The organism is Microtetraspora fusca (assembly GCF_001570365.1).
Classification (GTDB): Bacteria; Actinomycetota; Actinomycetes; order Streptosporangiales; family Streptosporangiaceae; genus Microtetraspora; species Microtetraspora fusca.
In genome coordinates this window covers 29671-87341 of record NZ_BBYK01000060.1, presented here as the reverse complement: position 1 = coordinate 87341, position 57671 = coordinate 29671, and the positions used below count along the sequence as shown (strand labels likewise).

41 protein-coding genes, 2 tRNA genes and 2 pseudogenes (1 of these 45 running past the window's edge) are annotated in these 57671 nt (G+C 69.2%); 16 read left to right on the top strand and 29 right to left on the bottom strand.

All coding sequences use genetic code 11. From position 1 onward, the window contains the following. The 5 genes from AWQ68_RS28220 to AWQ68_RS28200 all read right to left on the bottom strand — a co-directional run. Positions 1–1001 carry the beginning of an MMPL family transporter gene (locus AWQ68_RS28220; RefSeq protein WP_157545823.1) on the bottom strand. It extends 1165 nt beyond the left edge of the window, so only the first 1001 of its 2166 coding nucleotides appear in the window; it begins with the start codon at positions 999–1001; its stop codon lies off the left edge, out of view. Between the two features lie 663 nt (positions 1002–1664). Then, the gene (locus AWQ68_RS28215) at positions 1665–2513 is read right to left on the bottom strand and encodes a COG4705 family protein (protein ID WP_066945674.1); all 849 of its coding nucleotides are present in this window, start codon (positions 2511–2513) and stop codon (positions 1665–1667) included. A 564-nt stretch (positions 2514–3077) separates the two neighbouring features. Further along, positions 3078–3154: transfer RNA gene (locus AWQ68_RS28210), tRNA-Thr, on the bottom strand. A gap of 66 nt (positions 3155–3220) precedes the next feature. Continuing rightward, on the bottom strand, positions 3221–4762 hold the full coding sequence (locus AWQ68_RS28205) for an alpha/beta hydrolase (protein ID WP_245656154.1): 1542 nt from the start codon (positions 4760–4762) through the stop codon (positions 3221–3223). Beyond that, on the bottom strand, positions 4759–5583 hold the full coding sequence (locus AWQ68_RS28200) for a PSP1 domain-containing protein (RefSeq protein WP_066945671.1): 825 nt from the start codon (positions 5581–5583) through the stop codon (positions 4759–4761). Before AWQ68_RS28200 ends, AWQ68_RS28205 begins: the two co-directional genes overlap by 4 nt. Positions 5584–5692: 109 nt before the next feature. Here AWQ68_RS28200 and AWQ68_RS28195 point away from each other — a divergent pair, with 109 nt between their 5' ends. Beyond that, positions 5693–6352: a trimeric intracellular cation channel family protein gene (locus tag AWQ68_RS28195; RefSeq protein ID WP_066945668.1), complete on the top strand. Its 660-nt coding sequence runs from the start codon at positions 5693–5695 to the stop codon at positions 6350–6352. Position 6353: 1 nt separating this feature from the next. On the opposite strand, the gene AWQ68_RS28190 is transcribed toward AWQ68_RS28195, so the two are convergent. From AWQ68_RS28190 to topA, 9 genes are all read right to left on the bottom strand, one after another. Further along, complete coding sequence (locus tag AWQ68_RS28190) at positions 6354–7568, bottom strand: amidohydrolase (RefSeq protein ID WP_245656152.1); 1215 nt, start codon at positions 7566–7568, stop codon at positions 6354–6356. A 139-nt stretch (positions 7569–7707) separates the two neighbouring features. Further along, positions 7708–8322: a permease-like cell division protein FtsX gene (locus AWQ68_RS28185; RefSeq protein WP_066945660.1), complete on the bottom strand. Its 615-nt coding sequence runs from the start codon at positions 8320–8322 to the stop codon at positions 7708–7710. After that, the gene (locus tag AWQ68_RS28180; protein WP_245656151.1) at positions 8319–8813 is read right to left on the bottom strand and encodes a SigE family RNA polymerase sigma factor; all 495 of its coding nucleotides are present in this window, start codon (positions 8811–8813) and stop codon (positions 8319–8321) included. The genes AWQ68_RS28185 and AWQ68_RS28180 overlap by 4 nt, the downstream gene beginning before the upstream one ends. 251 nt (positions 8814–9064) lie before the next feature. After that, on the bottom strand, positions 9065–10693 hold the full coding sequence (locus tag AWQ68_RS28175; RefSeq protein WP_066945658.1) for a hypothetical protein: 1629 nt from the start codon (positions 10691–10693) through the stop codon (positions 9065–9067). Then, on the bottom strand, positions 10690–11193 hold the full coding sequence (locus tag AWQ68_RS28170) for a SigE family RNA polymerase sigma factor (protein WP_245656150.1): 504 nt from the start codon (positions 11191–11193) through the stop codon (positions 10690–10692). Before AWQ68_RS28170 ends, AWQ68_RS28175 begins: the two co-directional genes overlap by 4 nt. A 95-nt stretch (positions 11194–11288) precedes the next feature. Then, entirely contained in the window at positions 11289–12476 is a 1188-nt protein-coding gene (locus AWQ68_RS28165; RefSeq protein ID WP_066945656.1) for a DNA polymerase III subunit delta', read from the bottom strand. Positions 12477–12517: 41 nt separating this feature from the next. Continuing rightward, positions 12518–14575: a dTMP kinase gene (gene tmk, locus AWQ68_RS28160; RefSeq protein ID WP_066945653.1), complete on the bottom strand. Its 2058-nt coding sequence runs from the start codon at positions 14573–14575 to the stop codon at positions 12518–12520. Between the two features lie 158 nt (positions 14576–14733). After that, positions 14734–16122 carry a metallophosphoesterase gene (locus AWQ68_RS28155; RefSeq protein ID WP_066945839.1) on the bottom strand — a complete coding sequence of 463 codons (1389 nt, stop codon included), beginning with the start codon at positions 16120–16122 and terminating at the stop codon, positions 14734–14736. A gap of 98 nt (positions 16123–16220) precedes the next feature. Further along, positions 16221–18902, bottom strand: coding sequence for a type I DNA topoisomerase (gene topA / locus AWQ68_RS28150; RefSeq protein ID WP_066945651.1), 2682 nt, complete (start codon positions 18900–18902; stop codon positions 16221–16223). A gap of 245 nt (positions 18903–19147) precedes the next feature. On the opposite strand from topA, the gene AWQ68_RS28145 reads away from it, so the two are divergent. After that, complete coding sequence (locus tag AWQ68_RS28145; RefSeq protein WP_066945649.1) at positions 19148–19333, top strand: DUF5703 family protein; 186 nt, start codon at positions 19148–19150, stop codon at positions 19331–19333. Between the two features lie 310 nt (positions 19334–19643). Here the strand turns inward: AWQ68_RS28145 and AWQ68_RS45295 are convergent, their stop codons facing one another. The 3 genes from AWQ68_RS45295 to AWQ68_RS28130 all read right to left on the bottom strand — a co-directional run bounded on the left by AWQ68_RS45295 (position 19644) and on the right by AWQ68_RS28130 (position 23528). Continuing rightward, positions 19644–21338 carry a chaplin family protein gene (locus tag AWQ68_RS45295; RefSeq protein ID WP_169809004.1) on the bottom strand — a complete coding sequence of 565 codons (1695 nt, stop codon included), beginning with the start codon at positions 21336–21338 and terminating at the stop codon, positions 19644–19646. Positions 21339–21561: 223 nt separating this feature from the next. Further along, the gene (locus AWQ68_RS28135) at positions 21562–22134 is read right to left on the bottom strand and encodes a hypothetical protein (RefSeq protein ID WP_084464478.1); all 573 of its coding nucleotides are present in this window, start codon (positions 22132–22134) and stop codon (positions 21562–21564) included. A gap of 95 nt (positions 22135–22229) precedes the next feature. Then, complete coding sequence (locus AWQ68_RS28130) at positions 22230–23528, bottom strand: M20/M25/M40 family metallo-hydrolase (protein ID WP_066945833.1); 1299 nt, start codon at positions 23526–23528, stop codon at positions 22230–22232. Between the two features lie 194 nt (positions 23529–23722). Between AWQ68_RS28130 and AWQ68_RS28125 the strand changes: the two genes are divergently transcribed. Continuing rightward, positions 23723–23808, top strand: a tRNA-Leu gene (locus AWQ68_RS28125). 514 nt (positions 23809–24322) lie between these two features. Here AWQ68_RS28125 and AWQ68_RS46250 read toward each other — a convergent pair. From AWQ68_RS46250 to AWQ68_RS46245, 3 genes and pseudogenes are all read right to left on the bottom strand, one after another. Beyond that, a pseudogene (locus AWQ68_RS46250) lies at positions 24323–25483 on the bottom strand (recombinase family protein); the annotation flags it as partial. A 131-nt stretch (positions 25484–25614) separates the two neighbouring features. Further along, positions 25615–27099 (bottom strand): hypothetical protein, encoded by a 1485-nt coding sequence (locus AWQ68_RS42830; protein ID WP_157545821.1) that lies wholly within the window; start codon positions 27097–27099, stop codon positions 25615–25617. Between the two features lie 442 nt (positions 27100–27541). Beyond that, positions 27542–27696, bottom strand: a pseudogene (locus AWQ68_RS46245) (IS5/IS1182 family transposase); the annotation flags it as partial. Between the two features lie 259 nt (positions 27697–27955). Between AWQ68_RS46245 and AWQ68_RS41345 the strand changes: the two are divergent. After that, on the top strand, positions 27956–28120 hold the full coding sequence (locus AWQ68_RS41345; protein WP_218007070.1) for a hypothetical protein: 165 nt from the start codon (positions 27956–27958) through the stop codon (positions 28118–28120). A gap of 99 nt (positions 28121–28219) precedes the next feature. On the opposite strand, the gene AWQ68_RS28110 is transcribed toward AWQ68_RS41345, so the two are convergent. Continuing rightward, complete coding sequence (locus AWQ68_RS28110) at positions 28220–35842, bottom strand: LamG-like jellyroll fold domain-containing protein (protein ID WP_066945638.1); 7623 nt, start codon at positions 35840–35842, stop codon at positions 28220–28222. 826 nt (positions 35843–36668) lie between these two features. On the opposite strand from AWQ68_RS28110, the gene AWQ68_RS28105 reads away from it, so the two are divergent. Both AWQ68_RS28105 and AWQ68_RS28100 read left to right on the top strand, forming a co-directional pair. Further along, on the top strand, positions 36669–36848 hold the full coding sequence (locus AWQ68_RS28105; protein WP_066945635.1) for a hypothetical protein: 180 nt from the start codon (positions 36669–36671) through the stop codon (positions 36846–36848). A 115-nt stretch (positions 36849–36963) separates the two neighbouring features. Next, positions 36964–39363: a winged helix-turn-helix domain-containing protein gene (locus AWQ68_RS28100; protein ID WP_066945632.1), complete on the top strand. Its 2400-nt coding sequence runs from the start codon at positions 36964–36966 to the stop codon at positions 39361–39363. Between the two features lie 33 nt (positions 39364–39396). Here AWQ68_RS28100 and AWQ68_RS28095 read toward each other — a convergent pair whose 3' ends face one another. Further along, entirely contained in the window at positions 39397–40305 is a 909-nt protein-coding gene (locus AWQ68_RS28095; RefSeq protein WP_245656148.1) for a recombinase family protein, read from the bottom strand. Positions 40306–40969: 664 nt separating this feature from the next. Here AWQ68_RS28095 and AWQ68_RS28090 point away from each other — a divergent pair. Beyond that, on the top strand, positions 40970–43321 hold the full coding sequence (locus AWQ68_RS28090; RefSeq protein WP_066945627.1) for a 2OG-Fe(II) oxygenase: 2352 nt from the start codon (positions 40970–40972) through the stop codon (positions 43319–43321). A gap of 134 nt (positions 43322–43455) precedes the next feature. Here the strand turns inward: AWQ68_RS28090 and AWQ68_RS28085 are convergent, their stop codons facing one another. The 4 genes from AWQ68_RS28085 to AWQ68_RS28070 all read right to left on the bottom strand — a co-directional run bounded on the left by AWQ68_RS28085 (position 43456) and on the right by AWQ68_RS28070 (position 46216). Continuing rightward, the gene (locus AWQ68_RS28085) at positions 43456–43812 is read right to left on the bottom strand and encodes a hypothetical protein (RefSeq protein WP_066945624.1); all 357 of its coding nucleotides are present in this window, start codon (positions 43810–43812) and stop codon (positions 43456–43458) included. Next, positions 43809–44078 carry a hypothetical protein gene (locus AWQ68_RS28080; protein ID WP_066945620.1) on the bottom strand — a complete coding sequence of 90 codons (270 nt, stop codon included), beginning with the start codon at positions 44076–44078 and terminating at the stop codon, positions 43809–43811. Before AWQ68_RS28080 ends, AWQ68_RS28085 begins: the two co-directional genes overlap by 4 nt. Continuing rightward, the gene (locus tag AWQ68_RS28075; protein WP_066945617.1) at positions 44075–44848 is read right to left on the bottom strand and encodes a DUF2637 domain-containing protein; all 774 of its coding nucleotides are present in this window, start codon (positions 44846–44848) and stop codon (positions 44075–44077) included. Before AWQ68_RS28075 ends, AWQ68_RS28080 begins: the two co-directional genes overlap by 4 nt. A gap of 486 nt (positions 44849–45334) precedes the next feature. Then, positions 45335–46216, bottom strand: a complete 882-nt coding sequence (locus tag AWQ68_RS28070; protein ID WP_066945615.1) for a LysR family transcriptional regulator — start codon at positions 46214–46216, stop codon at positions 45335–45337. 159 nt (positions 46217–46375) lie between these two features. Between AWQ68_RS28070 and AWQ68_RS28065 the strand changes: the two genes are divergently transcribed. From AWQ68_RS28065 to AWQ68_RS28055, 3 genes are all read left to right on the top strand, one after another. Next, the gene (locus AWQ68_RS28065; RefSeq protein WP_157545819.1) at positions 46376–46867 is read left to right on the top strand and encodes a hypothetical protein; all 492 of its coding nucleotides are present in this window, start codon (positions 46376–46378) and stop codon (positions 46865–46867) included. Continuing rightward, the gene (locus AWQ68_RS28060) at positions 46860–48479 is read left to right on the top strand and encodes a multicopper oxidase family protein (protein WP_066945609.1); all 1620 of its coding nucleotides are present in this window, start codon (positions 46860–46862) and stop codon (positions 48477–48479) included. Before AWQ68_RS28065 ends, AWQ68_RS28060 begins: the two co-directional genes overlap by 8 nt. 206 nt (positions 48480–48685) lie before the next feature. Further along, a complete protein-coding gene (locus AWQ68_RS28055; protein WP_218007069.1) occupies positions 48686–49393 on the top strand; it encodes a sigma factor-like helix-turn-helix DNA-binding protein in 708 nt (235 codons plus the stop codon). Positions 49394–49917: 524 nt separating this feature from the next. Here AWQ68_RS28055 and AWQ68_RS28045 read toward each other — a convergent pair. Beyond that, positions 49918–50547: a hypothetical protein gene (locus AWQ68_RS28045; protein ID WP_174554158.1), complete on the bottom strand. Its 630-nt coding sequence runs from the start codon at positions 50545–50547 to the stop codon at positions 49918–49920. 543 nt (positions 50548–51090) lie between these two features. Between AWQ68_RS28045 and AWQ68_RS28040 the strand changes: the two genes are divergently transcribed. After that, complete coding sequence (locus AWQ68_RS28040) at positions 51091–51906, top strand: DEAD/DEAH box helicase family protein (protein ID WP_066945602.1); 816 nt, start codon at positions 51091–51093, stop codon at positions 51904–51906. 141 nt (positions 51907–52047) lie between these two features. Beyond that, positions 52048–52260 carry a hypothetical protein gene (locus tag AWQ68_RS28035; RefSeq protein ID WP_066945600.1) on the top strand — a complete coding sequence of 71 codons (213 nt, stop codon included), beginning with the start codon at positions 52048–52050 and terminating at the stop codon, positions 52258–52260. Between the two features lie 164 nt (positions 52261–52424). Here AWQ68_RS28035 and AWQ68_RS28030 read toward each other — a convergent pair whose 3' ends face one another. Next, positions 52425–52769 (bottom strand): winged helix-turn-helix transcriptional regulator, encoded by a 345-nt coding sequence (locus tag AWQ68_RS28030; protein WP_066945597.1) that lies wholly within the window; start codon positions 52767–52769, stop codon positions 52425–52427. A gap of 97 nt (positions 52770–52866) precedes the next feature. Here AWQ68_RS28030 and AWQ68_RS28025 point away from each other — a divergent pair, with 97 nt between their 5' ends. Together AWQ68_RS28025 and AWQ68_RS28020 are read left to right on the top strand one after the other, a co-directional pair. Then, a complete protein-coding gene (locus AWQ68_RS28025; RefSeq protein WP_066945595.1) occupies positions 52867–53748 on the top strand; it encodes an NAD(P)-dependent oxidoreductase in 882 nt (293 codons plus the stop codon). 123 nt (positions 53749–53871) lie between these two features. Beyond that, complete coding sequence (locus tag AWQ68_RS28020) at positions 53872–55032, top strand: NAD(P)/FAD-dependent oxidoreductase (RefSeq protein WP_218007068.1); 1161 nt, start codon at positions 53872–53874, stop codon at positions 55030–55032. A gap of 245 nt (positions 55033–55277) precedes the next feature. Here the strand turns inward: AWQ68_RS28020 and AWQ68_RS28015 are convergent, their stop codons facing one another. Then, a complete protein-coding gene (locus AWQ68_RS28015) occupies positions 55278–56138 on the bottom strand; it encodes a hypothetical protein (RefSeq protein ID WP_066945590.1) in 861 nt (286 codons plus the stop codon). Positions 56139–56286: 148 nt separating this feature from the next. Here AWQ68_RS28015 and AWQ68_RS28010 point away from each other — a divergent pair, with 148 nt between their 5' ends. Both AWQ68_RS28010 and AWQ68_RS28005 read left to right on the top strand, forming a co-directional pair. Beyond that, positions 56287–56850, top strand: coding sequence for a papain-like cysteine protease family protein (locus AWQ68_RS28010; RefSeq protein ID WP_066945588.1), 564 nt, complete (start codon positions 56287–56289; stop codon positions 56848–56850). 1 nt (position 56851) lies between these two features. Continuing rightward, positions 56852–57643, top strand: coding sequence for a hypothetical protein (locus tag AWQ68_RS28005; RefSeq protein WP_066945586.1), 792 nt, complete (start codon positions 56852–56854; stop codon positions 57641–57643). Positions 57644–57671: the final 28 nt, after the last annotated feature.

Below are 57671 nucleotides of genomic sequence, written 5' to 3'. Positions count from 1 at the left end.
CCGGTGAAGCCCAGGAACGCCGGCAGCAGGGTCACCGCGGCGATCATCGTGACCAGCACGATCACCGACGTGGCGACGGCCACTCCGGTCATCAGCCGCTGTCCCATGACGATCAGGCCCATCAGCGCGATCACGACGGTCGTGCCGGCGAACAGGACCGCGTGACCGGCCGTTGTGATGGCCTTGACCGTGGCGGTCTCGGGCTCGTCGCCGGCCTGCAGGCTGTCCTTGTAGCGGGTCACGATGAACAGTGCGTAGTCGATGCCGACGCCCAGCCCGATCATCGCGGCGAGGATCGCGGTGAAATCGGGTGAGGGGACCAGGTACCCCACCAGCTTCATCAGGGCGATGCCGGCGGCGATCGCCAGCAGTGCGGTCACGATCGGCAGGCCCATCGCCACAAGTGACCCGAAGGCGATGAACAAGATCACCGCTGCCGCCACGATGCCCACGCTCTCAGACGAACCCTGCGGGGGTGTCTCGGCCTTTTCCGCCTGAGTCCCGCCCAGCGCCAGCGTCACGCCGTCACCGGAGGCGTTCTTGACCATGTCCACCAGGGGCTTGACCGCGGTCTTGTCCACCTCCTTTCGGGTCAGCGGGATGGTCGTACGGGCGATACGACGATCCTGCGTCACCAGGCTCTTGTCCTGATATGGCGAGGTAACCGGTCCTACAACGGGTGAGGTCGCCAGATCGGTGAGGACCTTCTCGATCTTTTGACGGGCGGCAGCGTCGTCGATCCCCTTTTCCGCCTTGATCGCAAGAGTGAGCGTGTCCCCTTGCCGCTCGGGGAAGTGCTTCTCGATCAGCGCCTGCGCCTTGGCGGAGTCCGAGGTTCCGCCGGAGAAGTCGTTGTCGGGGGCGGCGCCGTAGCCGAAGCCGACGAACGCCACTGCGATCACACCGACGATCCAGGTCAGGAGGACCAGGCGGCGGCGCCGGTAACAGAACCGGGCCAGTCCCGCCAGAGCTCCATCCGTACGGGGATTCTCGGCTGGCATCATCTCTCCTCGAGTCATTGAGCGTTGCGCTCAATACTCGTGATCAGGCTCCCCCGCGTCGTCGTGCAGCGGTAGGCGCTACGCCGATCCCGTTACCGCGGATGGTGTACTCCGTCCGCAGTACACGTTCGAGGTCATTTAGAGAGTGGTCCCGGTGCGACGACTGCAACCCGAAACGATCACAGGGCGTCTCCCGGACGGGAAACGCCCTGATCATTGATGGAGCCGCCTAAGGGAATCGAACCCTTGACCTACACATTACGAGGAGTAATCGAGATGTCCACGAACGTCCAGGGCTGGCATGGAGCCCTGGCCAGAGGCACCCTCTGCAAGTGCCAAGTCCGGCACCGTCCACCATCGTCCAGGGCCGTTGTTAGCGTCTGTGTTAGCAGGGTCGGTGCTCAGCCCACGGTGCCCGATGGCAAGTGGGTCCGGAGCACCAGGCCGCCGGGCCCGAGCACCGGAAACTGAAACCACGCGACAGCCTGTTGGGAAGCACCCGCCTCTAGGAGAGCGGTGGCCGCGCCTCAGGCTTACATGACCTGAGCTGCTCGAACGACACGTCCAGCCCGGACTGCTCACATGAGCATCCCGTACATGTCCCGAGCTCGGCCTTGGCATTCAGCCCCTGATCACGGGAGTCGTCAGCGTGTGGGATCTGGCTCAGGAGACGCTTGCCATGGCAAGGGTGTCACGGCGTTCCTGGAGATGGGCCCATCCCATGAAACCGAACAGGACGGCAAGGAGGACGGCGGAGGAGCCGACGGTTCCGAGGTCGAGGCCGCCCTTGGTGGTCGGCTTGGTGAGGAGGTCACCTGCGGTGGCGCCGAAGGGTCGGGTCAGGACGAAGGCGAGCCAGAACAGCAGCACGTTGGGCACGGCAGGGACGTACTTCAGAGCGAGGAGCAGCGCGAGCAGGGCAGTGATGAGTACCACGCCTCCGCTGTAGCCGAGGCCTGAGCTATCGGAGAGGAAGTCGCCCAGGGAGGTGCCGAGCGTGTTGGAGACGAGGATCGCCGACCAGAAGAGGGCTTCACCGCGGAAGGTGTCGATGTCGCGGATCGCGAAGGTCAGTCCGGTGAACTTCCAGATGACGAAGATGGCGATGAGGATCGAGATGAGGATCGCGGCGCCGGCGGGGTAGCCCAGGCCGAGGCCCTGTGGCCCCCAACCCAGCGACGTCGCTCCTTTGGGCAGGTATTCGGCGCTGGCATCGCGGTTCATGAAATCCGACATCGTAGTGCCGGCCATGCTGGTGGACAGGATGACAGTCCAGTAAAAGAAGGGGTTGTACCGCTTGGAGGCGAGCTGGATCACCAGGGTAACAAGGAAGATCAGGAACAGTGCGACCGTGGTGAGGAAGTAGCCGATCTTCAGCGTCTGGGCGAACAGGTCTCCAGCGGTCTCGCCGAGCGTGGTGGCGGCGACCTTCATGATCCAGAAGGTCAGCGTGACCTCGGGCAGTTTCTTCATCACGTATTTGCCGGGACTCTGCATCCAGTGCGTGTCCATGTGGGGTGTCTGGTCATCGTTTCGCACGGTCTAGTCCCCTCACTTCCCGTGACTAATGCCTTGTGGGGATGCGGTATGACGTTCCGGATCGCCTGACTCCGCAGACGGCAAGGCGACGGCGAGAGGTGAGACGGGGCCAGGTGCTCCGGTCCACGGGGGTTCGGAAGTGCGAGGTCCCGAAATACGGCGAGCAAGCCGACTCCCTCTCGCGCCCCGTGGACTCTGGGACGGAATGCAGAAGATGATCGACTGATATCTGCTCCCACATTCGGTTCCTTTGCACACAGGCGCAGTCGCCAGTGGATCGGCGCTCGTCCAAGCGCCAAGCAAGGGCATCTCCAGCGGCTGATGCCGCCGGGCGGAGTCAACCGAAGCCGCGAGATCGTTAGCTAGCTCCATGCATCGCATTCACGCTGCGGCACTACCAGTGATCCTCACATCACGGAAAGATACCAATGTGGGCCAGGTGGCGCGAGAGGGTCGGGTAGAGAAAAGACGTAACTCCACCCAAAGGAAGGGTGTTAGCAAGAAGGCCCCTTCCTTGGTCGGAAGGGGCCTCTGAACTGGAGCCGCCTAAGGGAATCGAACCCTTGACCTACGCATTACGAGTGCGTCGCTCTGGCCGACTGAGCTAAGGCGGCGTGCCGTACGGCAGTGCAGAGAAGTCTACAGGCTCATGAACCCTTCTCGCGCCCTCCTCGGCGACGTCACGTGACCTTCGGGCACATCGTGCCTTGCTTGGGCGGCTTGAGCGAGATCAGGTAGTCGTCGACCGCTTTGTCCACGCAGGTCGAGCCCGTCCCGTACGCGGTGTGCCCGTCGCCGTCGTAGCCGAGCAGGACACCCGAGCTGAGCTGGGACGCGAGCCCCTCCGCCCACTCGTACGGCGTGGCCGGGTCACGCGAGGTGCCGACGACGACGATCGGCGGGGCACCGTCGGCGGTGACCTTCTTGTCGGCGCCCTTGGGCGCGACCGGCCAGTACGCGCACGGCAACGACCCCCACATCACGAAATTTCCGAAATGGGGGGCGACCATCGCCGCCTCGACGGCTCCCTCGGCGTACGCGGACGGCTCCTTGGGATAGGGGTGATCCACGCAGTTGATCGCCATGTTCGCCTCGGTCTGGTTGGAGTACGAGCCGTCCGGCTTGCGGTCCAACATGAGGTCGGCCATGCGCAGCAGGTCGGTGCCGTCGCCGTTGAAGGCGTGCCCCAGCGCCTCGCGCAGCACCGGCCACGCCTCCCGCTCGTACAGCGGCGTGACGATGCCCAGGACGACCCACGCCTCGTTGATCTCCCGGCCGTCGCCGAGGCTGTTCTTCAGGGGATGCGCGTCGGCCTTCTTCAGCAGGTCGGTGAGCTCGTCCATGGCCCCCTCGACCGTACGGCTGGAGAAGGGGCAGGCGCCGTCCTCGAAACAGTCCTGCAGGAACGCCTTCAGCGCCACCTCGAAGCCGACGGCCTGGGTCTCGTTGGACTTCAGGGCCGGGACGGACGGATCGACCGCGCCGTCGAGGACCAGGGCGCGGACCTTCTTCGGGAACAGGTCGGCGTAGACGGCGCCCAGATGGGTGCCGTACGACTTCCCGAGATAGGTCAGCCCGGAGTCGCCGAGGACGGCGCGCAGCACGTCCATGTCCCTGGCCGCGTCGGCCGTTCCGACGTGGGGCAGCAGCCGGGCCGCCTTCGCGCCGCAGGCGTCGGCGAACGCCTTCGACCCCTTTTCCATCGCGGTGACCTCGGCCGGCGTGTCCGGACTGGCGTCCAGGCTCACGTAGGCGTCGAGCTCGCTTCCGGACATGCAGCGGATGGGGCTGGACTCGCCCACGCCCCTCGGGTCGAAGCCGATCACGTCGAACCGCGCCCGGACCTTCTCGCTGAGCACCGAACGCGCCGCCCGGGCGTACTCGATGCCGGAGCCGCCGGGCCCGCCCGGGTTGATGAGCAGCGAGCCGATGCGCTTCCCGGTGGCGGGCAACCGGATCAGGCTGATGCCGATCTTCTCCCCGGACGGGGCGGAGTAGTCGAGCGGCACATCGGCCCGCGAGCACTGGAAGCCGTCACCGCAGTCGCTCCAGTCGAGGTTCTGACCGTAGAACGGCTGGAGCGCCGGTGTCGGGGCCTCCGCGCGGGGTTTCGCCTCCTCCTGCGCACAGCCCGTGACCGCCAGCGCGAGCGCGAGGAACGCCGCCGCGGCTCCGCGGGCAGGGGTCGGGGGGACACGCCGTCGTGATCGGAAGATCTTCACGCTTGCGGCTCGTACCTCTCGTCGTGGGCCTTGCGCGGGCCGCAGACCGAGGCGCGCGAGCACTGGCAGCGCCGCCCTCCGTCGTCGAGCCGCACGGTGACGTGGTCTCCCGGCACGTTCCTGCCGACGACCTGGCCCGGCCCCTCGTCCGTCTCCACCCGGGCCCCTGTCCTCGGGAAGGTCCGCTGCGCCTCGACGTACAGCGGGTGCTCGTACTTGAGGCAGCACATCAGCCGACCGCACGCTCCGGCGATGCGGAGCGGGTTGACCGGCAGGTCCTGGTCCTTGGCCATCCGGACCGAGACGGGTTCGAAGTCCTTCAGGAAGGTCGCGCAGCACAGATCCCGGCCGCACGGACCGATGCCGCCCTGGAGGCGGGCCTCGTCGCGCGGTCCGATCTGCCGCAGCTCCACCCGCGCCCGCAGGTTGCGGGCCAGGTCCCGCACCAGCGCCCGGAAGTCGACCCGGTGCGGGGCCGAGAAGTAGACGGTGAAGACGTTGTCGGCGTCCACGTAGTCGACCCCGACGACCTTCATGGGCAGCTCGTGCCGCTTGATCAGGCGCTTCGAGACGCTGCGGGCCTCGGCCCTGCGCCGGCGGTTGGTCTCGTCCCTGGCCAGGTGCTCCTCGGTCGCGATGCCCGCGCACACCGGCAGGCCGTCGACGTCCTCGCTCACGTACTGCGGCGCCCAGATGCACTCGGCCACCTCGGGCCCGGAATCAGTCGGTACGAGCACCTTGTCGCCGACTTTGGGGGAATGCCCTCCGGGGTCGAGGTAATAAAGCCGCCCGTACCGGGTGAAGCTCACCGCCATCATCATGCCCAAGCGCCCGGCCTCCTCGATCTCGTACGGCTTCCGCCCGCCCTTACCCTACGCGGCATCGGTGCCATACCGTCAGGGTCAGGCGTATACCGGGTATCGACGCCAGGTGAACGTCGAACCGCCGCTGCTGCTCGCGCTCGACCTGGCGGGCACCTTCGCGTTCGGACTCAACGGCGCGCTGACGGCCGTGCGCGCCGCGCGGCTCGACATCGTCGGCGTGATCACCCTCGGCATGGTGACCGCGCTGGGCGGCGGGATCATCCGCGACATCCTGATCGACTCCCTGCCGCCCGCCACGTTCGGCGACTGGCGCTATCTGGCGGTCGCGGCCGCGAGCGGTCTGGTCGCGTACGCGCTCGGCCGGCGGCTGGACCGGCTGGCCGGCCCGATCATCGTGTTCGACGCCCTCGGGTTGAGCCTGTTCGCGGTGACCGGGGCGAGCAAGGCGCTGGACTACCGGCTCGGCATCGGACAGGCGGTCATCCTCGGCGCGATCACAGCCGTGGGCGGCGGCACGCTCCGCGACGTGCTGATCCGGCGGATCCCCACGGTGCTGTACAGCGAGCTGTACGCCATCCCCGCCCTGATCGCGGCCGCGATCACCGCGGTCACCGTCCGCACCGGCGTCTACGGGGTCCCCGCCGCGATCGGGGCCGCCGCCGTCTGCTTCGTCGTCCGGCTGGTGGGCGTCCGCTTCGGCCTCAACGCTCCGGGCCCGCCGGGCGCCGCCCGGGGTGACGTCCCCGGTTCCGGGGACCGGCGGTGAGTCAGCGGCCGAGCCACGCGAGAGCCGCGACGACCAGGGCCTGGGAGCCGGTGTCCAGGGTGGGCTGCGGAACCGGGGCGAACGCGGCGGAATGGTTCACCGGGATGTCCTGCGCCACCCGGCCGGCGGCCTCGGCCCTGCGGTAGGTCTCGGGGTCGATGCCGCCGATGCCCCAGTAGGTGTACGGGACGCCCAGGGCGTTCGGGATGTCGCTGAAGTCCTCGCTGGCGGTCTGCCGGCCCATCGGCCCGGCCCGGTCGCCGAAGAACTCGCCGAACGCGGCGGCCACCCGGCCGGTCGTCTCGGGATCGTTGTCCGTCAGCGGGAAGCGGTCGAACAGCTCGATCTCGGGAGCCTTCGGACATCCCGACGCCTGACACTCGGCGGAGACGATGCGGCGCACCGCGTCCAGGATCGCGCTTCTGGTCCGCTCGTCGTAGGTGCGGATGTTGAACTCCAGCACGGCGTGGTCGGGGATGATGTTGCTCTTCGTGCCGGCCTGGACGCTGCCGACCGTGACCACCGCGGTCTCCCCCGGCGAGGTCTCACGGGACACGATGGTCTGCAGCCGGATCACGATCATCGCCGCGAGGACCACGGGGTCGACGGCCGCCTGCGGCATCGAGCCGTGGGCTCCGCGTCCGTACACGGTGACGCGGCCGCTGTCGGCGGCGGAGAGCACCGGACCGGCATGAGTGCCGACGTGTCCGGCCGGCGCCGGCAGCACGTGCTGCGCGAGCGCCACGTCCGGGGCCGGAATCAGCTCGGCGAGGCCGTCGTCGAGCATGGTCCGCGCGCCGTCGCCGGTCTCCTCGGCCGGCTGGAACAGCGCCACCAACGTGCCCCGCCACCGGTCGGTCCCCTCGGCGAGCAACTGGGTCGCGCCAAGCAGACAGGTGACGTGTACATCGTGTCCACAGGCGTGCGCGATCGGTATCTCGCGCCCGCCGGAGTCCGTGACCGTGTCGGTGCTGGCGTACGGCAGGCCGGTCGCCTCACGCACCGGCAGCGCGTCCATGTCCGCCCGGAGCAGCACCGTCGGGCCGTCGCCGTTACGCAGCACCCCGACCACACCGGTGCCGCCGACCCCCTGGTGCACCTGGCAGCCGATCCGGCCGAGGCGCTCGGCGATCTTCGCGGCGGTACGCCGCTCATGGTGCGACAGCTCAGGATGCCGATGCAGGTCCCGGTAGAGATCCTCCTGCCATCCCCGCACGGACCCCAGACGAGCCGCCACAGATGGCGCGGGTGACATGGCAGCCATGACGCCCTCCTCGTGGCGGCGACACACGTGCCCTCCTTCGAGGCTAGGCCCTCCGGTTCGATCGGGCGGGAGCGCGTGCGCCGTCAGGGACTCAGCACCTCGCTTTGTCCACAATGCACACCGTGTCGACGACGTTCGAGACCCCGGGCATGTGCTCGACAGCCCTCAGCACCGCCTTGCGATCGGCTCCCGGCAGCACCTTCACCCGGAAGGACTCCGGCAAATCCGACGGTTTGACCACTTGGACAAGCAGGAGATTGTCACTGTTGGTGGCCCGGAATTTCTTGTACGCCTCGGCCCGCGACTCGAACTGGATCCACCCGACCTCCGGCATCGACTCCAGAACCTGCTTGATCCGCCGCCGATCGTCCTCGGTCGCCGCACGCTTCTTGCACACCGGGTAGGGACCGTTCTTCTTGCAAAGGAACACCGCGATCTCGTACTTCCAGGAATCCGCCTCCGCCAGGCCGAGCTGGGCCAGGCTGTCCGCCATCGGATTGCCCGCCGTCGTCGCGGGAGGTGCGGGCCGTACCAGCAGGAACACTCCGACGGACACCGCGGCGACCAGTGCGGCGGGGATCACGACAAACCGGGATATCCGGGTGCTCCGAGCGCGCCCCCGCGGCGCGGTCAGCGGGCGGACGGACCGGAGATCGGCGGTCGCCGCCGCCTCGGACAGGGCCTCGCGCAGACGTTGTTCGATCATGATTCCTCCCCAAGGGTCCGGGCGAGGGCGGCGAGCCCGCGCGTGATGGTGGAACGCGCCGTGCTCCCGGCGACGCCCATGGTGTCGGCGATCTCCTCGTACGAGAGGTCGAGGTAGAACCGCAGCACGAGCGCCTCGCGCTGCCGTCGTGGCAGGCCGCTCAGGGCGACCAGGACCTCCCGGCGGTCCTCGCCGATCATCGCGACACTCTCCGCCGACCAGACCGGCGGCGCGTACGGCACGGCCCGCCGGAAGGCGAGGCTCCTGCGCCGCAGCACGGACCGGCAGCCGTTCAGCACGGCCGACCGCACGTACGCCAGGGCGCTGCCGGGATCGCGCAACCGCCGCCGCCCCGCGTGGGTGCGCGCGAACGCCTCCTGGACGACGTCTTCGGCCGTGGCCAGGTCACCCAGCATGAGCAGCGCCAGCCGCACCAGGCCGAGATGATGGTCGGCGAACAGCGCCGCGACATCGACGCGTTCCCGGATCAAGGGCTCTCTCTCCGAGAGCAGTTCGGCTTTCACACCAAAGAGACGCACTGGTGTGGCTTCTGCTGCTTCTGTTTCGGAAGAAACCCGCTTCTTCTCCAGAAGAAGCCTTTCTGTTTCAGTGGAAACCCGCTGCCTCTCCCGCCGCGCGGGCATCCATCCCCTTTGAGCGGCCCGTGATCTCCCGGAAACGGGTACGGCCGGCCTGCCGGGGGCGAGTCCCGAGAGCAGGCCGGCCGTACCGGCGGCGACGGCTACCAGGCGTACCTGGAGCCGTAGATGCGGGAAGGTTCCCCGGTCTTCACCAGAGCCCGGTAGCCCGCCGCGTCGACCGCGCCGATCTCGTCGCCCCGGGAGACGATCACACGCTCGCCGGTGCCGTCGAGGTCGAGCAGCTGGATCCCCGCCTCGCCCGCCTCGTGGTAGACGACACCCGTTGCCTTCCCATCGGCGGTGTCGTACGCGATGAGGTCCGCGGATCCGCCCACCGGCAGGCCCGTCTTGCCGTCGATCTCCATGTTCTGGAACGCGGCCACGATCCGGCTGCCGTCCGGGCTGATGGCGGCTCCCAGCATGCCGCGTGATCCTCCACCGAGGGAGATGCTGCTCGCCTGCTCCAGGCTGTCGCCGGGCGCTCCGGTGTCCAGGAGACGCAGATCCGACAGGTCGGGACACACCTTGACGACCGCGTGCACCTCGACCGGATCCTCATCCGGAGTGACGGCGGGCGACGACGCCACGCCCGGCTCGTCCAGGATGGTCGCCGCGGGGAGGTGGCACCACTCGACCTGCGGCGCGATTCCCTTGCCTGCCACGCTCGGCTGAACCGGCGACGCCTCGGTCACCACGACCGACGCCTCGACACTCGACGACGCAGAGGGCTCGGCCGTCGTCGCGGGGCTCGGGACGGCGGTGGCCGTCGCCTCGGAGGCCACCGGACTCGCCGTGATCGCGGCGGTCACCGGCGCCACGGGCTCTCCCACCGGACTGACCGCGACGGTCGGATCTGACGCTCCCTCGGCCACCAAGGGACTCGCGGCGGTCGCCGGCTCCACGGGCTCTCCCACCCGGCTGACTATCGGATACGGGGACGGCGCCTCGGTCGCCGTGGGCGTCGCCTCAGTCGCTTCATCGGTCACCGGGGCCGATGACAGGAGTTCCATCCGGACGTAACGGGCGAAGAGCACGAAGCGGCCGTCGGCCGTCATCGACAGTTCGGAGACGTCGACATCGTCCTTCGCGGTCCACGTGCGGCTGTCGCCGGTCACCGTGTCCGCGACCACCAGGCGGCCTTTCTCGGCGCCGCCGCCACACGACATGAGGCCGTACGCGAGCTTGCCGCCGTCACCGCTGACCGCCAGGGAGGTCGGCCTGGTGCCCTCGGGCGGCGCGAAGGGCAGGGGGCCGAACGACCCGACCTTCCCCTCCTCGTCCAGCGTGAAGCGGTACAGGCGCGGCCGGCAGTCGTCCTCGGCCGACACCGCGTAGAAGAGCCGGTTGTCCTGCGCCGCCTGGATGCCGACGAACCGCTCCTTACCGGAGGGGTTCGGGACCCGGGAGGTCTCCGCGCCACCGTTCACGCTCCTGACCGTGATCCCGCTCTCCCCGGTCTCGGCGAAGAACGTGGGCGCGGCGGCGGGGCCTGCGCTCGTGGCGGCGTTCCGGCCGGGGCTCCCGTCCCCGCCCCTGGCGACCGCCACGCCGCCGGCCACCGCGACCGTCACGGACGCCGCCGCGGCGAGCGGGACCAGCCAGGCTCTCCTCACCCGGCCCGCAACCTCCGAGCGCGTACGGCCCGCGGCCGGCGAGAAGGCCGGCACCTGGTCGATGGTCTCGCCCACGGCCCGGGTGGCGTCGCGCAGGCGATCGGTGATCTCGTTCATCGTGCGTTCCCCAGTAGTCGGCCGAGCGCGTCCAGGGCTCGGGAGGTGGTCGACTTGACGGTGCCCCGGCTGACGCCCATGACCTGGGCGGTCTCCTCTTCGGAGAGGTCGGCGTAGTAACGCAGCACGAGCGCCTCACGCTGCCGCCGGGGCAGGCGGTGCAGCGCTTCCATGACCTCGCGCCGCTCGGCTCCCAGGAGGGCGGCGGACTCGGCCGACCACATGGGCGGCTCGTACGTCCCGGCGAACCAGGACGGCAGCCGCCTCCTGCGCAACACGGTCCGGGCGTTGTTGAGCACGGCCGAGCGCAGGTAGACGAGCGCCTTGCTCCGGTCCCGAAGGCCGCCGAACCGGCGATGGAGGCCGAGGAACGCCTCCTGGACCACGTCCTCGGCCGTCTCGCGGTCGCCGAGCATGATCAGTGCCAGCCTGGCGAGGCCGAGCGCGTGCTCGGCGTAAAGTGCCGCGATCGTCTCGTCCGCGGTTTCCGGGGCGGTCACCGACGCTCCGGGAGGTTTATGGATATCCAGCGTTTCGGCCTGCATGCACCAGAGACGCCGAATCGCCTCTCAGGTTGCTCCCGCCACCCGGCTCGCTATCGCGGGACGCGCGGATCCCGGAGGGCGAGGGTCATGGCCTCCACCGCGATCTGCGGGTTCACGTTCGCCGCGAGCCGCTCCCGGCAGATCATGATCGCCTCGGTGCGGCGCAGCGTGTCCTCGGGGGTCGACTTGGCCGCGAGCGCCTCCACCTCGCGCCTGCGATCCTCGTTGGCCAGCTCCACCCCGGCTCCGAGCTGCACGGCGAGGACGTCCCGGTAGTACGCCACCAGATCGAGCAGCGCCACGTCGATCGAGTCGCGCTTGATCCGGGTGGCGCGGGACTTCTGCAGGGTCTCCAGCTCCTTCAACGCGCCGGCACCGCCGCGGACCAGGCCCCTGCCCAGCCCCTTGCCCGACGATCCCTCGCCGTAGACCCTGCGCAGCTCGGCGGTCTCGGCCTCGTTCAGCGTGGCCGTCGCCGCGTCGGCGTCCTCGGCCGAGGTCTTCACCAGCCGCTCGGCCGCCGCGATGCACTCGCCCACGCCGGTGAGCGACGCGGGGATGGAGAGCACCTCCTCGCGGCGCCGCCGGACCTCCTCGTCCAGGGCCAGCCGCCGGGCTCTCCCGACGTCGCCGTGCGCGGCCCGCGCGGCGAACCACGCCATGTCGTCCGGCACGCTGTCCCGGGTCGCCAGCACGTGCGCGACCGCCTCCGCGGACGGCGTTCGGAGCGTCACGACGCGGCAGCGGGACCGGATCGTGATGATCATGTCGTCGGGCGACGGGGCGCAGAGCAGCCAGACCGTCCGCGGCGGCGGCTCCTCGATCGCCTTGAGCAGCGCGTTGGCGGCGGCCTCGGTGGCGCGGTCGGCGTCCTCGAACAGCACGATCCGCCAGCGCCCCAGCGTCGGGGCGCCCGCGCCCTTGAGCACGAGGTCGCGGGTCTGCCTGGCGCTGTAGGAGAGCCCCTCGGGCCGCACCAAGGTCAGGTCCGGGTGGGAGCCGACCTCGACCTGGTGGCAGGAGTCACAGTGCCCGCAGCCCTGGTCGGGGCAGAGCAGCGCCGCCGCGAAGGCGCGGGCCGCGTCGGAACGCCCGGAGCCGGGAGGGCCCGTGAACAGCCACGCGTGCGTCATCCCGGCGCCGCGGCCGCCCGCGAGGGCGTCGTCGGCGGCGGAGGCGGCCTGTCGCAGCACGGCGGCGGCCCGATCCTGGCCCACCAGATCCTCGAACACACCCACGCGCCCAACCTACCGTCAGATCGCGTACGCGCCCGGCCGCCTCAGTCGCGGATGGCCGGGATGGTGCCGGTGGCGGCCTCGGTCTCCTGCGGCACCGGGTCGGGCAGCACCTCGCGCACCCGGTCCTGGATGATGCGGGAGATCTCGTCCTGGGGCAGCGTGCCGTCCACGACCAGGTAACGGTCGGGCGCGGCCGCCGCGAGCGCCCGGAACTCGTGCCGGACCCGCTCGTGGAACTCCATCGGCTCGGACTCGATCCGGTCGGCGGGCGAGGCCATCCGGCGCAGCCCCACGGACGGGGGCACGTCGATCAGCACCGTCAGGTCGGGGAGCAGCCCGCCGGTCGCCCAGGCGTTGACCCGCGCCACGTCGTCCGGGTCGAGCGCCCGGCCGGCGCCCTGGTAGGCCAGGGACGAGTCCACGTACCGGTCGCAGACCACCGTGGAACCCCGCTGCAGCGCCGGGCGGATCACCTTCTCGACGTGCTCGGCCCGGTCCGCCGCGTACAGCAGGGCCTCCGACCGGGCGGACAGCCCCTGGTGGGCGGCGTCGAGGAGGATGGCGCGCAGCCGCATGCCGATCTTGGTCGATCCCGGCTCGCGGGTCTGCACCACGTCGAAGCCCTGGTCGCGCAGCCAGATGGCGAGCAGCCGCGACTGGGTGGTCTTGCCCGAGCCCTCGCCGCCCTCGAAGGCCACGAACAGGCCGGCCCGGGGCTCCTCGTCCTCGACGGCGAAGCGCTCGCCCCGCAACGCGGCGAACAGGTCGGCCCCGATGGGGACGCCCGGCCGGTCGTCCATGTGGCGCAGCGCGAGCACCCCGACCACGACCGCGAGCAGCGCGCCCAGGAGCAGCACCACGTTCGTCCCGTCGAAGCGGTACGTCATGTCGCCGATCACGAGGAGGTGCGCGCCGAAGAGCCCGGCGAACGCGGAGGCCACCGCGAGGACCAGGAGCAGCGTCACCCTGGCCAGCGACTGCAGGAACGAGAACGTACGGCCGCGCAGGCCGTCCTCGACCTCCAGGCCGATCAGCGTGTATCCGATGATCCAGGCGGTCCCGGCGCAGGCGCCGAGCACCACGGTCAGGACGACCACCAGGGCCAGGTTGTGGATGAGCGCGATGGCCGCGAGCGTCACCCCGGCCACGATGATGGCCACGCCGAACATGCGCCGCCGGGACAGCGCCCCGAGCAGCCGGGGGCCGAAGAACATGCCGGCCCCCATGCCCAGGAAGACCGCGCAGAACAGCGCGCCGTAGCCGGCGTCGCCGCCGCCCAGCGCGCTCACGTACGCCTTGGCCACGCCGATGACCGCGCCTCCGGCGGCGAAGGCGCCGAGCATGCCGATGATCAGCCCGCGCACCACGCGCTCGCCGCCGACGAACCGCCAGCCCTCGATCACCTGCCGCAGCACCGACGGCGTGGACACCCTGAGCGTGTGGCCCTTCGGGATCTCCCGCAGCGTGAAGATCAGAGCCGCCGAGACCAGGTACGCCAGGGCGTTGACGGCCAGGGCCAGGTCCGTCGGCCGCGCGCCGAACCCGGGAGCGGCGGCGCCGATCATGCCCACGACGGCCGCCAGGATCGCGAAGAGCGCCGCCGCGACCGGGGCCGTGCCGTACGTGACGAGCAGGTTGAGCCGGTTGGCCTCCTCCAGCCGCTCCTTGGGCACGAGGTTGGGCACGGTCGCGTCCTTGGCCGGCACCCAGAACAGGTTCACGCACTCGACCAGGAACGCCGCGATGATCACCCACTGGTAGGTGCCGACCACCGGGATCGAGGCCACGACGGCGAATCTCAGGACGTCCGCGCTCACCATGGTCAACCGGCGGTCGAACCGGTCGGCGACCGCCCCGGCGAGCGGGCCGAGCAGGATCGCCGGCAGCATCTTGGCGACGAACACGCCGCCGACGGCGAGGGTCTGCGTCTGGAATCCCGATGCCGCGGTGAGGTTCCCCGCGAGGGCGGTCAGCGCGATGATGTTCAGCCAGTCGCCGAGGCTGCAGACCGACATGGCCGTCCACAGCCTGCGGAAGGGCGCGTTGGCCAGCACGTTCGGCGGCCTGCGTCGCGTGGCTGCCCGGCCATGGGTGCTCATGATGTCAGCGTATCCAGGTGCTCGCTGGGCGGGAGAAGGGTGTGAGGGGGCCGGTTTTCCGCCCGCTCGTCGCCTGAGGGTAGTACGTCCCGACCTGTCCCGCAGGACGGATGCCAGGAACGGCCCCATATTTCCGGCCCGCGCGGGCGCCGGGGCGGTCAGGCGCGAAGCTCGATGAGGGTGATCTCCGGCGGCGCGCCGACCCGGACCGGCGGCCCCCAGTAGCCCGCACCCCGGGTCACGTAGATCTGCGTGCCGTCCACCCGGTCCAGCCCGGCGACCACCGGCTGCTGCAGGGGGACCGCCAGGTTGAACGGCACCATCTGCCCGCCGTGGGTGTGCCCGGACAACTGGAGATCGACGCCGTACCCGGCGGCCTGCCGGACCTGCACGGGCTGATGCGCGAGCAGCACGACCGGCCGTCCGCTCTCCCGCCCGCCCAGAGCCTTCTTCAGGTCGGGGCCGTCCCCGGACGGCGTCCCGTTCAGGTCGTTGACCCCCGCGAGGTCCAGTACGGCTCCCGCGTGGGCGATCTCCACCCGCTCGTTGCGCAGCGACCGCACGCCGAGGGAGTTCAGCTCCTCGATCCACTCCTGGGGACCCTTGGACGTGTAGTACTCGTGGTTGCCGGTCACGAAATATGCCCCGTAGCGGGACTCGAGGTGGCGCAGCGGCGCGGCCAGCGGCCCGAGCTCGGCGACCGTCCCATCCACCAGGTCGCCGACGATCGCGACCACGTCCGCCTCGAGGCCGTTGATCATCCGGACGATGCGATCGGTGTGCCCCTTCCCGGTCAGTGGCCCGAGGTGGATGTCGCTGACCACGGCGAACCGCAGCCCGCTCATCCGCGGGTCCAGCCGGGGCAGCCGCACGGGGATCCGCTCGATCACCGGGTCGCCCATCGCCGTTCGCATGCCGTACCCGACCGTGGCCAGTGCCCCGACGCTCGCGATCGTGGCGGCCGTACGCGCGATGAACACCCGCCGGTCGACCCGGGACGTTCTCGGGCCGGCGGATATCGCCGAGGCGGTGGATGCGACCAGGTCCGCGGATTCTGCCGAGCCGGCAACTGTGACCGGGCCTGTGGATATCGCCGAGGCGCTCGACGTTCCAGCTCCGGTGGACGGCCCCGTCCCGCCAGGCGATCCGAGCACAGGACCGCCTGAAACGACAGAACCGGGTGAACCAGCAGATCCGGCAAGGCCAGCAGAATCCACAGGCTCACGAGTTTCCACAGCCCCACGCGAATTCTCGCGGCGTCTGGCCATCAGCAGGGCGAGCGCCCGGGGAATCTCCAGGGCCACCGTGAACACGACGAGATAGAACATGATCGCCAGCCACATGTAGCCGGGCCACGCGATGACACGCTCGAACGACATCCCGAAGACCTGGCTACCGATGGTCCTCAGCGGCAGCAGGAACACGAGCAGGACGAGCCCCCACGTGAGCACGCGACGCGGCACGCTCCCCGGGCGGGTGGTCGGCCTGACCAGCCGCCGCCACAGGTAGTAGTGCACGACGACCACGACGGCCAGGATCGTGATCATGAACCCCACGGCCTACTCCCCTCGCTCCGCTGCCGGACGATCCTACGGAGCGATCCCAGAGGAGCGCGTCGAGCCCCCGGTGGCGGGGGCTCGACGGGCTAGGACTTCGTGGTGGACTTGGCCGCGGCCTTCTTCGCGGGCGCCTTCCGGGTGGTCGTCCGCTTGGGCGCCGGTGCCCGCTCGCGGCGCTCCGCCAGCAGCTCGGCGGCCCGCTCGGTCGTGATGTCCTCGACCGTGTCGCCCTTGCGCAGCGAGGCGTTGGTCTCGCCGTCGGTCACGTACGGACCGAACCGGCCCTCCTTCACCACGATCGGCTTCTTGGAGTTCGGGTCCTCGCCCAGCTCACGCAGCGGCGGAGCGGCCGCGGCCCGGCCCCTGCCCCGGGCCTTGGGCTGCGCGAACAGCTCCTTGGCCTGGTCGATCGTGACCGTCAGCAGGTCCTCTTCGGAGGCCAGCGAGCGCGAGTCGGTGCCCTTCTTGATGTAGGGCCCGAACTTGCCGTTCTGCGCGGTCACCTCCTCGCCGTCGATCTCCCCGACGACCCGGGGGATCGCCAGCAGCATCAGCGCCTGTTCGAGCGTGATGGTGTCCAGCGACATGGACTTGAAGAGCGAGCTGGTCCGCGGCTTGGGCACGTCGGCCTTCTTGACCCGCTTCTTCCCCTCGGCGGGCGCCGGCTCCTCCGGCAGCACCTCCGTGACGTACGGGCCGAACCGGCCGCTCCTGGCCACGATGACGTTGCCGGTGACCGGGTCCTTGCCCAGCTCGCGGTCGCCGCTCGGCCGGGCGAAGAGCTCCTCGGCCTTCTCGGCGGTCAGCTCGTCGGGCGTCATGTCCTCGGGCACGTTGACCCGGGCGCCGTCGCGGTCGAGGTAGGGGCCGTAGCGGCCCACCCGGATCACGATGTCGCTGCCCCTGATCGGGAAGGAGCTGATCTCCTTGGCGTCGATCTCGCCCAGGTCGGTGACCATCTCCTTGAGGCCCTCGTCGCCGTCGCCGCCGAAGTAGAACCGGCGCAGCTCCGGCACCCGCTCGGCGCGGTCGTTCGCGATGTCGTCGAGGACCTTCTCCATGTCGGCGGTGAAGTCGTAGTCGACCAGGTTGCCGAAGTGCTGCTCCAGCAGGTTGACCACGGCGAACGCGAGGAAGGACGGCACCAGCGCGGTGCCCTTCTTGAACACGTATCCCCGGTCCAGGATCGTGCCGATGATCGACGCGTACGTCGACGGGCGGCCGATCTCGCGGTCTTCCAGCTCCTTGACCAGCGACGCCTCGGTGTAGCGGGCCGGCGGCTTGGTGGAGTGGGCCAGCGCGTTCAGCTCGGCCGCGGTCAGCCGCTCGCCCTCCGACAGGTTGGGCAGCCGCTTCTCGGCGTCGTCCCGGTCGGTCGAGGGGTCGTCCGCGCCCTCGACGTACGCCTTGAGGAAGCCGTGGAAAGTGATCGTGCGGCCGGTCGCGCCGAACTCGGCCTTCTCGCCGGCGCTGGAGGTGCCGCCGACCTTGACGGACACCGACTCGCCGACCGCGTCCTTCATCTGGGAGGCGACCGTGCGCTGCCAGATCAGCTCGTACAGGCGGAACATGTCCCCCGACAGGCCGGTCTCGCCGGGCGTGCGGAACTCCTCGCCCGACGGGCGGATCGCCTCGTGCGCCTCCTGCGCGTTCTTGACCTTGCTCGTGTAGACGCGCGGCTTGTCCGGCACGTACGCGGAGCCGTACAGCTTGATGGCCTGGCCGCGCGCGGCGGCGACGGCGGTCTCCGACAGCGTGATGCTGTCGGTACGCATATACGTGATGAAGCCGTTCTCATACAGCCGCTGCGCGATCTGCATGGTGTACTTCGCCGAGAAGCCGAGCTTGCGGCTCGCCTCCTGCTGCAGCGTCGTCGTACGGAACGGCGCGTACGGCTTGCGCGTGTACGGCTTGCGCTCGACGGACGTGACGGAGAAGGACGCGTTCTCCAGGCGGGCGGCCAGCGCGCCGGCGGCGGCCTCGTCCAGGTGGAGGACGTCCGCGCTCTTGAGCGCGCCGGTGGAGGCGAAGTCACGGCCCTGCGCGACCCGCCTGCCGTCCACGGAGGACAGCGTGGCGCCGAACCGGCGCGGGTCCTCGTCCCTGCCCGTGTCGAAGAGGGCCTGCAGGTCCCAGTAGGCGGCGGCGGTGAAGGCCATCCGCTCGCGCTCACGCTCGACCACGAGCCGGGTCGCCACGGACTGCACGCGACCGGCGGACAGCCGGGGCTTGACCTTCTTCCACAGGACCGGGCTGACCTCGTAGCCGTACAGCCGGTCGAGGATGCGCCTGGTCTCCTGCGCGTCGACGAGCCGCAGGTTCAGGTCGCGGGGACTGGCGACGGCCTCCTGGATCGCCTGCGGCGTGATCTCGTGGAAGACCATCCGGTGCACCGGCACCTTCGGCTTCAGCACCTCGCGCAGATGCCAGGCGATCGCCTCGCCCTCGCGGTCCTCGTCGGTGGCGAGGTAAAGCTCGTCGGCGTCCTTGAGGAGCTGCTTCAGTTTGGAAACCTGGGACTTCTTGTCCGGGTTGACCACATAGAGCGGCTCGAACTCATGGTCGACGTTCACCCCCAGACGGGCCCACGCCTCACCTTTGTACTTTTCAGGGATGTCGTCGGCCTTCTCCGGGAGGTCACGGATGTGGCCGATGCTGGACTCCACGATGTAGCCGCGCCCGAGGTACCCGGCGATGGTCTTCGCCTTGGCAGGCGACTCGACGATCACCAGGCGGGTTGCGCCGGCGTTGCCGTCCTTGGCTGGCACGCTGCTTCCTACCTCGCTGTTCCCTGTCGTTCCCCGTGTCCCCGGTCGGGACGGCCGCCATCACAGGCTCGGCCGACCCTTGCCCGGCCACGGGACCGTCTCGACGGTAACCCGTCACCGGATGTCCTTCCCCCTCGGGCTACCCGGTCAGGTCCCCGTGTGTAACTCACCTGGACCTTCTATCCGCAAGGACGCAGAATAGAGCCAGGCGCGTTCCCCTAACACACTCTCGGAGACTAATCGCTGTGCTGGACTACTCCTACAAGGACCTGTATCTGCCTTGCGGGACCTCACGCGAGGCCGCCAGGCAGGTTCTCACGGAGCATGCCGAGTACGGAAGCTGGGAACTGGACCGGCTGCGACTTTATCCCGACGGAAGCAGGCGCGTCCGACTGCGCCGCAAGATCATACGTGTCGTCCGCACCATGTGACCACGCCCTGTGCTGATCCGCGGGCGACTCGCTTCGGGCGGGAACCGGGCACGGCGATCGGGCATGGCATTGCCCGCCCCGGGCCGCGCCCCCGGAGCGGGCAAGCTCTTCATCGCTTCGCCGTACCGGCCTTGAGGGGCGGCGGCGCGCCCCTCCCTTCTGAGCCGGGACTCTCAGAGCCGAGACTCACAGAGCCCGGGTCTCAGAGCCGAGACGAAGCCCCTCCTCCCCGGATGTCATCCATCCTCCGGGGAGGAGAAGTCCCTCTGCTCGTCCACGTGTGCACTCCGTGACGAGCGCGTGGGTGTCCCTACCGCTGGCCGCGCGGGCGCAGCCGGCGCACGACCGCGAACATGGTGGCCGAGGCGGCGAACATGGCGCCCAGGGCCAGGGCGATCAGGGAGCCGGGGTTCATCCCGGTCACGCCGACCGGCTCCTCGGCGCTCATCAGGCCGAGGTTGCCGAGGTTGCCGAGCGGAAGGATCTCGCGCGTCCCGCCGAGGGAGTCCGCGACGGGCAGCGAGCCGACCAGGCCGGTCACCGGGGCGAGCGCCGCGGCGGCGCCGCCCTTGCCCGAGGCCGTACGGGCCGGCGACTCGGCGGTGGCGGGCAGCAGGCCGCTGTCCGGAACGCCGGGAACCATCGGCATCGTGGAGAGCATCCCGCCCATGTGCACCTTGTGCGAGCCCTTGCGCTTCTTGTTCCAGGTGCTGTGCCAGGTCGTACGGCCGTGCTGCTGGCCGCCCACGCTCGCGCCGCCGAGGCACCCGGCGGCGGCGTCACCCAGAACGGCGACCGCGTTGCCGCACAGGTTGATCGGCGCGTTGATCGGGGCGACGATCTGGTTGCCGCCCAGGATGCTCTGCGCGCCGCTCGTCACGTTGCGGCCGCCCCCGGTGCCGCCGGTGACGGAGGCCCCGCCCTTGCAGCCGGCCTTGGCGTCGCCGAGCACGGCCACGGCGTTGCCGCAGGCGTTGATGGGCGCGGTGATCGGCGCGACGATCTGGTTCCCGCCCAGGATGCTCTGCGCGCCGCTCGTCACGTTGCGGCCGGCGCCGTTGCCCTTGCCGCCGCCGGTCACCGAAGCGCCGCCCTTGCACCCGGAGAAGGCGTCGCCCAGGACGCCGACGGAGTTGCCGCAGATGTTGATCGGCGCGTTGATCGGCGCGACCACCTGGTTGCCGCCCAGGATCGAGGAACGGCCCGAGGTGATGTTGCCGCCCGCGCCGGCCCCTGAGTTCTTCACGGACGAGCCACCCTCGCACCCTGCCTTGCTGTTGCCGACGGCGTTGCCGCACAGGTCGATGGGCGCGGTGATCGGCGCGACGATCTGGTTCCCGCCGAGGATGCCGTGCTCACCGCTCGTGATGTTGCCGCCCGCTCCGCCGCCGCTCCAGCGGCCGTGGCCGCGGTAGCCCTTGTGGCCGCCCTTGCCGCCGCCGTTGCTCACCGAGGCGCCGCCCTTGCACCCGGAGAACGCCTCGCCGAGGACGCCGACCGAGTTGCCGCACAGGTTGATCGGCGCGTTGATCGGCGCGACCACCTGGTTGCCGCCCAGGATCGAGGAACGGCCGGAGGTCCGGTTGCCGCCGGAGCCGGAGCCCGAGCCGGAGTTCTTGACGGACGCGCCGCCCCTGCACCCCGCGGTGGCGTCGCCGAAGATCGCGATCGCGTTGCCGCAGGCGTTGATCGGCGCGTTGATCGGCGCGACCACCTGGTTGCCGCCGAGGATGCTGTTCTCGCCGTTCGTGGTGTTGCCGCCGGCGCCGCCCTGGCCGCTGTTGACGACCGACGCCCCGCCCCGCGAGGAGGCGGTCGAGTCACCGGCGACGCCGACCGCGTTGCCGCTGATGTCGATCGGAAGCGAGATGGGGAGGTTGAGCTGGTTGCCGCCGCCGATCGAGCCGCGGCCGTCGGTGTCGGCGAAAGCCGTACCGCTGCCGAGGGACAGGACACCGACGGCGAGAAGCGCCACGGGGGTCGAACCCTTAGCCCACGTTCGCATGATGGATGCTCCTAGGTTCTCTGGGGGATTTCCTGACAGGCCCATGACGGAGTGCGGCCGGGCACAGCGGGGCCGTGGGCCGTCATGAGTGATTGGGAGAAGAAACTCGCGTCACCCGCACGGAGCAGCGCAGACGATGCGGCTCAGAGGAGCCGAGGCCGTCGCAGGGCGTGCTCCGCCACCGGTCCGACGTTCGATGAGCAGGACCGGCGTGATGGCGGGATCAGTCAGGCGAGATGGATGGGTCGTCCGCCGCTGTGCGCACGACCGGGGGAAGGGCCGCCGCCAAAGGTGCGGGCAGCGCCACGAGCCGCACGTCGGAGAAAGAACGTGCGACGTCCCCGAACAGAATGGATCCACCGCTCCCCTGGGGGACCATGCCCTGGCTCCCTGAGGTGTGATCGGCGGTGGACGGTGATGGGAAACCGGGCTTCGACTGACTCGTCAGCCCGTCGACGTTGCGCCCGGCCATGGCTTCGGCGTTGACCGAGGCGTCGTCACTCGTGGGGAAACCGTCGGCCCTCATGGAGGCACCACCCTCGACGACCGACCCGATGACGACCGCTGAGGGAGCCGCGTCGGCACTGGCCGGGGCCGTGCCGAAGACGCCGAAGATCACACCGAGCACCCAGGCGACGGCGAGGAATCCGCAGACGATCAGAAAGCGGACCACGCGCGAGCCGGCCGCGAACCGCGCCATCCGGCTGCGCTCGCCGACCTCGAAGGCAATCGCGGGCACGCACGGGTCGGCGGCGGGCATCTCTGCCCGCGACCGCTCGTCCGGCGTGCGTGCCACGCGACCTCCCCGAGATCAACCGAGTCCGCCCGATGCGGATCGCCCCTCAACGGAGAGTTACTTTAGCGGTACGCCAAGTGATCGCAACCGGTTTCTCAGCAGTAATCGAGGAAACGGTCAAGAACGCGCACCCCGAATTTGAGCGAATCCACCGGAACCCGCTCATCTACCCCATGGAACATTCCGGAGAAATCCAGATCCGCCGGAAGACGCAGGGGGGCGAACCCGAATCCGCGGATGCCCAGACGGCTGAACGCCTTGAGGTCCGTGCCCCCGCTCAGCGTGTACGGCACCGCCTTGGAACCCGGGTCCTCCGCCTGGAGCGCGTCGGACATGGCCTTGACCAGCGACCCCTCGAAGGCCGTCTCCAGGGCCACGTCGTGGTAGACGAACTCCCTGGTGACGTTGGGGCCGAGGAGCTCGTCCACCGTGCCGAAGAACTCGTCCTCGTACCCGGGGAGGAAGCGGCCGTCCACGTGCGCCGTGGCGGCCTGCGGGATGACGTTGGCCTTGTAGCCGGCGTCCAGCATCGTGGGGTTGACCGTGTTCCGCAGGGTCGCACCCACCATCCGCGCCAGCGGGCCGAGCTTGGCCACGGCCTCCTCCGCGTCCTCGGCCTTCAGCTCGATGTCGAACGCCTCGCGGAAGAAGGACTGGACGGTCGGTGTGAGCCGTACCGGCCACTGGTAGCGGCCCAGGCGGCCGATCGCCTCGGCCAGCTCGGTGACCGCATTCTCGTCGTTCAGCATGGAGCCGTGGCCGGCCCGGCCGGTCGCGGTCAGCTTCATCCAGGCGATGCCCTTTTCCGCCGCCTCGATGAGGTAGAGGCGGCGGCTGTCCGAGAGGCTCACGCTGAAGCCGCCGACCTCGCCGATCGCCTCGGTGCAGCCTTCCAGGACCTCCGGGTGCCGCTCGACCAGCCACTGCGCGCCGTACGTGCCTCCGGCCTCCTCGTCGGCGGTGAAGGCGAGCACCACGTCGCGCGGGGGCTTCCTGTTCTGGCTGAGGCGCTGCCGTACGACGGCGAGGATCATGGCGTCCATGTCCTTCATGTCCACGGCTCCGCGGCCCCAGACGCACCCGTCGGCGATCTCGCCGCTCATCGGGTGGTGCGTCCAGTCGGCCGCGTTGAACGGGACCACGTCCAGGTGCCCGTGGAGCAGGAGGGCGCCGCGCCCCGAGTCCGCGCCCTCGATCCGGGCGATGACATTGGCCCGCCCGGTGTCGGACTCGAGGATGCGCGGTTCGAGGCCCACCTCGGCCAGTTTCTCCGCGACGTACTCGGCGGCCCGGCGCTCGCCCGGACCGGCGTTGTCGCCTGCGTTCGTGGAGTCGATGCGGATCAGGTCACGGCACAGGCCGACGACCTCGTCCTCACCGTCGAGCGGAGTCATGCGCCTCTCTCCGGGGTCTTCCGTGCTTCGGTCGGTCACAGCGTGCTCCTCATGTTCGGTACGCCCTGCGCCTCCCATCCTGCCGCCCACCCGGCCAAAGGAGGAGCGCCCGGTTTACCGGTGTGAACCACGCGCCGGAGAGTGCTAATCTGTGTGAGCCGACGCGGGATGCAGGTCCTGCGGACAGGTACCCAGTCCGGGTGGCGGAATAGGCAGACGCGCTAGCTTGAGGTGCTAGTGCCCAGTGATGGGCATGGGGGTTCAAGTCCCCCCTCGGACACAAACCTTTTCACTATGTGAGGGCTGAGGATCACCTCGGCCCTCACTTTCGCTTTTCCTGGGTGGTACGTCAGCCGCAGGCCAAGGCGCTGGTAGACCTCGCCCTTCCTGTCCGTAGGAACTTCCGCCATGGCCCTCGCGATGTCACCAACCTCGGCGATGAGCGCAGTGATCTCTTCTCGCGACATGCGCGTGCTCCTCCTGATCGTGCGAAGTTCGGCCTCGGCCCTGACTCGTTCCGCCTTGGCCTCGGCGATCCATTTGCCGATCTCTTCTGGATCACCCCCGGCTTCGAGCGCGGCTCTGTAGCGGGCCATCTTGGTCTCCACTTGGGTGATCTTCGCCTGGGCGATCTCGGCCTTCGGGTCGTGACCGTGGCCTGGCTGGTCGGCGTACATCTCATCGATCGTCTGAGCGAGGCGATGCGGCGCGAACGCCTTGCACAACCAGCGGTCGACGCGAGCGAGGATGGCGTCCTCTCGGAGGTAGACGTTGCGAGGATGGTCGATCTTGTTGCCCAGGGCGTACTCACGGGGAAAGGTGCAGCGGTAGTAGGGGGCGTCATTGACCCACTGGCTCTGCATCTTGCGCCTGCAGATCCCACAGATCATCACGCCCTTGAACGCATAGGGATGGCGAGCGCGATGTGGAGTGTGCTCGCAAGGTCCTTTTCCACGGCCGGCGAGCATGTCCTGGGCGTCGCGGAAGGAGACATCGTCGACCAGTTGTGGATGAACGATCTTCTCGGAGAAGATCCACTTATCGGAGTCGTTCCAGCGCAACTTGGTCGTGTGCCCGAGCGTCACGTCCTCGACGTCCAGCAGCACTTCGTCCTTACGCTGCCGGTTCCACACCTGACGGCCGGTGTAGCGGGGGTTGGTAAGGATGGCTCGGACGGCGCTCTTGGACCAGGCGATTCCCGACCGGTGACGGTTGCGCTTCGGGTCGTGGGCGGAGGGGCTCGCGATGCCGTCGCGGGTCAACCCTTCGGCGATCGCGAACAGCCCCTTCCCCTCAAGGAACTCTCGGAAGATTCGCTGAACGACGGGGGCGGCATAGGGATCCGCGTCCAAGCCGTGTAGCCGCTTGCCGTCAGCCGCCTTGCCTGGATTCGGATGTGGCCCGAGATCGATGAGTCGGTAGCCGTACGGCGGTCGCCCGCCGAGGTACCGCCCCTCGATCTCCGCCATGGCCGCCATCGCTGTACGCACGCGGACCTTGATCCGGTTGCGTTCGCCCTTGCTGACTCCGCCGAACATCAGCATGATCAGCTCGTGCGCCTCGTTGGCGGGGTCGATCGGGCCGCCCACCTCGGGCACCCAGAGGGGCACGCTGTAGTGGTTGAACAGCTCGAAGGTGTTGCCGAACTGATTGCCGTAGAAGGCCCTCTGGGGCTCTCCCACGACGACCGCCTCGAAGGCGCGCTGCGGGTTCCTCAGATCGGCGAGCAGCGCACTGGCTTCCGGACGCCGTTGGGGCGGGATCGATCGGGACTTGTCGACGTCGAAGTACTCAGCGACGATCTCGCCGCCTCTCGGCTCGATGAGCATCCTGGCGCGGCGCATCTGCCACGCCCGGGATGCTTCGGGGTCCTGTCGGTCCTCCGTCGAGACCCGCCCCCAGAAGGCGAATGCTGTCAAAACATCTCCGATCTGTTGAAGGAAGACGGGCGACATCCCGCAACCGGGAGATCCACCCCTATGCCGATGAAGGTATGGAGGTCAGAGGACCGGGGGAGGCCCAGGGAGGCGGACTGTAACCACCAGGGAGGTACGCGGATGAGCGTGGAAGTGCGAGGTCGAGCAGTTCAGAAGGAACCTTCCGGATACCGAGGCGACCAGCGGAGCAGTCGTCCGCATGCGATCGTCTCCTGCTCGATCCAAATCCGTCCGATCTGCGTACGCATGGGTCGGATCTCGAAGTGAAGATCTTTCTGCGGCCAGGAAGGGCGCGTGATCGCGCTGATCAACTGGCTGAGCGTTGCGGGCTTCGGCAGTTGCGTGATGTAGCGCAGAGATGTCACATGGATATCGGGCACGGGGAGCTTGGCAGCATAGAGCTGCTGGGGCGTGCCCACCCCCCAAGTCCACTCGATGTCCTCCAAACGAGGCCATCCCGGAGGGAAGTCGTAGACCGCTTCTCCAGTGGCGAGAAAGGATCTGAGACGGTCGAGCTGGCGTGCGCCTTTCTCGATAACCTCCACGACCTTCATCGACTCTCCCAGCGATTGAGCGTCGATGGGCCACTTCACTTCCAGGCACAGACCAACACGTGCAGAAGGGTCAACGACCACTACGTCCAAATCACCCGCACGTCCTCCACCTGGCTTCTTGACCTTGGTATCTGTGGCCACAAGGACCCCTGGGATCCCGCGAAGAAACTGACCCCATTCCCCGGCCCTCCTACCGAGGTCTTGGCCCAGCTTTCCGGAGCGAGACGGATCACTTGCCACTGCTCTCAGCAGCAGTCGCTCTATGCCGATTGGATTCACAAGAGCCGGGCAGACGATGAGTCGGTCCCCACACGGGATCAGGGGAGAGGCCAGAGGGCTGGCCCCCGGAGCAAACGTCGCGAGATCAATCACCTCCTGTGCCACGCTCAGATCCGCTCCATCCCCTACGGCATCGACCAGCCTCGCCGCGACCGCGTCCTTATGCATGGTCATCAAGGTGGGCCACGTATTCGGAGTGATGGCCGCGATCCTGTCGAGAAGATGACAGAGCCCAACCAGAACTGCCCAGTACTGGACGGCATTTCCCACGTTCAGACGACCGGAGAGCGCGAAGGCATCTGGAAGACCTCCTTCCGGAAGCGCTGCCCGGTACGCCTCGATCGCCCCCCTTCCCCATCGGGCGGCCGACCTGAGTACATTCGTTGGGATCCTTGTGGTGGGCGTTCCGTTCGCCAGGCGGTGGAGCCAGACATTGACTTCAGAGCCACGGGTGTCTGGGTACTCCTGTGGACTGGTCAACATCTCCAACATGAGATCGGCCGCCTCGATGGCCGGATTCTGCGTAATCGTGAGTCGGAAGATGCCGGAGGTCTTGGTGACCGAGAATCCGTCGATGGCGAGGGCTGTTTCGAGCCGCTCTACGGCATCGAACTCCCTCGCCAAGTTCACCGCCTCTCTGGCGTCCTTCTCAGTGCAATCCCCGTCACCGTACGGAAAGCGCGCGTTCCAGTTGACGAGCCGCGCAAAGATCCTCGTCCAGACCGCGGAGTCTTCCGTGACATGCGGATCACCAAGGCGCAACGCCTCTTCGTGTCGGGTCCCTGCCGCCTGCTGGAGCAAAGCGAGGATGCGATCCGGCCCTGCTCGCCACGCTTGAAGCCTGGAGATGAGCTGGTGACGGCTCTTGAGGTACCCCGCAAGTTCATCTTGAGCGTTTCGCATACGAGCCATTTCGACACCCCCGGGGTCTAGAAGCAACCCATTACGTGTGAGCTCCACAAAGCGTGGTGGGCATACCAGAAAGAACCACGGCGCTTCCGGCCCAGAGAACGCCTACTCGCGACTGTCGCGATGGAAGCGCGCCGCACGGATGTCCAGCAGGATCTGAAGCAAGGCCCGTCCGACGCCAGGTGGGAACCTGCGGGGCAGCTCAGGTAGCTCGACTGGGATCTCCTGACGGTCAGGCAGGCTCCCGCAACAGGACGTGGAGAGGCTATCTGGTGAGCCTTCGGAGATCGCCTTGCCTGGCGTTTCTGGCATCACGACGAGCCATCCCCTCGGGAATGGCATTCCAGTGCGTCTTGGAGGACCAGGAGAGCGGTTGACCGGTGGGCCGGCAATCGAGTCTGGCCCGCCGCCAGGCGGTTAAAGGTGGGCTCGATTAAGGCCCAGCGGGCATCGGATATATCACTGGGGTCACGACTTCCGCTCACTCATGGTGGAATTTTTTCCTGAAGCATGCGATCGGTGGTTACCCTCGCCCGGTTGGGAGTTTCTACCAGAACAGAATCCTCACAGAAGCGCCAATCGTCCCGGGCGACGCCCGCCCTGTGAAGGCCGCCATGACTTCCCGTAGCCAAGATGCCCCGGCCAGGCCAGCGAACCCCGTGGCTCGGCGGCGTGGGCACTTCGGCCGCCGCCTGCTCAGCGTTAGAGCCGGCGGGACCATCGTCTCGATCGCCCCGCCTCCATGATCGTGACCGACTCCCTGGCCCAATGGCGGCACTGGACCGGACAGCCCTTCGACACCGACGGTCCCGTCGTCGTGCCCGGCGCGCTCGTACCCGTACACTGCTCGCTCGCCCATGACCACGCCGCCTACGTCGAGCCCAACGTCTGGGTCCACCACCCCCTGGGCTGACCCCTCTGGCCGCCCTCCACCATCACCCCTCTGCGGGTCCGCCCCCGGCACAGGGACCTCGGTGACCGCTCACCGGGGTCCCTGCACGAGTCAACGGGCTCAGGTCACGGTGAAGATGAGCGGGCCGGCCAGGGTGGTGTAGCCGTCGTTGTAGAAGTACCAGGCCGCGTAACGGCCCGGCACGGGCACCTTGTTGGTGTCCAAGGTGACGCTGCCGTCGGCGTCGGGCGCGTATTGGTAGGTGAAGTACTCCCCCGGCTTCGGCACGGGCTGGTTATCGGGGTAGATGCCGACCCAGTTCTTGCTGCTGAGGGTGTCCGGCGCGGTGGAGTAGCGCACTGTGAGGGGCACGCCCTTGACCACGGTGGGCGTGTCGGTGGTGAGGTTGGTGGGGGGAGCCGGCGGGGTCACGGCGGGGGGAGCCGACTGGGTCACGGGGGCGGTGTCGGTCAGTTGGTAGTAGTACAGGAGCAGGGCGATGACGTCGTCGGCGTGGGGCAGGAGTTCGGGCAGGTGCGCGGTCAGCGCGGCGCGGGTGGCGTCGGCCAGTTCCGACTCGCTGGTGGCGGTGCGGACGTAGGGTTCGAGGCGCTTGATCAGCTCGTAGTTGCTGTCGATGTTCTCGGTGCGCATCGCCTTCTCCAGGGGCGGCGCGCCGGGAGGCGGGACGGGCGGCAGCACCCGGCTGATGAAGGTGACCCGGTGCAGGATCCGCCAGCACGGCGGTTTGGCACCGGACTGCTGGGCCTGGCGCAGGGCGGCGGCGTTGGCGTCAACGCTGTTGGACAACCAGACCGGGTCGATGACCTTGTGGTAGAAGTCGTCGAAGTTGGCGCTGCTCTCGCCGAGGTAGAAGGTGAAGAAGCGGTAGGCGTCCACCTTGCCCGGCACCAGGACCGGCCGACCCGCGGCATCGAAGGATGGGTTGCCGTCCTTGTCCCGCTTTTGCAGGTCGCTTGAGGGCGCGCACTGGACGTTGAGGCCGTACGTGCGGCTGGCGTCCTTGCTGCGGGCGCGGGTGCTGCTCATGCCGCCGCCGAATGAGGCGTCGACGTTGCCGCCGAAGCCCACGCCTGCGAACCCGACAGAGAACTCGACGCTGGCGCCGATCGTGCCGGTGAAGGAGTAGGAGCCGGATGTGGTCTGGGTGACGGCGTCGGTGGCCTCGGTGGTCTCGGCGAAGAAGCCGCCTTGGGCCGTCCAGACGTAGGTGTTGACCAGGTCGCGGTGGGAGAAGCCCGTGGCGGCGGCACTCCCGCCGGCTTCGCGGCCGGACTGGTCATTGGAGGCGTCCACGCCCATGCCCCGCAGGACGGCCTGCGCCTGCCGCTGGATCGGGTCCGGAGCGTGGGTCTCGGTCGAGACCGACTCGTAGAAGGCGCGCAGGCGCTGCTGGTCGCGGACGATCCGGCGCTTGAGCGCGTAGGCGTCGCGGGGCTTGAAGTAGCTGTATTCGCCGTAGTCGATGGCGGTCGGGTAGTCGAGGTCGGTGACCTTGCCCCGTTCGTTGAAGCCGACCGCGCCGTCCAGGGTGCCCTGCTTGACGTAGCGGGGGTTGATCGGGAAGTGGATGATGTTCCAGTCCTTGGGGATGTCGGGATTGGGCAGCATCCGGTAGGCGACCAGGGCGCCGGTGTGGGCCAGGCGCAGCGCGAAGACGTCGGCGGTCTCCGACTGCACCAGCGCCATGCCGGTGTTGGCGGGCACGTACCGGCGGCCGACGGCGGGGTTGAGCAGGTGGGCGGGGTCCTCCATATGCCCGGAAAGCGCCATCTGGGCGCTGCGGGTGGTGTTCTGGCCCTGGGAGACCTGGGTGTCCTCGCTCCAGGAGTTGGAGAACTCCATGCCTAAGCTCGCTTTGACCTTCAGCGCGGCATCGACCGCAGGCTGCGCTGTGCCGACTCCGAGCGGCGCGGTGATCATCAGGACGCTCGCGTCGGTCTCGAGGCCCAGCGCGACGTTGAAGGCGGCGTTCACGCTGCCGGTCTTGCTGGAGGACAGGCTGTAGGTGACCTGGTCGGCCTCGGTGAACTCCACCGAGGAGGCCTCGGCGTAACCGGCGTCGCTGCCGGTGAGGTTCTCCGAGGGGACTGGCGGCGCGCCCTCGATGTAGCCGATGAGTTGCGGGTCGAACTGCACCTGGCCCACCCATTCGTTGATCAGGTCGCCGACCTTGTAGCCGGTGACCAGATGCCAGCGGCCCTCGCGCAGATAGCCGTAGCAGCGCTTGAGCACACCGGTCATCTCGCCGCTGGGGGTGTACTGCAGGTCGGCGTACTCGGAGGCGGACGGGGCGGAGTCGATGGTGTCGTGGAAGGGGGTACGGATGGCGGCCAGCGCCGAGCGCACCTCGGCGGTGTCGGTGGAGATCGGCGCGGTGGACAGCAGGATGCGGGGCCGTTTGGCGGCGAAGGCCAGGTCGTTGCCGCGCAGTCCGTCGTCGTGCACGGACGTGGCGGTGGCGGCGGTGGAGTCGCGGTCAAAGGGCCAGTACGCGATGAGGTCCTGCTTGGCGCCGCGCAGGCGGGTGAACATGTTGTCCAGGATCTGCTCGGGGGTGCGCATGGTGCGCCAGACCCGCACCTCCTCCAGCGTCCCGGTCAGCGGCTCCAGCACCTTGCCGGCGACCAGGCGCGCACCCAGGGTCAGCTGCTTGTCGCCGTAGGGGGCGGTGTCCTCGGCCAGGGTCGTCAGGCTGTCGGAGAGTTGCTGCCCGTTGCGGTACAGCCGCAGGGGGCTGGCCTTGGGGTCGGGGTCGCGGGTCCAGCGGGCCCCCCGCAGCTTGGCCGGGTAGGAGCCCCTGCTGTCGAAGGAGACGTTGCCGGCGTTCTCGTCGAACGCCCAGCACGCCAGCAGCCCCTTGTCGCGTTCGGTAACCGGCAGGCCGAGCTGTTGGGGCTCGCGGGCCGCGTTCCACAGCCGCACCTCGCACAGCTCGCCGCGCAGCCCGCGACCGAATTCGACGTCGTTGCTGTTGGACTGCGCTCCGGAGCCGGTGTACTGGTGGCTGCCCACGGCGCGGCCGTCGATGTAGAAGCGGATCTCGGTCGCCAGCCCGGCGTCGGCGGACTGCCGGCCCTGCCGCACCACGGCCACGCGGTGGAAGGTGCCGGCTCGAACGGCCTCGCTGGAGGTGTACCGTACAGCCTTGCCGTCCGCCTCGGCGAAGGCGAACTCCAGTATTCCGTCGCTGCGGACACTCAGTTGGTACGGCACGCCGCCCGGGCCGCCGTTGAGGACGACGCCCTTGGTGACCAGGTCCACGGGGGCGCCCAGCCGGTCGATCCGGACGAACACTTCGATGGTGAGGTCGTCCAGCACGTCCAGCGCGGCCTGCGCGGCCACCGCCAGGCCCGTCGCGCCCTCCAGCCGCAGGGCCCACGACTGCTTGAACGTCGCGGCCACGTGCGCCCACTCGTTGCAGGCGAACCGCTCGGCCGAACGCAGGACGCGGTCGCCCACCCGCGCCACCACCTGGTAGCCCTTGATCGGGGACGCCGCTCCCGTCCCGCCGAACGTCCAATGCCCCAGCAGGCCGGGGGCGCGGTCGGATATCCGCTGCTTGCGTTCGCCGGCGATCTCCTCGGGGGTGCGCACCCGTCCGAAGACACGGACCTCGTCGATGTGGCCGTCCAGGTAGGCTCCTCCGGAGAAGGACTGGTGGCCCAGGATCAGCGGTCCGTTCCCGGCGTAGGCGCCCGTGGCGGTGCGGCGGGCGATCTCGACGCCGTCCCGGTAAAGGATCTGCTCGCGGGTGGCGTGCACGAACACCGCGGCCCAGTGGTGCCAGTCCAGGTCAGGGTAGGGGGTCGGGCTGGCCAGGTCGTCGCCGTACAGGTGGAAGCCGAAGGTGTTGTCGGGGTTGAAGTGCAGGTGCAGGGTCTGGTCCTTCGCCCCGGTCAGGACGCCGTGGGTGAGCAGCGGTTCGCGGAGGCCGCGGGCCTGGTTGCGCTTGGCCCACAACTCGATGGTGAAGTCGCGGCCGGACAGGTCGAGCGCGCCGGTCAGCTCGATCTTGTCGTTGCCGTCGAAGGACTGCACAGGGAGATCCACCTTGGCCAGCGCTAGCGAATAGGTCGATTCGCCCGTGTTGGCGTGCACGATCCTCCCCTGCCCCTCCTCAGGGTTGACCCAGGCCTCCAGGGTCAAGTCACCGGAAGTGGCGGCTTGTGGCAGCTTGTCGGCGGGCAGGCTCAGATAATGCTGTTCCTTGCCGTCGAAGAAGTAGGCGCGGCCCGGCATCTCAGCCCGCCAGCGGCAGCCGTTCCCATTGATGAACGCTCTGGCCTTGCCGTCTGGGACGAACTCGACGCCGTCGGCGACGAGCCCGACCAGGCGTGAGCCAGACGACATCAGCACCCCGGGACGGCTGGAGGATGCGCGCTCGAAGTCATAGCCGACCAGGCTGACCATGTCGCCCGTCTTGATCGACGCGCCGGGCGCGGCCAGCTTGATTGTCCTGACCCCGGACGCCGTCTCGGCGGCTGCCGCGCACCCGAGCCCGCCGATCACCAGATGGGCGGCTTGGGGGATCTTGACGGTCGCCCCCTCGGCGAGGTGGACGTCGGTGCCGCTCACTGTGGCCACCATGCCCACCGTCACCGGCTCGCCGGGGCTTCCGGCCAGCGCCGCGGCCATCAGGGTCGCCTGGCGCGGCAGCGACTTCCAGGTCTCGCTCTCGCCTGCGGCCGTGATGGTCAGGTCGCAGCGGCTGGGCACTTCGCCCTGGCTCACCTCGATCGTGCAGGAGTTCAGTTCCAGGCCCGCGTCGCGGGCGGTGAAGCTGAGCGTGCCGCCGTCCGCGGTCAGCTCCTGTACGCCGCGGGTTACGGCGGTGTCGTAGTAGGCGGCGAAGAACTGGCCGTTGTTTCCGCGGAAGTACAGCACGAGGTTGCCGGTGCCGCTGTCGAGCAGGATGGGCGTGTCGGCGCCGCGGGCGAAGTCGAGCAGGCCGCCGTAGTGGCTCAGGCCGGTGCGGTCCATGCCCAGCAGCGGCATGGCCACGGTCAGATCGTCGTTGTCCTGGACGCCGCTGGACAGGCGGTCCAGCTCGTTCTGGGCGTTGTCACGCTCCGCCAGCTTGTCGGTGAGCACCTTCTCCAGTTCGGTGAGGCGCCGCTGGGCGTCGAGCGCTTGCTGCAGGTTGTCGTCGGCGGCGGCCAGTTTCTTCTTGGCCTCCTGCAGCTGGTTGTACAAGCTCTGCAGCGCGGTCGGCTCCAGGTGCAGCAGGCCGCTGTCCTCGGTCAAACCGCGGCGCGACTGGACCACCCACGACGCAAATTCTAAGTCCGGTGCGGCAGCGAGCCCGCTCTTGCGGTTGACGAGGCGGTAGTACTCACCTTCCTGCCGCAGGAGGAAGTGCGCGCTCTGGTTTGCGGGTCTGCTCTGGCTGCCGATCAGCATCGCATTCTCCTGCACCGAGCCGCCCTCGACGCATATGTACCAGTTCCGATGCTCTTCCTTGACCCAGTAGCAGGGCAGCCCGTCCTGCGACTCGCCCGTGTCCTCGAAGACCCATGGATAGGCCGCCACACTGATGCTCACATGCCTGGGCGGCGGTCCCCCATTCGTAGCCGTCACTTGGAGCCCGCCATTTTTGTTGGGCAAGCGTGCGAAGAACACCCCGTAGCCGGAGGGGGTCTGGCCTTTTTCGGCGTCGTAGCGCTGTTGGAGGTCGTTCCGTTCTTTTGTCAGCCGGTCACGGGCGGCCTGGTACTCGGGCACCTTGCCGGCCGTTACAGTATTTTCCGCGATCTGGCGATCCAGGTCGGCGATATCGGCATCCAGCCTTTTGATTTTTTGCTGGAGCTCGGCGATCCGCTCCGAGTCCGCGCCCTTGGCGGGCCGTTTGACCACCGCCGGATCCAGCACCTCGGGCACCCGGCCCAGCCGGCCGTCGCGGCCGACGCCGAAGTCCAGGCTCGCCACGCACGCGTCGCCGTTCTTCTCGGCGGCCCAGACCAGCATGACGCGCGCCTGCCGCTTGGCCGGCTTGGGCGCGGCGCCGTATCCGGCGGGAATGTTCTCCTGCTGGTGATAGAGCAGGGCCGACATGCCCGAGACGACCTTGCGGCCGGCCAGGGTGAAACTGTCGCGCCGTACCCCCGGGTGATCGCCCAGGGAGGCGTCCGAGTCGACCCACTGAGGGGCACCCTTCAGCATGCCGTGCGCCGCCTGGTCCGTCTGGTCGTGTGCCGTGTCGCCCGCGCCCTCGTCGAACCGGTAGTAGGCCACCAGCCCCGGCTCGTTGCCGATCAGCCGGTGGTTCATGTCCGCCGTCATCTCGGCGGCGCCGCGCGCCCGGTTCCACATCCGGACCTCGTCGATGTCGCCGTTGAAGTGGCCGGATGTCCTCCCCTTGGCCGCTGTTCCGCCGATCACCGTGATCGCGCCGACATCCTCGACGTACGGCATCGCGCCGCTGGCCGACAGCCTGCCGTTGACGTACACCGACGCGGTCTTGCCGTCGAAGGTGGCCGCGATGTGGGAGTAGGCGTCCTTGGGGACGGTCACGCTCGATTTGATCGGCTGCTGTGCGCCGTCGTGGGCCAGGTACACCAAGCCGTCGGCGGCCACCACCAGCTGGTAGGACGCGCCCCTGGACACCACGGGACCGTCGTAGGCGGCGGGCTTGATCCAGGCCTCGATCGTGTACGGCTTCCCGCCGAACTCCAGCACCGTCTTGGAACGATCCACCTCGACGCAGGAGGTGTCGTCGTTCAGGCGCAGCGCGGTCTCCGCCTGCCCGTCCGTACGCACCACCGGCACCAGGTCCCTGCCCGTGAAGGGGCACTTGCCCGGGCTCCGCTCAAACACCGCGTCACGGTAGGCCGGATCCGGACTCGTATAGAACTGCGTGCCCTGCGTGTTGAACAGGCCCTGACCGCCCTGCTCGACGTTGAACCCGTCGATGCGGCCGGTGGCGTCGTTGTGCGCGAACAACTGCCAGCGCTGCACCCCGTGGATCGCGGTCGGCACCAGCACGGCCGCGAAACGACCCCGGCTCAGGTTCCGGACGAACGACAACTCCTGGGTCGGCTCGTAGAAGGGCCGGCCGTCCATGTCCTCGGTGCCCAGGGTGTCCTTGGCCGACTCCGGACGGGTTCCGTGCCTGCTGCGCCGGTACCGCACCTCAAGCACTGGCTTGAGCTTGCCCTCCACCAGCACGAACCGGTCACACAGCAGGGTGTCGCGGACCAGCGGTACCTTCTTGGTGCCGTCGAGCACGAAGTCGGCCCTGGAGGTGTTACCGGAGCAGCCGCCGTCGGTCAGTTTGTAGACCGCATCAGGGTGCGCGTCGCCGATCGCCTGCCGCAGCACCACCACATACGTACCGTCGGAGATCACCTGGAACGGGACCGCCGCGGTCAGCCGCGCGGTCGTGGACAGGAACGGGTCGATCTCGCCGGGAACCGGCTGCTCATCGACACCCGCCTCCACGCCTCCGCGCTTGACCGTCGGCATCGCCGTGGCGCCCGCGATGGCGTAGCCGACCTCGGCTATCTCACGCGGGAACGACAGCTCGGCGGGGTTGTCGGCCCAGTACGCCGCGTCCAGCTCACCCTTGGCGGCGTCCTGTTTGGCCAGATCCAGGACGCTGTAGACGATCCGACGGGCCGCGTCCATCGCGAACGCGACCGTGGTGCCTTGATGGCGAACCATCGTCACATGCGTGTACTTGCGGTCGCCGTAGACCTTGAGCAGGGAATCGTGAGCTGTCATTGCCACCCTCCGTGCGCTGAAGTTCAGCTCACATTGATCCGGTCGGCACTCAAGGGTCAATACCGACATAGTGACCATATCTGGTCATATTCCTCAGCCCCGATCCCCGGCGGACGTGCCATTCAGAAACCCGTGATGAGCTGCCAAACCGCGACTGAGCTGGAATTTTCACTTCGGTCGCCTTACCGATGGAAACAGGGAATGGAGCGGTAACCGTCACGCCCCGGTGAGGTCTGTCCGCGTCAAATCTCACCTAGGTGAGATTGACGCGGACAGATGCGATCTGCCCTTGGTGCGAGACATCTGAGGAGCGAGGGATGGCTGTCGTGAAAAAGCCCGCCCGGAGTCGAAGGGAGCGTTCCGAGGCGGGATCCGTAAGTGTCCGGAAGTGGCCACGATCCACAGGCCAGACAGCATCCGAGGCTGTTGTCATGCCAAGCCGCCGGCCTCGACGCCGATCTGACTGCCCAGCCGCATCTGGGCATCCTGGTGCCGTATCTCGCCCACACCCTCACCGCGCACAACACCGATCCTGACGCGGTCACCTCCGCCACCTCACCGCCACCCTGCCCTTGGGCAAGACCGCCACCGGCCTACCGGCCGGACGCACCAGCAGCCCAGGCTCGATCACCTGCACCTATGGGTCGATCGTCAGCGGTGCCAGCGCAAGCAAGAGCTTCCAGCTGGCCGGGCGACTTCGCCGGCCCGATGGAGGAGACCGCCAACTGCCGATGCCGCCTTAGGTGGATCGTCTCCCGGGCAGTAACGTACGTGGCCGCGTCTGGCGATATACACAACGCCCCCACAGGGCCGGGTTGAGGAGCGCGTGAACGTCTTGATGCTGCAAGAGGTGCTCACCGAGCCAGAGTGGGCCGTTCTGCTGACCCCGGTCGACCGGAACGGCCTGACCCCGCTGTTCTGGCTGCATATCCGCCCCTGTCGCGAGGTCCGCCTCGACTTGAGCACGCGCTTGAGCCTGGGCAGCGCAGGCTCGCGTCCGCGGTGACGGAGGTCACCGCTGTAATGAAGGCGATCGGCGCGGGCGTGCGTGCCGCCCTCGGGCAGCCTGCGGTGGTAGGTGGTACCGGAAACCTGCTGGACCTTCCGGGGCGGAGGCGGTCGTGACCGGTGGCGCGGCGCAGGCGCCGCCCGTGCGGCCGCGGTGGGTCCGGCGGCCGCACCTGGTGGCGCGGCTGCTGGCAGCGCGCGGGGCGCGGCTGGTGGTGATCGCGGCTCCGGGCGGGTACGGCAAGTCGACGCTGCTGGCGCAGTGGCGCGCCGACGCGCGCGAGCGGCGGGCGCTGGCCTGGTTGTCTGTCAGCAGGCAGGAAAACGACCCGGTACGGCTGTGGACGGGGATCTTGCGGGCGATCGGCCGGGCCGGGGCCCGGGTGCCCGTGGACGACCTGGTGGCCATGCTGTGCGTGCAGAGCCCGGACATCGCCGGCGTGGTGCTGCCGATGTTGCTACAGCGGCTGGGCCGGGCGGCGCGACCGATGGTGCTGGTGCTGGACGACTTCCACCTGCTGACCGACGCGGCCGGGCTGGATCAGCTGCGCCTGCTGCTGACCGCGCTCGGGCCGGGACATCAGCTGGTGCTTGCCACCCGGCACCGGCCGGCGCTGCCGCTGGCCCGGCTGCGCGCCGCCGGGCAGCTGGTCGAACTGGGCGCCGGCGAGTTGCGCTTCTCGGCCGCGCAGGTGCGGGCCTTGCCGGACATCGCGGCAGCGGGCCTGGACGGCGGGCAGGTGCGCGATCTGGTGGCGCGGACCGAGGGCTGGCCGGCGGGAATCTACCTGGCTGCTCTGTCGCTGCGCGGCCGGGCCGATCCAGGAGCGTTCCTGGCCGCCTTCACCGGCGACCATCGGCACATCAGCGACTACCTGACCGATGAGGTGCTGGCCGGTTGCACCCCGCACGAGCGCCGGTTCCTGTTGCGCACGGCGGTCCTGGACCGGTTCACCGCGCCGCTGGCCGCGCACCTGTGCGGCCTCGGGCGGGCTTGGGCCGAACGCGTGCTGGCCCACCTGGCCGCCACCAACCTGTTCGTGATCCCGCTGGACGAGCGGGGGCAGTGGTATCGCTATCACCACCTGTTCGGCCAGTGCCTGCGCGCGATCCTGTGCCGAGCCCACCATGAGCTGCCAGTACGGCTGCATCGCCGGGCAGGTGCCTGGCTGCACGAGCACGGACACATCGAGCAGGCCATCGGCCACGCCGTCGCGGCCGGCGACAACGGGCGGGCGACCGCGCTGCTGGCCTCGTCGTGGCTCGGCTACGTCACCACCGGCCGTAGCGCGACCCTGCTCGCGCTGATCGAGGCCATCGGGGCCGGGGCGATCAGCCGGGATGCCGCGGCCTCGGTCAGCGCGGCATGGGCCGGCGCGGTCACCGGCGACCTTCCCGGGGCGACCGCCTGGCTGGACGCGGCTGAGAGGCTCGGTCACGACGGGCCGCTGCCGGATGGCACGGCTTCGCTGAAGTCCGCGGCTGCGCTGCTGCGCGGCATGTTCCTGATCGATTGCCTGCCCCAGCGCCTGGCCGAATCCCGCATCGCCACCGAATTGGAGGACGACACCGCCTCGCCCTGGTATGTGATGGCCCGCTTCAGCCACGGCGCGAACCTGTATCTGGCCGGGCGGCACCGCGAGGCGGTGAGGGTGCTGGAGCAGGCGGTGCGCAACCGGGCCAGCACGTCGCTGTTCAAGATCGACGCGCTGGCGGTGCAGTCGCTGGCCTGCACGGCGCTCGGCCGCCACGACCAGGCCGCCACCCTGGCCGCGACCAGCCGGGACCTGGTCCGTAAGCATCATCTGACCGGTTCGGCGCAGGCGAGCATAGCCTTCACCGCCCAGGCCGCCGCCCTGACCCGCCACGGCCGCCTGACAGAGGCGCGCCGCGAGCTCGACCACGCCGCCGGTCTGCGCGCCCGCGTGCCCGGCCTGTCGCGCTGGTCTGCCCTGGCGAACGTGACCGTACTGGCGCGCTGGTGCCTGTCCGCCGGCGACCATGACGCCGCCCGCGCGGCCTGCGACCAGGCCGACGACATGCTGGCCGACCTCGCCGACGGCGGCTACCTGGCCCAGCAGATCCAAGACCTCCGCCAGGCCCTCCAAAGCGCCGTTCCCAGCAGTGCGCCGGCACCGGCGAGCACCGCCGCGGTGGCGCGGCCACAGGCGTTGACGGGGCAGGAACGGGTGGTGCTCGGCTTGCTGCCCAGCAAGCTGAGCATTCCCCAGATCGCCGCCCACCTACACCTGTCGGCGAACACGGTCAGGTCGCACGTGCGGGCCGTCTACCGCAAGCTCGCAGTATCTTCCCGCCAGGCCGCAGTGGAACAGGCTCGCCACCACGGGCTTGTGCCGGCCCCCGATGACCCGAAAACGCTCCGCCAGCAGGCCCGCACTGAGACGGGCCCGTTGCCGGGCGCACCTGGGCGACCCGGCGCTGCGGGCGCCCGTGACCGCGGCGGACCAACAAGGTCGAGCCCTACAACGGGTTTGCCAAGGCCGGGGGTGTAGGTGACGGTCGAATCGCCGGTGTAGGTGGCCGTGTCAGCCGCGTAGGCCAGCCCGGCCGGGACCAGGGCGATGCCGGCGATCAGCAGGATGAAGGCGTCGAGGGCGGTCAGGCCTCTGTCGAAGGCGAGCATGGCGCGGTCGTCCTCGTTGATCGCCCGCGCGCGCCGCCTCGTGGTGGATGTCCACAACGTCGGGACCGCAGAAGATCGCGATCGTACGAGCCTTCAGGTATGGGCCGATCCTTTCGTGGTCGGGCAGGTTCAGTCGAGCAGCAAGGATGTCGAGGAGCCGGTCCTCGCGGATGTACAGGTTCCTGGGCTGATCGGGGGTCCGGGCTTTGGCGCTGGTGTGGCCGTGCCGGCACCGGTAGCCGGGCCGCTGGTTGGCCCAGTGCGAGTCCATGCGCCGCCCGCACAGCCCGCAGATGACCAGCCCGGACAGCCGGTAGCGGCGAAGGTCGCCGTCCGCGGTCGCCCGCGTGGCGCGTACGGCCTGCACGGCCACGAAGTCGGCTTCCCTGACCAGGGGCGGATGCACCTGACCGTCCGAAATGATCCAGTCGGAGTGGTCGTTCCAGGATCGGCTGCTCACCGAGTGAGGATCATGGTCGGTGCGCTGCCGGTTCCACACCTGGCGGCCGGTGTAGCGGGGATTCTCCAGAATCGACGCGATGGTGCGTACCGTCCAGCCCTCCCCCGACCTGTGCGGGTTTCGTACCCTGTCCACACGGGACGGACACGGGATGCGCCGTTCGTTCAACTGCCGGGCGATCGCCGCGATGCTCCGCCCGGCCCGCCGCACCGCGAAGATCCACCTGACGACAGCGGCAGTGGCCGGGGCCGGTTCCAGCCGGTGCAGCCGACGCCCCCAGCGGGCATGCGCCCGGTTCGGATGCGGACCGGCGTCCACCAGCCGATACCCGTACGGCGGACGGCCGCCCATGTACCGGCCCTGCACGGCCGCTTGCACCCGCATCGCGGCCAGGGACCACCTCGCGCTGTGCCTGCGCGCCGAGCACGGTCATCAACGCCTGGTGGGTCGGGCTGCCCATCTCGACCGCGCCGGCCACCTCGGGCAGCCACACCTGCACCCCGCGCTCTTTCAGCCACGGCAGCAACTCGTTGAGCTGATCGGCGAAGAACGCCCGCTCGTACTCGCCGACCATGATCGCGTCGAACGGGCAATCCGGCCCGCTGATGAGCTCCAACAGCTCGGCTGCCTTCGGACGATCCTGCCATGGCACCCTCCGGGACACCCCGACGTCGAAGAACTCCCGCACGATCCGCCCGTGCCCCGACACCAACTCCGTGGCCACCTCCCGCTGCCAGCCGTGCGAGGTCCACCGGTCCTGAAACCGGTCCGTCGACGTCCGGCCATAGAACGCGAACCGCAACCCTGGCGCCATCTCACGGCGCTTGGCCGGGCGCCTCCGGGTTCCCCGGCGAGCCTGCCCGATCCAGGTGTCGAGCTGAAGTTCGGTTTGAGTCGCAGTCATGCCCCTGTCCCTCCTGAGAGTTTCCCTTTCACTCATGACGCCTGGTTTCGCCCGTCGCTACGCCGAAAACCCGGTAATTTAGGGGTTTCGCGTGAGAGAGAGTGATGTTTGGTGCCGGGTACGGCCCGTGAGCGACTGGCTGAGCTGCTCGGTGAGCCAGGGGAGCTGGGGGAGCAGCCCGCGTGGAGCGTCTACCAGAAGCTCTTCATGACCGATCTGTCAGTGACGGTCGACGGAGTCGGCCCGCTTCACTTCCCCGTCTCTGAAGAGCAGTCCGCCCGGTTGCGCGGGCTCGGCCGCCGGGCACGGTTCGGGCGCGGCGAGCAGACCCTGACCGACCCGGAGATCCGTGACACCTGGGAGATCCCCAAAGAGCTGGTGCACATCGAGTGGGCCGCCCGATTCGGGGCCGTCCTGGAGGTGATGCGCGACGAACTGGGACTGCCATCCGATTGCGAGCTCACGGCAGACCTGCACTCCATGCTCCTGTACGAAACCGGCCAGTTCTTCGCCACCCACCAAGACTCCGAGAAGGACGACTCCATGGTCGGGACCTTGGTGGTGACGCTGCCGTCCGACCACACCGGCGGTGAGCTCGTCATCGAGCACCGCGGCCGGCGGAAGGAATACCGTGGATCGAAGGTCGCGGTCTCGCTGGTCGCCTTCTACGCCGACTGCCACCACCAGGTCCTCCCCGTGACGACGGGGAACCGGATCACTCTCACCTACAACCTGCTCCTGACCGGAGACAGCGGCGCCGCAGCCCAGGACGCCGCAGCCCAGGACACGCTGACAGGTGAGCTCGCGGCCTGTCTCGACGAGCACTTCGCCACTCCGATCACCCTCTCCTACGGCAGAGGCCAGGCCGACCCGCCGATGCGGCTGGCGTACCTGCTCGATCACGAGTACACCGCCCGGGGATTGAACTGGTCCCGGCTGAAAGGCTCCGACGCCGCCCGGGCCGCGCTGCTGCGGGCCGCAGCAAACCTGGCGGACTGTGAGATAACGCTGGCCCTCGCGGAGATCCAGGAAACCTGGAACGCCTACGGCTCCGACGACGAGGATTCCTGGTACGGCGACCACTACGACGATGAAGACGACTATGGCGAAGACGCGGAGGACGGCTCCGACGACGCCGCCGACGACGAGCGGTACGTCCTCCAGGACCTGATCGACTCCTCCATCACCCTCGCCCACTGGGTCAGCCCGGGAGGAGGACGGCCCGAGGAGATCTCGCTGACCATCAGCGACGCGGAGGTGGCCGCTACGACCCCGACGGCCGACCTCACACCCCACGCCTCGCAGTACGAGGGCTACATGGGCAACTACGGCAACACCCTGGACCGCTGGTACCGGCGGGCGGCGCTGGTCATCTGGCCCCAAAGCCTGGACTTCGCCAGCCGAGCCCAGGCGTCCTCGGGCTGGGCAATTGACGCACTCGACGAAATGATCCGTGCTGGAGAGGCCGTCAAGGCCCGCGAGGCGGCGCGGTCACTGGAACGGTTCTGGAACGCCTCGGTCCGTTCCGCTCCGCACAGCGATTTCCTCGGCAGGACGCTGGAAACCGTCAAAGGGCTGGACGACACGGAGACGGCGGCCATGCTCCTGCGTCCGTTCCAGCTGGAGCAACTGGCCCCCGGCCACGCCCCCGCGCTCGCCGCCCTGGCCGCGCACTACGGCGACACCTGGATCGCCGGCCTGCTGCACGACTGGTCCGCGGCGTGGCGAGCGGGAGGCTATAGCTATGCCCCGGAGCCGCTGGAATGGCTCACCGGTCTCCCACGGCTGTGCACAGCGTTGCTGGCCTCGGGGAGCGAAGGAACCGCGACCGCCCACCGCATCCTGGACCTGTCCTGGAAGTGGTTGGCGGACGGGGTCCGTCCAATGCTTACCGGGCCGTCCACCAGCAGACTGGAGACGTGGCTGACCGGCCGCGGAGTGCCGCTCGCCGGGATCATCACGGCCGCGGCTCAGACCGGATCCGCCAGCCTGCTGGACGATATCGTCAAGCTCGGGCAGACGGGCGACGATCAGGTGATCTCGCTGGTGATGGCCGCGCTGCGAGCTGCGGAACCACATAGCGAAGGCTTCGGCGAGCTTGCCCTCGGCTGCGCCGAACGGATCCGGGGGGTGCTCACCCGTCCGCAGCGCGCACCAGACGACTGGTCGATCGAGCTGCCCGCCGGTTGCGCGTGCGATCTGTGCGGGACCCTCGGCGCGTTCCTACGGGACCCGGAGCGGCGTGCTTTCGAGTGGCCGCTCGCGCAGGAGAAGCGAAGGCATGTCCACTCTCGGATCGATGGCGCCGAGTTGCCGGTCCGCCACGAGACCAGACGACAGGGCCGGCCGTACACCCTGGTGCTGACCAAGACCGAGGCGCTCTTCGAACGAGAGCGTCTCACCCGCGAACGCGGCGAAGCCGACCTGGCCTGGCTCACGAAGAACTGGAAGGTTCCCCTCTGACCCGGCCATACACAGCACAACCGCTGCCCGTGGCTAATGGCAGCCGGACGTCGCGAGGACGGCAGCCCGGACGATTTCTATGCGGCGCTGGCCGAACGAGCGCGGCAGGCCCGGAAGGCGTAGCTCTTCGTTGGTTAGCCGCGTCGGGCGACCAGGTCCTCGATGCGGGCCTGGATCAAGGGGAGGATCTCGGTCTCGGCGCGGCTGGTGGAAGCGAGGAGTACGTCGGGGTTGAGCTTGCGGTGCGGGATGTGGGCGAGCTTGTCGCGCAGGGCGATGGGGCCGCTGAAGGCCTGAGTGACCACGCCCGGGGAGGCCTGCTTGAGCATCTCTCCAAAGGTGAGCATGGCGTAGGCGAGGGCGAGCAGGCGCTCCTCGCCGGCTTTGGGCGCGCCGTCGCGCGCGATGTCGGCAGCTCGCGCGAGGGCGGCCTGGGCATCGGTGAGACGGGTCAGCTCCTGCTGCTCGCGGTCGCTGATCGGGACGGTCACGCGGCGCCGCGCATGCCACCGAGTGCTTCGCGTTCCTGGACGTCGACCCCGGGACCGCGAGGGACGACCTCGACGGTAGCGCCGAGGATGCCTGACGCATCAGCCTCGAATGCCGTGACATCGAAGTAGGTACGGCCCTCGTCCAGGCTGGCCACGAGTTCGCCGGGCTCGCCGCTCAGCGTAAAGGAGTGCAGCCCGTACTGTCGTCCCAGCTGGCGGATCGTGGCCGCGTTCGCATGCAGTGTGGCTGCGGTGGCGGCCTTCATCGCGCATCCTCTCCTCTGCACGCTCCGGTGCGGCAAGGCAGGTCCTGATGGGAGACCAGTGTATCTTGGGCCAGCAGCGCGCGGCAGCAGCTCAGCTCGCCGGCGAGGCCGGCCTTCTTGACCAGGCGGCCCCAGCGGGGGCTGCGGGCGAAGGCCTGGGCGATGGCGACACCTGTGGGCAGATCTCCGTCGGCATGGCGGTTCTGTTGTGCCCACCGCCAGGCTTCTCGCTGCAGGGTCCGGCCGTCCCCCATGGGCTCGGTGCACAGTTCGGCGTTCTCCTCGTGATCGTCTTGTAGCTCGGCAGGGGCAGCTTCCGCCTCGACAGCAGGATCAGGGCTGAGGGCAGGCAGGTCTTGAGCCTCTTCCTGCTGCCCGGCGCAGTGGCGGATCTGGGACATCAGGAGTTCGTAGCTCCCGATCAAGGCTAGCGATGACCAGGCGGCGATGATGCGGCCGACCAGGCTGGGCTCGGCGACGGCGACGTTCGCGCCGAGGCTGGCCAGGCTGCCGACCACGAGCAGGCTCCAGGCCAGGAGACCGCCGCGGGAGCCGTACCGGTTGGCCAGCAGGATTGACATCGAGGCGACGACGATCAAGCCGTCGACCGCGAGCGGGATGAGCACCGCTGCCAGGTGATCCTCACCGTGGCGCAGGCAAAGCTCGTGCATGTGCCTGAACGAGACGACCGCAGCGATCGCCGCCAGGAGGAAAACACCGGCGATCGTCGTACGCTGGATGCGACGTACCGCAAGGGAGTTCGAGGCCATCGCTGCTCAGGCCTCCTCGTCCAAGGAGAGGCCAGCGGCAGCGATCCGCGCATAGTGATTTGGTTCCAGACCCCCCTCGGACACCAACCACGTCCCAACAGGGATTCGAAGGTGCGAGGCCGACTGAGGCCCGCACCTTCTTCGTTTCGGGGCCCAGGTCGGCCGGGTGGCCCTCGTGGGCGACGCCGCCTACTGTGCCTCACCCGCCTCGGGGGCCGGGGCGGAGCCTGCCCTGACCGGCGCCTACCGGCTTGCCGCGGAGTTGGCGGGCGGGAGACCACCGGGGAGCCTTCCGCCGCTGCGAGGAGCAGCAGCGCGAGTTGGTCGATATCAAGCTGCGGATCGGCGACAACCTGGGTCTGATGGTGCCCGAGACCCAGGACGACATCGAAGCCAGGAACGCCGCGCTCACCGCAGGTCGGTAAGCCGTGAGACCTCCAAATGGAGATCACCGCCGGCGCACGCCTGCCTCCGCCGTCGCTCCGCCTACTCGCCGGCGTTCCAGTCCCAGTCGATGATGGTGGTGCGCATCAGGCCGGCGGCGGTTGAGAGATGGCTGTCGGTGGCCCAGAGCAGGGTGAGCGTGCGACGGCAGTCGGGGCTGTCGACGGCGATCCAGCCGGCGGGGGCATCGGGGGCGGTACGCCGGGCGAAACCGGGGATGAGACCGATGCCGAGTCCTGCGCTGATCAGGGCCGCGATGGCGCTGGGCTCGTCGCCTTCGCAGACGATCTTCGGTGTGAGACCTCTTGCGGCGAAGAGCCGATCGAGCAGCCGACGTTGCCAGTGCCCCTTGCGGGCGGTGACGAAGGGCTGGTCGGCGAGTTCGTCGATGCTCACCGAAGTACGGGCCGCCAGCGGATGGTCGGGCGGCGTGGCCACCCACACCGCCTCGTCGAGCAGCTGAACCGCCTCAACGCCCTCGCCGGGGATCGGCTGCGAGGCGACACACAGGTCGATGCCCTGGGCTCTCAGGGCGCGGGCCATGTCCTCGGCCGGCATCCAGTGGAGTTCGACCTCGATGGTGGGATGAGCTCGCTTGTACGCCGCGAACGGCCCGGTGAGGGTGAGGAAGGTTTCCGACGCCAGCCGCACGGTGCCGAAGCCCTCGCCGGTGGCCTCGGCGACGGCTCGTCGCCCCGCGTCGAGCTCACCGAGGGAGCGTTCGACGTAACCGCGGAAGAGTTTCCCCGCATCGTTCAGCCGGAGCCGGCCGGCGCGATCGAACAGCGGTGTGCCGAGTTCGCTCTCCAACCGGGCGATGGTGCGGCTCAGCGACAGCTGGGCGACGTGAAGTTCGTCGGCCGCGCGGCTGAGGTGCTCCAGGCGTGCCACCACGAGGAACTGCCTGAGCATGTTCAGATCCATGGCCCTCTCCTCGTTCGTACGCGTCCCTGACCGCCGTGGGGCCGCCGTCATGCCTCCCCGAATATAACGACATAGCAATATTTATCTTGGACAAAGTAACGCGCGGATCATAACGTCGTGGGCGCTCAAAAACCGAGAACAGAGTGAGGAGGACGCCTCATGGTTACCGCGGCCGACAGCGTGGCCACGCCGGCCCGATCCGAAGCCGCGCATCGGACGACGCTCGCTGGGTGGATATTGCGGGCCGTCCTCAGCGCGCACGTGGTTGCGATCGTCGGTCAGCCGGTGTTCGCCGGCGTCTATCTGAGCGGTGACTACGACAGCCTGGGCTGGCATGCGGCCGGCGCCAACGCCGTCACGTCCATCGGCTACCTGCAGGTGATCGCAGCGATCATCGTCTGGATCCGGCTGCGTCAGGTCTGGCCGTTCCTTACCACGTTGGGGGTGGTGGCGGCCGAAACGGTGCAGTACTTCGCCGGCCTGGCCGGGGCACTGTGGCTGCACATCCCGCTGGGGGTGATGACCATCGTCGCGCTCGTCGTGCAGTTCATCGACGTATGGCGCCGACCGCTCCAGCGGCGACCGCACCCCTCCCAGGAGCGGGTGCCGACCGCGGAGCAGCCGGAGCGGAAGGAAGCCGACGATGCGTGAGCGATACGACGACCGATCCGGCCGTGCCCGTGGAATGACCAGGCGCCGGGTGCTGGGCATCGGCGGGGCGCTCGGGGTGATGGCGGCCACCGGGCTGTCGGCCTCGGCCGCGCTGGCCCGCCGGCCGTCGATCACCGGTGCCGAACTGCGCAGTGCCGTACCGCTGCCGCCGCCTTTCCAGGTACCGCTGCCGATTCCCTCCGTGCTCAAGCCGGTCAGCACCTCGGGCGGTGCTGACCGTTACGAGATCACCCAGCGCGAAGCGCGTGCGGAGATCCTGCCCGGTGTCAGGACACCGCTGTGGACGTACGAGGGCACCTTCCCGGGCCCGACGATCGAGTCGCGCCGCGGCCGGCCGATCACCGTGTCGCACCGCAATGAACTGCCCGTGCCGACCGCCGTACACCTGCATGGCGGCCGGACCCCGGCGGCTTCCGACGGGTACCCGACCGACCTCGTCCTGCCCGAAGGCTGGCAGGAGCACTCCATGCACATGGGGCACGGCTCCGGGCATGGCATGCATGATCCGCGGGCCGTGGTGACCGAACTGACGCGGGACTACACGTTCCCGCTGGACCAGCGGCCGACGCTGCTCTGGTACCACGACCACCGGATGGACTTCACCGCCCCCGCGATCTGGCGCGGCCTCGCCGGGCTGCACATCATCCGCGACGACGCCGAGGACTCGCTCGGCCTCCCCGCGGGGCGGCGCGAACTGCCCCTCATGATCGCGGACCGTGCGTTCGCCGCCGACGGCGGCCTCGACTACCCCTCCCTCGACCCCACCCTGCGAGAGCGGCCGGGCGTTCGCGGGCCCTATCTCGCCGGAGTCCTCGGTGACGTGATCTTGGTCAACGGCGCCCCGTGGCCCGTGCACGAGGTCGACGCGGCCCGGTACCGGTTGCGCATCCTGAACGCCTCGAACGCCCGGCATTACGAACTCGAAGCCGTCACCGACGACGGACGCCGGCTGGATCTCGTCCAGATCGGCGCCGACCAGGGACTGCTCGCGGCGCCGGTCACCCACCGGCTCCTGCCGATCGCGCCGGCCGAACGCTACGACGTGATCATCGACTTCTCGGGCGTCCCGGTCGGCAGCCGCGTCAGAGTCGTCAACCGGCTGGGTTCCGGGCGTAGCCGCGACGTGATGGCCTTCCGGGTCGCGCGCAACGCCACCGACGACAGCCGCATCCCGCGCACCCTCTCGAACGATCTGCCGACCTGGCGCCGGGCGGATGCCGTGAGGTTGCGCGACTTCTCCTTCCGCGCCGGTCGAATGGGCGGCGATCACGGATGGCTGATCGGCGGCCTACCGTTCGACCCCGCCCGCTCCGATGTCACAGCACGTCTCGGCGATGTCGAAGTGTGGCGGCTGGTCGCCGACGTCCACCATCCCGTCCACCTGCATCTGGTCGGCTTCCGGGTGCTCTCACGCGGCGGCCGGCCACCGCTGCCCCACGATGCGGGCCTCAAGGACACCGTCTCATTGCGACCGGGCGAAGGGGTGGAGATCATCACCCGTTTCGACGGCTATCGCGGCCGCTATCTCTTCCACTGCCACAACGCCGAACACGAAGACATGGGAATGATGGCCAACCTCGAAATCGTCTGACGCCTCCGCACCACGGAAGGCGACAGACAACCGGGGCCGCCATGCAACCCGGGAGAACTCGTGATTTTGAGACATACGACCCCGTGAACGCCACGTTGCTCACCGCCGGATCGGTTGGCCGGCGTGGGGACGATCACGCATCCCGAGGCGGGCGTCTCAACGGCGATCCGCATGGCCGCCGGGGGCGGCTACCTGCGTGGTGGCCGATGACCCCGGCCGAGCGTGTCGCGTTCATCCTGCACGACGTCTTCCGGTATTCCTTCGCCGAAGTGGTCGAGATCGTCGGCCGTACCCCGGCGGCATGTCGCCAACTGGCCTCGTCGGCCCGCCGTCGTATTCGCGCCGCGCAGGCTCCCGCGACACCGGCATCCCGGCAGACCCGGATCGTCAGGGACTTCAAGCAGGCTTGGGAAGCCGGGGACATCGACGCCCTCATCGGCCTCCTCGACCCCGATGTCACGGTGATCGGTGACGGGGGCGGCCTGGTCAGCACCGCGCTTCGCCCGATCGAAGGCGCCGAGCAGATCGTGCGCTCTCTGGTCCATCTCGAGGGCAGGTTCCGCAATCTGACGATCTTGGAGCGTACGGTCAACGGCCAACCGGGCCTGATCGCTCAGCAGGACGGCGCCACCGTGACGGTGGTGGCGTTCGACAGCGCAGGCGACCGGATCGAGCACATCTGGGCGGTACGCAACCCGACAAGCTCCGGCCGTGGACGATGGGGCCATAGGGAGTGTCTGACAAATGCTGCCCGGTCCGAGCGCGGATCCAGATGGATGGCATCGCAAGGCGGAGAAGGAGGTCGGAGCGGAGCCGCCATGCAACGCGAGAGGCCTCTGACCACGGTCAGAGGCCTCTCCTACTTCGACGAGGAGGTCAGCCCCGGAGCCGCCCGCACTCGGCGAAATCGATGAACGGTGAGGCTCCACAGGACTGGCTGCCGAAGGAATCGCCTGACTGTCGGAATCTCACCGTGTTCCCGCTCCCGGGACGCCTCAGAGACTCGGGACCTCGGGAGTGTCTCCCAACTGGGGAGTCACCTGGGGAGTCTCTTCCATGGGCTTGACGTCCTCATGTACTTCCAGCAAGCAGTAGTGAAGCTGGGTGGTGGCGAAGTAGACCCCACCAACCCTGTAGTTGACGTTGTACCAGTAGTCGCACTCCGCCCTTGTCGTAGCGCTTGCCGGGGTAGCGGACAGCAGGAGCAGCGGGCCCGCCACAGCGGTGACTGCGGCGGCCGCGGCCAATCGGCGAACTCTCATGAGGTGTTCCCTTTTCCGGAGGGCTGGGTGTCATTTAAATGACACGGCCTCATGATTGCCCCTATCTATCGATCTTGACCATCCGCCATCAGGACACCTTTTATCCTTCCCCAGAAGGAGGAACGACGGCCAGAAGGAGGGCGCACGATGGCCAGAAGGAGGACAAGGGCTCCTGGCTAGGGCTGACGTGCGAGTGTCCGGGCCGGCGTGACAATCTGCGGGGGCTCGGGGACGTCCCCTCCCAGGTCTTTTTCGTCGATGACCTCGTCGGCGGGCGGAGCGGCGATGACGAGACGGAATCCCCAGTCGGTGTAGCGCGTGTCGACCCCGAGGAGCGAATCCTTCCCCGCCCCCAGAGCATCGGTGGTGTACAGGCGCGTGAGCAGACCACCGCGGTCGGCCCAGAGCCGCCAGGAGATCGTCCCCTTGCCCTTCTTGTCGACGGGCGCGGCGCCCTTGGAGACCTTGCTCAGCTCCTTGTAACTGATGGTGCCCCGGTACAGGAATCCGCCGGAGACGGGCGTGGTCGTCGAACGCTTCAGCACGGCCTTCAGGATGGACGGGTCGTACACGTTGAACGGCTGCAGGCTGGCGGTCGGGGCCATGTACCGGGTCAGGCCGGCCGACAGGTCTCTCCGGATCCACTTCTTCCCGTCGGGAACCGGCCCCCGATACTGGCCCCTGTCGTTGTACACGTCTTTGCCGACGCGGATCACACGATGGGAGGCCGGCTTCTCGGCTCCCGGCTCGGGAATTTCACGCCAGGTGAAATCGGTGGCCACCGCTCCCGATGGACTGAGCTGCACGCTCCCCCTGATCCGGAACGCGCCTTCGGATTTCTTTCCGGAGATCATGAGCACGGTCTCGGACGTCCGAACGCCGTGCTCGTTCTTGAGCTGCCGTTTGAGCGCGCGCCGGATCGGGACGGCCCGCCTGCGCGGCAGCGGGATTTGCGGCGACCGGTACGGCCGCGATCAGCACGGCGGCCGTCAGGACAACCCATCGCTTCATAGGGGGATTCATCCTCATTTCCGGATTATGGGGGTATTTAACGGCAAAGAAAGCTCACATGGGGTGGATCATTTTTCCAGATGAAACAGGCCATTTCCACACTCCGCCGCACGGCCGACATGATGCACGTCGTCGCGACGCCAGCCGCTTTCACAACCGCCCGCCTCGTCTGAGAAGGAGGCCGGAGGACCTCGGCGATGAGGCGCCCTGAAAATCCATGACCTTCCCCAACTGAAGAAATCCGGCATCTCCAAGGAGGCGAAAGAGCATTCACCCTGCCGGAATCGGTGCACATCTTTCGGGGCCGGTGTCCGGGGCGGTGTGGGCATCATGGAGCGATGGGAGATCTCTCGTCCGTGTTGTGGATCGGCGGCCCGCCCGGGGCGGGCAAGACGACCGTCGCCCGGCTGATCGCGCGACGGCGTGGCCTGCGCTGGTACAACGCCGACGTCCACACCTGGGAGCACCGTGATCGGGCCATCGCGGCAGGGCATCCGGCCGCGATCCGCTGGGAGGCCATGACGCCTGCCGAGCGCTGGTCGGCGGCGCCCGAGGACATGATCGCGATGTCCCTGCACGACGAGCGGGGGCCGATGATCGTCGATGACCTGCGCGCGCTCCCGGAGGCTCCGCTGACCATCGCCGAGGGGACACCGATCACGCCGTCGGTGGCCGGGGCGCGGGCGGTGTGGCTGCTGCCGTCGCCCGAGGTTCAGGAAGCCCGGCTCGCCACACGGGACTTGACCCCGGGGGCGTTGGAACTGTACCGGTCACTGATCCAGGTGATCGAGAAAGAGGTGGAGGAGTACGGCGCCAGGAAGCTGGTCGTCGACGGCCGACGCGGCATCGAGGAGACCGCGGCCGACGTCGAACGGCTCTTCGCGGACGCTCTCGACACCGGTCCGGTGGCCACGACACCCCGGGAGCGGCGGCGCCTGCTGCGATACGCCAACAGGGCCGTCGTCACGCAGCATCTGACCTTCTTCGCCCGCCCCTGGGCCTCGGGGGACGCCCGGAGCGCCGTTCGCGCCTTCGACTGCGAGTGCGGGCAGGACGGCTGTGACGAACAGGTCCGGCTCGCCATCGCCGACTTCCCCACGCTCCCCGACGTGGAGTCCGAACCGGTGCTGGCCCCAGGGCACCGCGCCTCCTGAACCGCCGCTGTCGCCCTCACCACCGGGCCACAGGCGCAGTCGGACATCCGGGAGGATGCGCCCGGGGATCGCTTCGGCGGTCCGGGCCGCCCTCGGGGAGAATCGACCCCAAGAGCCACCAGATGGATCGGAGGGGCTCGGATGATCACGGCTGTACAGGTGATCCTTCTGCTCGTGGTGGCCGTCAGCGTGGCGATCGGCGCGGCCAGGTTCCAGGTGTACTGCCTGACCGATCTCGACCGGCGCGGGTACGTCCGGCTGTTCTCCCGTGAGACGTGGCGGCTGGTCATCCTGGTGTTCATCCCGCTCGGCGGCCTGCTCTACCTGACGTACGGGAAAGCCCGCCGCCCCTGACCGCTGACCATGCCTGCCGTAGGTGAACATCCCCTGTCGGTGCTCGCCCCGGGGGCGGTGCCCGCCGCCCTTCCGAAGCCCGCCGACGGCCCGCTTCCACTCCGGCGTGGGCTTCCGTCGCGTGGGCACCGCGCTCATCGCCGAACCGGCGCGCTGATGGAGCGCTAACCGACGGCCTGCGCGGCGCCGAGGACGTTCTCGCGCCCCCACGCGCCCAGAGGCCCCAACGCCTCGTTGAGCGAGACGCCGAGCGGGGTCAGCGAGTATTCGACGTGGGGCGGCACCTCGTCGTACACCTCCCGGTGCACGATGCCGTCCGCCTCCAGCTCCCGCAGGTGCGAGGCGAGCACCTTCTCGGTCACCCCCGGCACCAGCCGGCGCAGCTCGCCGAAGCGGCAGGGGCGCTCGTTGAGCGCCCACAGGATGAGCACCTTCCACTTGCCGCCGATCACGGCCATCGCCGCGTCGATCCCGCAGACGTACGCCCCCGGCCTCCGGCCGATCGTCATCTCGCGCCCCCTCTGCCTGCTCACTCACCCCCGGGTAACCACGCACTTCAAAGTGCGTACTTGAGCGCCCGGGGGGTCGGCGGCAAGCCTAATCGGCATGACTGACACCGAATTCGACACGCCTCACCTCACCCTTCTCGGGCTCGGCGCCATGGGGACGGCGCTCGCCCGCGCCTGGCTCGCCGCCGAGCAGCCGCTGACCGTGTGGAACCGTACGCCGGGCCGGGCCGAGCCGCTCGCCGCCGAGGGCGCGAAGGTCGCCGGTACGGCCGCCGAGGCGGTGGCCGCGAGCGACCTCGTGGTGGTCTGCCTGCTCGACGACGCCTCGGTCGGCGAGACGCTGGACGGCGTCGACCTGACCGGCAAGGACGTGGTCAACCTGACCACCGGCACGCCCGCCGAGGCCCGCGCCCGCGCGGAGTGGGCGGAGCAGCGCGGCGCCCGCTACCTGGACGGCGGCATCATGGCGGTCCCTCCGATGATCGGCTCCCCGGAGTCGGGCGGCTACGTCTTCTACAGCGGGTCGCAGGCCGTCTTCGGCGACCACCAGAAGACGCTCGCCGTACCGGCCGGCACCAGGTACGTCGGTGAGGACCCGGGCTTCGCGGCCCTCTACGACGTGGCGCTGCTGAGCGCGATGACCGGGATGTTCGCCGGTGTCACGCACGCCTTCGCTCTGATCCGCAAGGAGGGCGTCGTGCCGGGGGACCTCGCGTCGCTGCTGGCCGAATGGCTCACGGCCATGGCCGGGTACGCGTACGGCCTGGCGGAGCACCTGGAGAGCGGCGACTACACCAAGGGGGTGACCTCGAACCTGGCCATGATGGTCCAGGGCAACTCCACCCTGCTGCGAACGGCCGCCGGGCAGGGGGTCAGCGCCGAGCTGCTGACCCCGTTCACCACGTTGATGGAACGCCGTCTCGCCGACGGGCACGGCGACGAGGGGCTGGCCGGTCTGGTCGACATGCTCGCCCGCTGATTCCAGATTGACAGGGTGTCAGGATTCACCGGGTTCTGCCGACGCGGACGGAGGTAGCGGTCACCGGGGGCCGCCGACATGCTCGTCTGTGAGACACCTTGGGTCGATGGTTGGAGTTGTGGCGTGCTGTGCACAGTTGTCGGAGCCGGCGCCTGGGGGCTGTCCGCCGCGGCGGAGCTGGCCGCGCGAGGCCATCAGGTCACCCTGGTCGAGCGTTACGGGGTGGGCAACCGCCTGTCCTCGTCACGCGGACCGACGCGGTTGTGGCGGCTGGCGGACCCGGATCCGCGCAAGGTGCGGCTGTCCTGGCGCGGCCAGGACGCGATGCGGCGGGTGGAGCGCCAGACGGCGGCCACGCTGCACCTACGGCTCGGCCTGCTGTGGCGGGACGCGGGATCGCTGCCCCGCCTCGCGGCCACGCTGCGCGACGCGCGGGTGCCGTTCACGGAGGTCCCGGCGGCCGACGTCGGCCGGTTCTTCCCCGGGTTGGCGGGTGACGGCCGCGACGCGGTGTTCCAGGAGGACGCGGGTGTCGTGCTCGCCGAGGCGTTCCTCGCGGCCCAGGCGGAGCGCTTCCGGGCGGCCGGCGGGCGGCTGCTCACCGGGGAGGCCGCGGTCGCGATCGACGCCGCGGCCCGCCGCCCCGCCGTACGGCTGGCCGGGGGAGCGACCGTGACCGGCGACGCGCTGGTGGTCGCCGCGGGCCCCGGCACGCCCGAGTTGCTGCCCCACCTCGGGGTCTCCGTGCCGCTGCGGCCGTACCTGGAACAGGTGGTCCACTACGCCGGCCACTCCGGCGGCACCGACCGGCTGCCCGGCCTGTTCGACGGGCCCGTGGCGGGCCGCCCCGGCGTGTACGGCATGCCCACGCCCGGGGTCGGCTACAAGGTCGGGCTGGACACGCCGCTGCGCCCGCTCGCGGCGGGCGACGACGACCGCACCCCGGACCCGGCGCGTACGGCCGAGCTGACCCGGCGGATGCGGGCCATGTTCCCCGACATGACCCCCGAGGTCGTGGACGAGCAGGTGTGCAGCTGGACCGACTCCCCGGACGGGCACTTCGTCATCGACCGCGTCGCCGACGCGACGGTGCTGGCCTGCGGCGACAGCGGCGAGGGCTTCAAGTACGCGGCGCTCATGGGCGAGGTGCTCGCCGATCTCGCCGAGGGGCGGCCGGCAGACGACGACATCCGCGCGTACTCGCTCGCCCGGCTGAGCGGCGTCCGCGTCGACCCGGACCGGACGCCGAGCGCGCTCGGGCAGGTCTCCGACCGGGACCTGTGACGGGGGTTCAGCGCGTCGGGGCTCGCGCTTCCGGTGAGGACCAGCGTGGGAACCGTGACGGCCGGAGCCAGGTGGCGCGGCACGACACCGCCGGCGAGGATCTCGTCGTCGTAGGCGAGCGTCGGGGCGATCGCCTCCGGCATGGCCCACCCCGGCTGCGACCGCGTAGGGCGCGGTGTCGGAGCTCTCGCCGCGGCCCCGCCTGTCGTAGGCGTAGACGGTGAAGTGGTCGCTCGCCTGTTGGTTCAGGGCCAGTCCCAGCCGATGCCGACGACGCCGGGTTGGAGCGAGCTCGCGGTCAGGTGGGCGGAGTGGTGGGAGTTGAGGGTCAGCTCCTCGACGGACTCGTCACCCGCCGCCCGCCGGGCGTAGCGCCGCAACCGGACGGGGAGGGCGGCGGGGTGGAAGCCCACCCGGAGCGTGTAGTGGCCGGCGGGGAACCGGAAGCCGCGCTCGTACTCCCGCGCCTCGCCCCCGCTCGGATCGGTCAGCTCGTAGCGCAGGACATGCGTCTCACCGGTCCGCAGCGCCCGGTCGAACAGCAGCTCCGCGACCACGAGGCAGGTCGCCGCGTCCCGGCGGATCCGCCCGATGCGGCAGTCCTCCAGCGCGGTGATCTCGACACGCTCGACGTCGCACTGCGGATCCGCCCGATAGATCATGATGTATCGGTCGGCGCGCTCCTCGTGCGCCTGCACCACCTGTGAGGTCTCCCTGCGGAGGATGCCGCGGTCCGGCCCGACCCGCACGCTCTCGTACATGCCGGCGATGTGCAGGCGCCGGTCGTCGACGACCGCGCCCAGCTCCTCCAGGAGCCGTCCGAGCGCCGCGGCCTGCCGCATGATGGCCGCGTACGGCGCGGGCCCGCGGCGGCGCGGCCGGAGCAGCGAGGTGAGCGAGGTCGGCGGCAGGGCGAGGATCTCCTCCAACGCCGCCACGGCCTTGATCGACTCCGGCCTCTCCGGACGGCGCAACCCGGACTGCCAGTAGCTGAGGCTGCTCACGCCCACCCGCAGCCCGCGCTCCTCCAACCGGTGACGCAGCCGTTCGAGAGTGAGCCCGCGGGCCTCTACGGCCGTCCGGAGCGCGACGTGAAACTCGGGCATACGTGAATATTCACAGATTTTCACTCCTGCGCCAGGTGACGTACGCCGGGATTTCACAGTGAGATCGCCCGGCGATTTGCCCACCTTGTACGGCTTTCGCGAGCTCCGCACGATGCCTTGCAACACCCCCCAACCGCAAGGAGCATTCATGCGGAAGCTGTTCCGTCTCGCGGTCGCCCTGGCCCTGGCCGCGATCGCGTCGCTCGCGATCACGAGCCCGGCCCACGCCTGGACCTGGCGCAGGCTCGACTTCACCCAGCAGGCCCAGCAGTACTCCAACTGGTGCTGGGCGGCGACCGGCAACTCGGTCGCGGCCTGGTACGGCTACGACCTCTCCCAGAACCAGTTCTGCAACCTGGCCTTCAACCGGGCCGCCGACTCGGCCTGCCCCAACAACCAGGCCACGCTGGCCAACGACCAGAACGCCTTCCGGAAGATCGGCATCAGCCCCGGGAACTACGTGTCGGGTTATCTGACCTACGCGGCGATCGTCAGGGAGATCGACGCCGACCGGCCGATCATGGCCCGGATCCAGTGGACCTCCGGCGGCGGCCACATGGAGGTCCTCTACGGATACGACAAGAGCCAGTCCCTCGTCTACTGGAGCAACCCGTGGCCGTCGAGCACGCGCTACAACTGGACGACCTACGACTACTACGTCTCCAACGGCTCCTTCTTCTGGACCCACTCGCTCGACTACATCGGGGCCTGACATGAAGCGACTCACCGTTCTCACCGCCCTCGCCTTCGCTCTCTTCACCGGCACGGCGTTCGCCGCCCCCGACCCGGCGGCCGTGGCCGCCGACCCCGCCCCGCCCACCGCCGCCGACCTCGCGGCCGCCCGTTCCGCCGCCGCCGGCGCCCGGGTGACGCTCGGCAAGTTCTTCGCCACCAAGGGCCGCCCGGCGGCCGACACGTCCGTCGCGGCCGCGGACTCCCCGTCCGTCTCCGCGCGGGTGGGTGAGCAGCCCGTCCCCGTGTACGACCTCAATCCCGCCTTCGTCACCGGGCAGTCCGCGCAGATCGCCCGCTTCGCCTTCCTGGCCACCCGCGCCACCGCGCCGGACGGCCAGACCGCCTCCGTCTGGACCACCCGTACGCGCACCGGAGGGTGGGCGGTCAGCAACATCGCGAGCGGCGACGACGAGCAGGCGTACGCCACCCAGCCGGGCACGGTCTTCCGCGAGCCCCAGGTGAACGCCTGGTACGCGCTGCGCGACGGCCTGGTCGTCCCGCTCAACCCCGAGGCGACCACGTCGATCGGCCCGGCGGGCCTTCCGGTCGCCGACTTCCAGCGCCTGGTCCAGGGACGCTACGCGGACAAGCTGCCCGGATCGGCCTACGACCGCGACGGCGCCGCGGGCGGCTACGGCCTGTCGTCCGGCGCGCCCGCCGCGCCGCAGCCCTCGCGCGGCGCCGCGGGGTGGCTCGCGGCCGGGGCCGGGCTCGTCGCCGCCGCGCTGACGCTGGGCGAGCTGCGCCGCCGCCGTACGTCACGCACGTGAGGTGACACCGTCGGGCGCGGGGCGGGGG

Bases quoted from the DNA above. Each gene is read 5' to 3' on its own strand.
- AWQ68_RS28215 (WP_066945674.1), bottom strand. From the start codon at position 2,513: ATGGACACGCACTGGATGCAGAGTCCCGGCAAATACGTGATGAAGAAA.
- AWQ68_RS28200 (WP_066945671.1), bottom strand. From the start codon at position 5,583: ATGATGATGGCGGTGAGCTTCACCCGGTACGGGCGGCTTTATTACCTC.
- AWQ68_RS28185 (WP_066945660.1), bottom strand. From the start codon at position 8,322: ATGATCGAACAACGTCTGCGCGAGGCCCTGTCCGAGGCGGCGGCGACC.
- AWQ68_RS28175 (WP_066945658.1), bottom strand. From the start codon at position 10,693: ATGAACGAGATCACCGATCGCCTGCGCGACGCCACCCGGGCCGTGGGC.
- tmk (WP_066945653.1), bottom strand. From the start codon at position 14,575: ATGAGCACCCATGGCCGGGCAGCCACGCGACGCAGGCCGCCGAACGTG.
- AWQ68_RS28155 (WP_066945839.1), bottom strand. From the start codon at position 16,122: ATGATCACGATCCTGGCCGTCGTGGTCGTCGTGCACTACTACCTGTGG.
- AWQ68_RS45295 (WP_169809004.1), bottom strand. From the start codon at position 21,338: ATGCGAACGTGGGCTAAGGGTTCGACCCCCGTGGCGCTTCTCGCCGTC.
- AWQ68_RS28130 (WP_066945833.1), bottom strand. From the start codon at position 23,528: ATGACTCCGCTCGACGGTGAGGACGAGGTCGTCGGCCTGTGCCGTGAC.
- AWQ68_RS28110 (WP_066945638.1), bottom strand. From the start codon at position 35,842: ATGACAGCTCACGATTCCCTGCTCAAGGTCTACGGCGACCGCAAGTAC.
- AWQ68_RS28095 (WP_245656148.1), bottom strand. From the start codon at position 40,305: ATGGGCGGCCGTCCGCCGTACGGGTATCGGCTGGTGGACGCCGGTCCG.
- AWQ68_RS28080 (WP_066945620.1), bottom strand. From the start codon at position 44,078: ATGAAGGCCGCCACCGCAGCCACACTGCATGCGAACGCGGCCACGATC.
- AWQ68_RS28075 (WP_066945617.1), bottom strand. From the start codon at position 44,848: ATGGCCTCGAACTCCCTTGCGGTACGTCGCATCCAGCGTACGACGATC.
- AWQ68_RS28070 (WP_066945615.1), bottom strand. From the start codon at position 46,216: ATGGATCTGAACATGCTCAGGCAGTTCCTCGTGGTGGCACGCCTGGAG.
- AWQ68_RS28065 (WP_157545819.1), top strand. From the start codon at position 46,376: ATGGTTACCGCGGCCGACAGCGTGGCCACGCCGGCCCGATCCGAAGCC.
- AWQ68_RS28060 (WP_066945609.1), top strand. From the start codon at position 46,860: ATGCGTGAGCGATACGACGACCGATCCGGCCGTGCCCGTGGAATGACC.
- AWQ68_RS28055 (WP_218007069.1), top strand. From the start codon at position 48,686: ATGACCCCGGCCGAGCGTGTCGCGTTCATCCTGCACGACGTCTTCCGG.
- AWQ68_RS28040 (WP_066945602.1), top strand. From the start codon at position 51,091: ATGGGAGATCTCTCGTCCGTGTTGTGGATCGGCGGCCCGCCCGGGGCG.
- AWQ68_RS28035 (WP_066945600.1), top strand. From the start codon at position 52,048: ATGATCACGGCTGTACAGGTGATCCTTCTGCTCGTGGTGGCCGTCAGC.
- AWQ68_RS28030 (WP_066945597.1), bottom strand. From the start codon at position 52,769: ATGACGATCGGCCGGAGGCCGGGGGCGTACGTCTGCGGGATCGACGCG.
- AWQ68_RS28025 (WP_066945595.1), top strand. From the start codon at position 52,867: ATGACTGACACCGAATTCGACACGCCTCACCTCACCCTTCTCGGGCTC.
- AWQ68_RS28015 (WP_066945590.1), bottom strand. From the start codon at position 56,138: ATGCCCGAGTTTCACGTCGCGCTCCGGACGGCCGTAGAGGCCCGCGGG.
- AWQ68_RS28010 (WP_066945588.1), top strand. From the start codon at position 56,287: ATGCGGAAGCTGTTCCGTCTCGCGGTCGCCCTGGCCCTGGCCGCGATC.
- AWQ68_RS28005 (WP_066945586.1), top strand. From the start codon at position 56,852: ATGAAGCGACTCACCGTTCTCACCGCCCTCGCCTTCGCTCTCTTCACC.